The sequence below is a fragment of the Pantoea sp. genome, from assembly GCF_028283705.1.
Taxonomy (GTDB): Bacteria; Pseudomonadota; Gammaproteobacteria; order Enterobacterales; family Enterobacteriaceae; genus Pantoea.
The window spans coordinates 1-57671 of the sequence record NZ_JAPWKD010000031.1 but is presented as its reverse complement, the minus strand read 5'-3'; the positions used below and the strand labels follow the sequence as shown (position 1 = coordinate 57671).

The 57671-nt window shown below is 48.4% G+C and carries 41 protein-coding genes and 5 pseudogenes; 29 read left to right on the top strand and 17 right to left on the bottom strand.

Features of this window, described 5'->3' with window-relative positions:
- Nucleotides 1-533: 533 nt before the first annotated feature.
- From PW844_RS22135 to PW844_RS22090, 10 genes and pseudogenes are all read right to left on the bottom strand, one after another.
- A pseudogene (locus tag PW844_RS22135) lies at nt 534-837 on the bottom strand (integrase core domain-containing protein); the annotation flags it as partial.
- A 16-nt stretch (nt 838-853) separates the two neighbouring features.
- Nucleotides 854-1898: pseudogene (locus tag PW844_RS22130) on the bottom strand (IS110 family transposase).
- A gap of 279 nt (nt 1899-2177) precedes the next feature.
- Nucleotides 2178-3049, bottom strand: a pseudogene (locus tag PW844_RS22125) (IS3 family transposase); the annotation flags it as partial.
- Nucleotides 3050-3649: 600 nt separating this feature from the next.
- Nucleotides 3650-3823 (bottom strand): hypothetical protein, encoded by a 174-nt coding sequence (locus tag PW844_RS22120; RefSeq protein WP_299456409.1) that lies wholly within the window; start codon nt 3821-3823, stop codon nt 3650-3652.
- A gap of 120 nt (nt 3824-3943) precedes the next feature.
- Nucleotides 3944-4114 carry a hypothetical protein gene (locus PW844_RS22115; protein ID WP_299456408.1) on the bottom strand — a complete coding sequence of 57 codons (171 nt, stop codon included), beginning with the start codon at nt 4112-4114 and terminating at the stop codon, nt 3944-3946.
- 1532 nt (nt 4115-5646) lie between these two features.
- Nucleotides 5647-6597, bottom strand: coding sequence for a ParB/RepB/Spo0J family partition protein (locus PW844_RS22110; RefSeq protein ID WP_299456743.1), 951 nt, complete (start codon nt 6595-6597; stop codon nt 5647-5649).
- 35 nt (nt 6598-6632) lie between these two features.
- Entirely contained in the window at nt 6633-7835 is a 1203-nt protein-coding gene (locus PW844_RS22105) for an AAA family ATPase (protein WP_299456407.1), read from the bottom strand.
- A 1400-nt stretch (nt 7836-9235) separates the two neighbouring features.
- A complete protein-coding gene (locus PW844_RS22100) occupies nt 9236-10144 on the bottom strand; it encodes a RepB family plasmid replication initiator protein (protein ID WP_084878691.1) in 909 nt (302 codons plus the stop codon).
- 3834 nt (nt 10145-13978) lie between these two features.
- Nucleotides 13979-14270: pseudogene (locus PW844_RS22095) on the bottom strand (integrase core domain-containing protein); the annotation flags it as partial.
- A 12-nt stretch (nt 14271-14282) separates the two neighbouring features.
- A pseudogene (locus tag PW844_RS22090) lies at nt 14283-14512 on the bottom strand (hypothetical protein); the annotation flags it as partial.
- A gap of 1053 nt (nt 14513-15565) precedes the next feature.
- Between PW844_RS22090 and PW844_RS22085 the strand changes: the two are divergent.
- The 4 genes from PW844_RS22085 (at nt 15566) to PW844_RS22070 (ending at nt 18934) form a co-directional block, all read left to right on the top strand.
- A complete protein-coding gene (locus tag PW844_RS22085; protein WP_299456403.1) occupies nt 15566-16384 on the top strand; it encodes a CPBP family intramembrane glutamic endopeptidase in 819 nt (272 codons plus the stop codon).
- Between the two features lie 186 nt (nt 16385-16570).
- On the top strand, nt 16571-17410 hold the full coding sequence (locus PW844_RS22080; RefSeq protein WP_299456401.1) for a MetQ/NlpA family ABC transporter substrate-binding protein: 840 nt from the start codon (nt 16571-16573) through the stop codon (nt 17408-17410).
- A 498-nt stretch (nt 17411-17908) separates the two neighbouring features.
- Entirely contained in the window at nt 17909-18412 is a 504-nt protein-coding gene (locus PW844_RS22075) for a hypothetical protein (protein WP_299456399.1), read from the top strand.
- Nucleotides 18413-18934, top strand: a complete 522-nt coding sequence (locus tag PW844_RS22070; RefSeq protein ID WP_299456397.1) for a hypothetical protein — start codon at nt 18413-18415, stop codon at nt 18932-18934. It abuts the gene before it with no gap.
- A gap of 644 nt (nt 18935-19578) precedes the next feature.
- On the opposite strand, the gene galK is transcribed toward PW844_RS22070, so the two are convergent.
- Both galK and PW844_RS22060 read right to left on the bottom strand, forming a co-directional pair.
- The gene (galK, locus tag PW844_RS22065) at nt 19579-20727 is read right to left on the bottom strand and encodes a galactokinase (RefSeq protein ID WP_299456395.1); all 1149 of its coding nucleotides are present in this window, start codon (nt 20725-20727) and stop codon (nt 19579-19581) included.
- Between the two features lie 84 nt (nt 20728-20811).
- Nucleotides 20812-21921, bottom strand: a complete 1110-nt coding sequence (locus PW844_RS22060) for an ABC transporter ATP-binding protein (RefSeq protein ID WP_299456393.1) — start codon at nt 21919-21921, stop codon at nt 20812-20814.
- Nucleotides 21922-22272: 351 nt separating this feature from the next.
- Between PW844_RS22060 and PW844_RS22055 the strand changes: the two genes are divergently transcribed.
- From PW844_RS22055 to PW844_RS22030, 6 genes are all read left to right on the top strand, one after another.
- Nucleotides 22273-23508, top strand: coding sequence for an extracellular solute-binding protein (locus PW844_RS22055; protein ID WP_299456391.1), 1236 nt, complete (start codon nt 22273-22275; stop codon nt 23506-23508).
- 56 nt (nt 23509-23564) lie between these two features.
- Nucleotides 23565-24872 (top strand): carbohydrate ABC transporter permease, encoded by a 1308-nt coding sequence (locus PW844_RS22050; RefSeq protein WP_299456389.1) that lies wholly within the window; start codon nt 23565-23567, stop codon nt 24870-24872.
- 10 nt (nt 24873-24882) lie between these two features.
- Entirely contained in the window at nt 24883-25734 is an 852-nt protein-coding gene (locus PW844_RS22045) for a sugar ABC transporter permease (RefSeq protein ID WP_299456387.1), read from the top strand.
- Between the two features lie 4 nt (nt 25735-25738).
- Entirely contained in the window at nt 25739-26938 is a 1200-nt protein-coding gene (locus PW844_RS22040; RefSeq protein WP_299456385.1) for an arabinogalactan endo-beta-1,4-galactanase, read from the top strand.
- Nucleotides 26939-26969: 31 nt separating this feature from the next.
- Nucleotides 26970-29027, top strand: a complete 2058-nt coding sequence (locus PW844_RS22035; protein ID WP_299456383.1) for a beta-galactosidase — start codon at nt 26970-26972, stop codon at nt 29025-29027.
- A 67-nt stretch (nt 29028-29094) separates the two neighbouring features.
- Nucleotides 29095-29415, top strand: a complete 321-nt coding sequence (locus PW844_RS22030; protein WP_299456381.1) for a glucose PTS transporter subunit EIIB — start codon at nt 29095-29097, stop codon at nt 29413-29415.
- Nucleotides 29416-29595: 180 nt separating this feature from the next.
- Here PW844_RS22030 and PW844_RS22025 read toward each other — a convergent pair whose 3' ends face one another.
- On the bottom strand, nt 29596-30861 hold the full coding sequence (locus PW844_RS22025) for a maltoporin (RefSeq protein WP_299456379.1): 1266 nt from the start codon (nt 30859-30861) through the stop codon (nt 29596-29598).
- A 267-nt stretch (nt 30862-31128) separates the two neighbouring features.
- On the opposite strand from PW844_RS22025, the gene PW844_RS22020 reads away from it, so the two are divergent.
- A complete protein-coding gene (locus PW844_RS22020) occupies nt 31129-32202 on the top strand; it encodes a LacI family DNA-binding transcriptional regulator (protein WP_299456377.1) in 1074 nt (357 codons plus the stop codon).
- A gap of 88 nt (nt 32203-32290) precedes the next feature.
- On the opposite strand, the gene PW844_RS22015 is transcribed toward PW844_RS22020, so the two are convergent.
- Both PW844_RS22015 and PW844_RS22010 read right to left on the bottom strand, forming a co-directional pair.
- Nucleotides 32291-33226 (bottom strand): Rpn family recombination-promoting nuclease/putative transposase, encoded by a 936-nt coding sequence (locus PW844_RS22015; RefSeq protein WP_299456376.1) that lies wholly within the window; start codon nt 33224-33226, stop codon nt 32291-32293.
- A gap of 110 nt (nt 33227-33336) precedes the next feature.
- Nucleotides 33337-34107 carry a GntR family transcriptional regulator gene (locus tag PW844_RS22010; RefSeq protein WP_299456375.1) on the bottom strand — a complete coding sequence of 257 codons (771 nt, stop codon included), beginning with the start codon at nt 34105-34107 and terminating at the stop codon, nt 33337-33339.
- A gap of 79 nt (nt 34108-34186) precedes the next feature.
- Between PW844_RS22010 and PW844_RS22005 the strand changes: the two genes are divergently transcribed.
- Genes PW844_RS22005 through PW844_RS21975 form a run of 7 tightly spaced genes read left to right on the top strand, consistent with a single transcriptional unit; the run spans nt 34187 to nt 42854 of the window.
- On the top strand, nt 34187-35470 hold the full coding sequence (locus PW844_RS22005; RefSeq protein WP_299456374.1) for a M20 family metallopeptidase: 1284 nt from the start codon (nt 34187-34189) through the stop codon (nt 35468-35470).
- A gap of 18 nt (nt 35471-35488) precedes the next feature.
- The gene (locus tag PW844_RS22000; RefSeq protein WP_299456372.1) at nt 35489-37087 is read left to right on the top strand and encodes an ABC transporter substrate-binding protein; all 1599 of its coding nucleotides are present in this window, start codon (nt 35489-35491) and stop codon (nt 37085-37087) included.
- Between the two features lie 9 nt (nt 37088-37096).
- Complete coding sequence (locus PW844_RS21995) at nt 37097-38044, top strand: ABC transporter permease (protein ID WP_299456370.1); 948 nt, start codon at nt 37097-37099, stop codon at nt 38042-38044.
- Nucleotides 38037-38864, top strand: coding sequence for an ABC transporter permease (locus PW844_RS21990; RefSeq protein WP_084878719.1), 828 nt, complete (start codon nt 38037-38039; stop codon nt 38862-38864). Before PW844_RS21995 ends, PW844_RS21990 begins: the two co-directional genes overlap by 8 nt.
- Complete coding sequence (locus PW844_RS21985) at nt 38864-40504, top strand: ABC transporter ATP-binding protein (protein ID WP_299456368.1); 1641 nt, start codon at nt 38864-38866, stop codon at nt 40502-40504. The genes PW844_RS21990 and PW844_RS21985 overlap by 1 nt, the downstream gene beginning before the upstream one ends.
- An 11-nt stretch (nt 40505-40515) precedes the next feature.
- Complete coding sequence (locus PW844_RS21980; RefSeq protein ID WP_299456367.1) at nt 40516-41739, top strand: M20/M25/M40 family metallo-hydrolase; 1224 nt, start codon at nt 40516-40518, stop codon at nt 41737-41739.
- A 2-nt stretch (nt 41740-41741) separates the two neighbouring features.
- Nucleotides 41742-42854 (top strand): Xaa-Pro peptidase family protein, encoded by a 1113-nt coding sequence (locus PW844_RS21975; protein WP_299456366.1) that lies wholly within the window; start codon nt 41742-41744, stop codon nt 42852-42854.
- A 2-nt stretch (nt 42855-42856) separates the two neighbouring features.
- Here PW844_RS21975 and PW844_RS21970 read toward each other — a convergent pair whose 3' ends face one another.
- Nucleotides 42857-44266 carry a hypothetical protein gene (locus PW844_RS21970; protein ID WP_299456365.1) on the bottom strand — a complete coding sequence of 470 codons (1410 nt, stop codon included), beginning with the start codon at nt 44264-44266 and terminating at the stop codon, nt 42857-42859.
- A 12-nt stretch (nt 44267-44278) separates the two neighbouring features.
- A complete protein-coding gene (locus PW844_RS21965; protein WP_299456363.1) occupies nt 44279-45934 on the bottom strand; it encodes a hypothetical protein in 1656 nt (551 codons plus the stop codon).
- A gap of 223 nt (nt 45935-46157) precedes the next feature.
- On the opposite strand from PW844_RS21965, the gene PW844_RS21960 reads away from it, so the two are divergent.
- The 11 genes from PW844_RS21960 to PW844_RS21910 all read left to right on the top strand — a co-directional run.
- A complete protein-coding gene (locus PW844_RS21960; protein ID WP_299456361.1) occupies nt 46158-46571 on the top strand; it encodes a DoxX family protein in 414 nt (137 codons plus the stop codon).
- Between the two features lie 677 nt (nt 46572-47248).
- The gene (locus tag PW844_RS21955) at nt 47249-47881 is read left to right on the top strand and encodes a YbhB/YbcL family Raf kinase inhibitor-like protein (RefSeq protein WP_299456359.1); all 633 of its coding nucleotides are present in this window, start codon (nt 47249-47251) and stop codon (nt 47879-47881) included.
- A 23-nt stretch (nt 47882-47904) separates the two neighbouring features.
- A complete protein-coding gene (locus PW844_RS21950) occupies nt 47905-48762 on the top strand; it encodes an AraC family transcriptional regulator (RefSeq protein WP_299456357.1) in 858 nt (285 codons plus the stop codon).
- A 366-nt stretch (nt 48763-49128) separates the two neighbouring features.
- Nucleotides 49129-50136, top strand: coding sequence for an alpha/beta hydrolase (locus PW844_RS21945; RefSeq protein ID WP_299456355.1), 1008 nt, complete (start codon nt 49129-49131; stop codon nt 50134-50136).
- 812 nt (nt 50137-50948) lie between these two features.
- Nucleotides 50949-51647, top strand: coding sequence for an EAL domain-containing protein (locus tag PW844_RS21940; RefSeq protein ID WP_299456353.1), 699 nt, complete (start codon nt 50949-50951; stop codon nt 51645-51647).
- A 277-nt stretch (nt 51648-51924) separates the two neighbouring features.
- Nucleotides 51925-52137, top strand: coding sequence for an exopolysaccharide production protein YjbE (gene yjbE / locus PW844_RS21935; protein WP_299456351.1), 213 nt, complete (start codon nt 51925-51927; stop codon nt 52135-52137).
- 40 nt (nt 52138-52177) lie between these two features.
- Nucleotides 52178-52672, top strand: coding sequence for a LuxR C-terminal-related transcriptional regulator (locus PW844_RS29490; protein WP_208718180.1), 495 nt, complete (start codon nt 52178-52180; stop codon nt 52670-52672).
- 98 nt (nt 52673-52770) lie between these two features.
- The gene (locus PW844_RS21925) at nt 52771-53907 is read left to right on the top strand and encodes a polysaccharide export protein (protein WP_299456729.1); all 1137 of its coding nucleotides are present in this window, start codon (nt 52771-52773) and stop codon (nt 53905-53907) included.
- A 5-nt stretch (nt 53908-53912) separates the two neighbouring features.
- Entirely contained in the window at nt 53913-54386 is a 474-nt protein-coding gene (locus PW844_RS21920; protein WP_299456727.1) for a protein tyrosine phosphatase, read from the top strand.
- On the top strand, nt 54364-56538 hold the full coding sequence (locus PW844_RS21915; protein ID WP_299456349.1) for a polysaccharide biosynthesis tyrosine autokinase: 2175 nt from the start codon (nt 54364-54366) through the stop codon (nt 56536-56538). The genes PW844_RS21920 and PW844_RS21915 overlap by 23 nt, the downstream gene beginning before the upstream one ends.
- Before the next feature lie 120 nt (nt 56539-56658).
- Nucleotides 56659-57671, top strand: a 1013-nt coding sequence (locus tag PW844_RS21910) for an EpsG family protein (protein WP_299456347.1), incomplete at its 3' end; no start/stop codon positions are given.

Below are 57671 nucleotides of genomic sequence, written 5' to 3'. Positions count from 1 at the left end.
TGATAACCATTCCCACTTTTGATCTAAGATCAGGTTATGGCGAACAATCAGGCTTTAACTTCAATGGCGGATTAACAACCGGTAATTTCTCACGTCATGCCAATGATGCCGTTTAATTCTGAAAACATCTGATTTTTCTGATATTTTCATATAGAATCACTAACGGCGCAGATGTTGAGTTTTGGCATGTTAATCTGTTGACTCAAAGTATGTTGTAATTATGAAACATCTTGTATCCGACATCGGATCAGATCACAGCATTAAATTATCGGGAGTGATAACTCAGTTCACATCTCAGGTCAGCCATCACCCGTATTTTATCCGGACAACAGGTCCCTAAAGACAGGAAGCTTTATTATGCCGATAGATTGAATTAAAGGACCCGCAACAAGCCATGCATCCACCTCAAACATTGCAACCGACGAACAGATTGCCCAACCGACAAATCTTACCGAAAAAATCAAATAGCACCTGGATACCGGACGACCAAAGTCCTTTTTTATCCTCGCCTTCGATTTTGATGACTGAAGTGGTCAACTAAAACTGGCCACTGCTTTAGAGTTTTTCCAGTATCGACTTACAGTTTCATTGTGCGGTAAGCCACCATTATATTCATGCGGCCTTAGCGTAAATAACCCACGATATAATCGGCTATTACAAATAGGCCTCACTCTAGTTCATGCACCCAATTACAAGAACCTACGCCTTTTTCAGCCTCTGGAAGAACCGCTCCATTGGGCTGTTATCCGAGCAGTTTCCACGTCGACTCATGCTCTGCTTGATCCGGCAACGCTACAGTAATCGCCTGAACGGCCTGCTTGTGTTGTGGGCACCCTGGACGCGCTTCTAATAGTCAAGGCGTTATCTGAATGCTGCAGACCTGACTGTTTTGATTACGTAGTAATGTATAAACTTTGCGTGAAATATAACGCTTCAAGCAGCCTATTGCTTCCATTTTGTATGCCCTTCAACCACTCATCTGTCTGCATACTCCCTGGTTTTTGCTTCAGTTCGTAAACGACCGATGGCGATGATGTGAAGTGCACTATTCACTGCACGATCTCCACCTCGGTTAAGTCGGTAACGGTTCGTTTTTCCAGAAGAGACTGGAGCTGGGCTGACACCACACATTGCTGCAAAACCTGTTTCAGATGGTAGTCGTTAGGGATTGTCTCCGGTAGTGATCAGCGACTACGAAGCGCTTTCGTACCCAATTGTATTACGTTTAATCAGGTCAGGCGTCAGCTCGTCAACAATAGCCGCAATAATGACATCCAGATCAGCGATTTCGTCATGTAACTCGAGATAGCCTCGAGCCAGGGATTTTAATGCAATGCGATGCGATAAACGTTCGTAACATCGCGGTATTCACTGGCATCTGGCATCTGGCATCCAGGAGCCCAGTGTTCTGATAAACTGCATGCGAGTTATATTTCTGAGCAGTTCACGTAGTTCATCCGGTGCAGAGATAATATTGGAATGAATAATCCGAAGAGCGACTCTGCGGGCAGATATCGCTGTTTTTCGGCAAGTTTTAGCACCCGTAGAGACTCAATCATTCCATCACGTGTTTTTGGCGTGACTGTCCGTATTTCCGAGAATGCAGCATGAGCGGCGGACTCTGCACCAATAGTGTCGCTTTTACCACGCCTGCGTCGCTCCATGCAATCGGGTGCTGTTACCTCAAACACTTCTACTCCGGCTTTGTGTAAGTAACGCAGCAGTTCTGAGCCGTAGGTTCCTGTGCACTCAACACCAATTCTCTGTATTGAGCCAAAAGTGGCCATCCACGCCAGCATCTGGCTGTATCCCTGTCGTGTTGTGGCGAAATACTCCGTTTCGGGGACTTTGTTGTTTTGATTCATTACAGCGAACAGTGGCGTCAGTATTTTCATCATTCATGGCTGATCACCTGTCAGGAAGACATGATTGAAACCGCTGACTGATAACCCGGACAGGACAGTAACGAGATACGATGTCAGGTCCTTCTTGAATCATGCGAACCGGTGAGGAGATACCTCGTATAAAGAAACCTCCGGCAACCGACGAATCAAGGGCAGGACACAAAAGGTAGACCGCTGTCCGAGTGAGGATGCGGGAAGATCTTCACTGCCTCAGTAATCACATCAATCGGCTCAGACAGCTCAATGAAGAAAACTGACATTGGTATTATTACTATCGCTGTGGAACATCACCCCAGTTGGTTTTCCCCGGCGCTCCCAGGCCATTTCCAGCGATCTAATGGTAAGTTTGCAGTCAGGTGAGAATGACATTGCTCAGCCAACGGGTTTTCTGGCGAACAGGTCTAGAACAACGGCAAGATACGCACAGCGTTTTCCCGTCCAGATATAAATTACGTCGCTACACCATAATTAGTAGGACTCTGTGACCGCGAACTGACGATAAAGGTGGTTCGGTATAGCAACATTCTCCTGTTCGCCTCGTTTATACCGGTGTATTGGCTGTCGGCAGCTTACCAGTCACAGCTCTTTCATGAGTTTGCCAGCAAGCCATCGCCCCATACGGAAGCCCCTAAGCGTTGCTATAGTGGCAATGCTCCTTGCACCGACAGAGCCATGGCTGATGCTGTGTAACTCCTACACCTAGCTACACAGCGCTGTCAGCCTGATATCCTGTTCATCAGGACGACTTTTCCAGTATTTGTAGCTGCTGCGGTAAACCCCAAACACATGGCAGAGTGTCGCCACAGGATAACGCGCTCTGAGATTCCCAATTAACGAGAACTGTTCAGAGAGTCTGACATCTAGAGCCGGTAGCCTTTTTCAAGATGTCGTCTTTTTTAAGATATCTTCTCCATTTCAATAGGTTGAAGTTTTTTCTTTAACTCACGTATTTCAATCTGTCCCAGTGTTATCGGCGAAGCTTTGGGCGTTTTGCCCTGACGTTCATCACGTAACTATTTTACCCAGCGCGTCATGGTAGAAAGTCCGATATCCATCGCTTTAGCCGTTTCAGCAACAGTCTAATTCTGATCGACAACAAGCTGGGCGGATTCGCGTTTAAACTTTACACTGAAGTTTTTTTTCATTGGGGCACCTGTTTTGTTCTGAGGTGAGCATATCACCTCTGTTCAGATGGCTAAATTCGGTAAACCGTTACAGCCTGAGTGAATTGGCCATTCTCTTTAATGAGTTTATTTCGGAAAAAGTTGCAGTTGCAGAAAAGCCGCTGGCGCAGAAAGCGGAGGCGGAGGAAGAGAAAAAATCAGCCCTGAAAATCTGAGTCCGGACTGGACAAGACGCCCGTTTTTTTATTTCACTCTTCCGAAGGTGTTATCAGTATTACCGTACCTCCAATACCGCCCTCCCCTTTACTGCTCCGAACACCATCACTTCCCGGATAAAAACATCTACGTCCCGACACCGGTTTACTTCAACGTCATGACAGGCGAATAAAACGTTTTGCAATCCGTGCAATGGCTGAGCATGAAGAATCACAGCATAAATCCCGGACGTGAACATAACGAAATATACCTGGAAGACCGGAAATCCCCGGAGGGACTCCTGAGGGGAATTATAAGATACTGACAGTAACAATATTTCTTCAGAGACTCACTGTTTTCTGAGCCTCTTTTTCCGATGGCAACAGCATGCCTGTGAGAGATTACGGGGTAAAATGATGGCCGTTTTTATACGCTCTCAAATGAATAATAAAAAAACCGCATCAGCGCAGGCTTAACCCATAAACATCCGTGAACAGATTTCTGGTCCTCGATTAGGAAATGTTTGTTTTCAGCTTTATCTTCAGCGGCATGCATTCCTGAAAGGTTACTATCAATACTCGCTTCCAGTCCGGTTTCCACATCCTCACCCCCGCATGCGAAGATGCATTTCAGAAATGCATAGCCATCATGATGCTGATACCCTCACGGCACCCTGACACCTTACGAATTAAATCCCGGTTGTAACCACCAAGGTCGAATTTATTCCCCTCCCCTGATGTTTTTAACCATCAGGCCGATGCCGATCAGTTCATTGACCATTGAAGAGAAATTTACATCGCCATTCGTTGCACCATCCTGTATCTCAATTTGCACCAGGTCCTGAACTTCCCTTTCGGTTTTCTCTTTAAAGTAAATATTTCTTCTGGCCATACCATTATCCTTACTGCCTGAGCAGGGTATTACCTGCACAGTGACTGATGAATATTTCTGTTTTTTACTTCCGGGACAGACTGCGGAATACGTAAAATCGCCATGTTGCTTTTTTATTATTCTGTCGGCAGTCACTGTGTGTCAATCCGGCACTGTGTATTAATTTTCCGGGGTGTGCTAATCCGGCACTGCACGCGGTTTATATGTGTGTTAATCCGGCACTGTAATCCGTTTTTATGTGTGTTAATCCGGCACTGTAACCCGTTTTTATGTGTGTTAATCCGGCACCGCCCCCCGTTTTCATGTGTGTTGATCCGGCACTACTGACGCAAAAATCACGCATAACACACTGATTTAAATACATAGCTACAATTAACACACCATACAGTGCCGTTTGCAGTGCCGGATTAGCACACAATCCGGCACTACACTAGCACACAATCCGGCACTGCATTAACACACTATCCGGCACTGTAAAGTGTGTTAATTAACACACCTCTTGTCTCATACAAGTCAAATGTGGTAAATAATCACAACTAACATCATGTTTTAAAAACAAAAAACTGCAAGATAAAATCTTGCGTAGGGTGTGATTAAATCTTTAACCAAAAAGTGGCTTGTGAAATAACCCTATTTCCATCATTCTAAATAAACCGAGACCATCGTCAGATACCACCCCCATAGCGCTGCGTGCGCGTCTGTAACGAATTATCTTTCGCAGGTTGACCTGAGTGGGTATTTTGACGAAAACGCCACATATTCCTTCCGCGCATTCTGATGAGATTAACTTTATGAAATGGCTAACTGTAACTGGTTTTATCACAATATTCTGAACTCAGGCTGAACCGGAAATGTGCTTCAGAAAAGCTAGACATGAATAAGGTATGGATCCATAAGAACACCAGAAATATAAAAAAGTGTTCTCAGTGCATGGGGGAATAGTTTAGTTCAATCTAATCATCAGATAAATAATCAGACAAAACGTATGAACTTACATAAACATCAGTTCACTTGAATATAATCAGCATGTCAATATCAGAAATAACACTTAACAGTATTACATACTCCATCAGATAAAGAACCTCCCGCATTTTTAATATGTAGCTTGCATCAAATCGTTTTTTAAAAGCACTTTACTCATCTTATCATAAGATTAATGAGATAATTATAAAAAAGACACAAACCAAGGATGGTGGAGAACTTTTTATTTCTCAGAAGAGAATAATTTTGAAGAAAATATAGAAGGAATCTCTGTACCGAGTTTAGTCACTGATAAAATTAGTCTGTTTGATAAGCATGAACCTTCAGTGACACTTAATCCTAAAAATAAACGCAGTCATCACGGCAATCGAAAAACTTTCGACAGCTTGCTATTTTAGCGATGAATAATTAACACTGCGAGTCAGCATATCTACGAAGACTTTATACACATTGTTTGGATACTTTAAGTTAAATCTTAAAGTTGGCCTAACTGCACCATGAAGAATACACTAAAAGAGGAAATGGCTCCCACGGAAGCCATTTGATTAAACTTAGCCTCTGAGTTTCGCCCCTTTGACACTTTCAAGGACCTGCTTAATCGCCTCTTCGATTTTATCCACCGTGTCCTTGGGTAACCGGACAAATTCATAGCTGACAGAACGTTTTTCTGTATTCACTTTACGACGCGCCAGCAAGTTACGGTCTTCGAAGTCAGCCAGTTTTTCCGTGGTAAGAGGCTTCGGCTTTTTGGGTACCAAGTTGCGTTTGGCTGAACGAAAATAACTGAGTATCTCTGTTTTTTGCTCATCCGTGGTCATCCTGTCATTGCGGTTTACACTCATCATGGTGCGAACCTGTTCAGCCAGATCACTGATCTCAACGCTTTCTGCCTTGGCGTTATCTGTCACATCAAGCAACAGTTGATAGTCAGGCAAAGTCAGTTCGGAGACCACCGGAAATAATGCAATCAGCTCAGCAGGAACAGAAGCAGCCTGAAACGCACGGGTAACTTTAGCGTTTGAGATCCCTTCCACTTTTGCAATATCGCTTTTGCTCATGCCATTTTCATTCATGATGGCAAAACGTAATCCGAGTTCCCGCAGATTGTGTTCTCTGGCTGTCTGAATGTCAGCCGCTAACTGACGTGCATCACTAATATCCAGTTCATCGGCAGTAACCAGCACTTCAAGACTGGCTTCTGCAAACAGACAAGCTGCACGGCGACGTGAACCGTCCATAATCTCGATGCGTCCATCTTTAACCCGCCCAATTGCGGGAAAGAACTGCTGCAAACCAATGGTACGGATGATGTCTTTAACAGATTCTTCTGTCAACGTAGTCTGATCGCGGCCATTGACCTGTGGGTCAACATAGGTTCTCTGCTCAATATCGCCATGCGGAATGAGCTGACGGGCAAAAGTGGCTGTTTTGCCCGATTTTAATGTGAAAGTTCGTGAAGTATTGCTGCTGTCAATAAAGCTAGCAATTGCAGTCTGGCCCATGGTGCGGCCGATACGTTGTACCGTCTTATGAGTACTCACAGTGTGCTCCTGATGTATTCAATGCGGTCGAAAACTGCACGAGAAAATTGCTCTGCTTCATACTTGGCTTTTCGGAGGGCATCAGCACTACCCGGATAAGAAATAGGATTGGCACTGATAACCGTATCAAATGATTCGCCGCATCGCTCAAAACCATCAAGCCGCGGTAGAGAGGCATCAAGCATAGATTTAGTAAACACTTCTCGCGCGTAGCTCTGAGAAGTTAAATGATCATGTTTCGTCGTCATTTTCGACATAAAACCAATATTGGCTTTTAATCGTGGTTCGACACCTTCTTTTTCAATACGCTCCAGCATTTCAGGCAAGCGGGTCAGATACTTCATTGTGGAATGAAAATCGACCTGCGCTGGTGGAGTCGGAGTCAACAGGATATCGCTGGCAGCAATGGCGTTAAGCATGAACGAATCAAGATGTGGGCCAGTATCGACAAAGATAAAATCATAGTCATCGGCAAGTCGATCGATTACATTTCTGCGCAAAACTTCAGACGGTGCAACCCCCGGCAGATATTCCTGCACTAGAGCCTCCCAGTCACTTGCTACAAAACCATCATCAATTGAGGCGGGCATAACATCAACGCCGGGCATCACTGTTGGCTGAATAAACTCGCTATGTAACTGCTCGCGACCAAGATCGTTCAACATAGCTTGGGCAGCAGTTTCTGCTTTGGAGCCAATGCTATTTTTATGGCTTAAGAACATGGTGCTTGAAGCCTGAGGATCAAGATCGATGACAAGGATCCTTAGATCATTGTGCAGCATAGCAGGATGAGCACGCATTCCATGCGCGAGCGTCACGGTGCTGACCGTTTTGGATACACCTCCTTTCAGGTTAACGACGAACACAACGAAGGGACCTTTATGCTTATCACGGTATTTAGGTACTTTGCGGTGATGATAAATATCGATAACGTTCTGCAGGCTAAGCGCATATTGTGAGGTACTGCCGGTTTGCTTTTTCCCAAACTCATAGCCAGCTCCCTCCATATCACTTATGGCTGCGACAACAGCGTGCTTACTGAGCAGTGGAAAATTGGCAACAGCGTTGCGTGAATACGTTTGATAATAACCAGTCTGATTAAATTCAACCCGTTGTTGTTCAATATGGTTGCTAAGTCCCTGCAACATACTGTTCGCTCGCTTCGCTGTCTCCAGCACATCGCCGTAATCACGCTTCATAAGCACCTCAGTAATAATGTCTTTTTGAATACTACACAAAAAACCGTAATCTGCCAATTTTTCAGTAAAAAACCTAAAAACTGGATTTTTTCTTCATCGATGGATTTATTTCACAAAACTGAGATTATGCCAATAAGGCTGCAGACCTATCGCAATCGCGAAGTTTCTCACCATACTGTCATGTCATTGATTATTAAGGATAAATATCGGATTTCGGATTTATTTCAGCCGCCTGGATATCCAGCACAATTACTAAATCCGCATATTTAAAGGAACACTACGTACAAATTATCAACATTTTAAAATCAGACCTTTTTGAGTTTTATTTCTGATCTGCATGCGAAGAGGAACGGAATGATTACTTAATGATCATCACATCAACGCATCTCTGTCATTCTGCATGTCCAGAGGAACAAAAATCGGGTCAGGCTAACCCCTCATCAACCGATTTTGCATGTTCAGAGGAACACTCCGGCAACTGAATCCACAACCCACCCGAGGAATTGCCTCAATCTGCATATTTACAGGAACACTTATCACTTTCGCCCAGCATGTTTAGAGGAACACATGCCGTATAATGCATTTTTAGAGGAACGTGACCATCTGATAAACAGCATATTTAGAGGAACACGCTAGAGATTTTCGTATCATATTCAGAGGAACAAGCTTCTCTGAAGTTGCATGTTCAGAGGAACATCATTATCAGATGAATGCATATTTAGAAGAACGCATCTGATTTTATTGATAAAAATTTATCGCACAGTAATCAGTTTTAAAGCCCCACCTCGGTTATATCTTGTACAAGACAAGAGTCCTGCATGTTTAGAGGAACACCACTACTGGAACTCACTGCTACATGTTTAGAAGAACATCTGTTGAGAAACCGCTGCATCTTTAGAGGAACACCTGGGATAAGGATTAGCATGTCTAGAGGAACAGCTTGCAACATCAGCATCATTAGAAGAACGCCAGATCTTTTTGCACCCCATAAACTGTCAGTTCATAAATTGATTTGCATGTTTACGGGAACGGCGATTATCTCATACCAGCAGCACAGGTATCAAAAGCGACGGATGCATGTTTAGAGGAACACTATGCAACTCATCGCCAGCATGTTTAGAGGAACATAGCATCTGAAACCAAATGCATGACAATAATCTCATATTTCGTTGATTACAAAGATGCTTTCTGCATGTTCAGAGGAACGCCCTGCCCTCTCTAGGATGACTGGCAGCAATATTTACTAATGCATGTTTAGAGGAACACTGAGGGAAACATTGAATAATATAGCAAGCTTTCGCTTGCATATTTAGAGGAACATAACGGATTTATATTGAAAAAACAGTCAATTGCGCTTAGTAACACCAATACACTGATGTTTAACAATGCTGTCTTGAAGCCTAAACTTCATTGTTCTCAGAAAGATCCGGATCCCGGGATGTGATCGTAAAGTAGATCCTTTTCTTACCCTGAACTACTTTGTAACCTTCGGTATATGTTAGGTATTTAACGTCCTCCAACAGCTTCATAGCTTTCCTCACTATCATCAGCTGTTTACGCGGCTCAGAACGCATGTTAAGCCGTTCCTGAATTCGTTCGAAGGTAACAATCTGAACTTTGTTTGGAACGTTTGGCAGGCCTTCCAGGAACGTATATATGGCCTTAGCAACCTCATTGCGCTTAATGGCAGGAAATACCTTGAGTTTGAGCACGCGTTTGAGGTCGATGTTATAGAGATCTCTAAGTCCAGGATTGTACTCAATGATGACCTGATTTTTAGCGGTATCCACCTTGGAAAAGTTGATAAGGTGTGTGGTAGCACTCACGATATCTTCGCCATCCTCCTTGTACACATGGATTGAAGTTTGGGTGATTTTACGCAGTGATTTAGCAATCCGCTCCTTCAGATTTTTATTGACCTGCCGTGAGTTGAATTCACAAAGACGCGCAAACTCGGTGAAAGGTAACGTAACCTTACCCTCTTTCATCTCAGTGTGGGTTAAGGCAGAAATGATGGCCACCCAGGTGCGAAAATCGGTGTCCATGTCCAATTTAGGGCCATTAATGGTAACTTTGTTGTACCCTTCCTTGTTAACAATTTCGAGGTTACGGAACTCTTCTGAGGCATCCATCGAGCGATTGCCAACGCTCTTTTTTTCGATCAAGCCCACAGGGCTGAAGACACTTAAGCGCAGCAGTGATAGCGGCTGGATCGATTTGTTGCTTGTGGATGATATGTACTCAAGTTCACCTGTGGTTTTATTTTCATATTCGACAGTTAGACCTAAATCATTTATATCCTTAGACATTTCCTTTAACCTCCCCTGCCACAATTATCCACAGGTAAACGTTGCACTGCATATTCAGAGGAACGCTTTCTGCATATTCAGAGGAACACTACAGCATATCCAGAGGAACGCATAGCATTTTTAGAGGAACAAATTACATATTTAGCGGAACGGATCACATGTTTAGAGGAACAAATTGCATGTTTAGAGGAACAAAAGATGCTTTAACCACATGATAAATATAAACTTTCTGATGCTTAGATCTTTAAGATCTTTATAAAGATCATATATAAGATCCTTATTAGATCAATATAAGATCCAATTCATTAGATCTATCCTGTGGATAATGGGTAAAAATGCAATCAAAACTCATCCATGCCTCGATTTTTAACCTTGTCCTATTTAGGTTTTTCAGTACATCTTTATTTGTTTAAAAAACCTCCAAAAATTGATAATTGAATACGAATTCAAATTTTTAAATACTAGGTGTGAAAAGCAATCTAGTTAATTATAACTATATGATAATTAACATTTTTTAATGTTACACTGTAACATTTAAATCTAATCAACTTTTTATCAGTCAATCTAAAAAGATATTCAGGAACAATATTAGACTTAGAAAAGAGAATCATCATGTCAGCACAATAGTATTCTCAGGTGGATTTAAAGCCATTAGCATTAAAAATAAAATGGTCTTCTCATGATAAATCCCTTCCCTCTGCATTATTTGGAATACTATTTTTCTCTAAATTGCATATTAGTAAGCTCATTTTTATCATCAGTTACTGTTTTTCCTAGTTATATAATTCAATTATTGGATAATAATTCTAAGCTTCGGTTAAGATAACGTGTATTTTAGATCTCACCAGAGCGTAAGCCTAGTAATTAGATTTTAAATCGAGAAATAAATAGTTGATTTGATGTCTGAAGTATTAAACGTAACCTTAATTATCATTATTTAGATTTATGGCTGTGTAAACCTACTAAATAGTAATAGCCAAATATGATTGATTTGCAAACAAACATCGGACAATTGAATTGCAATTCAGGCCAAAATGAATACTTTTGGTAAAGCAAATCAATATGATGCTCCAGCTTTCTTTCTGGATGTTATTTTATTATCGTTAAACTATAAGATTTTCATCCCAAATAGTCACACACGCGATACTTTGTTACCAACGTATATGAATTTGTTCTTTTTAAAACGAAGCTGTTTAGAAGTTAAAATTACTTTTTATTTTTTGTATTCAAATAGATGCTTTTTTAATTCAATTTTATCAGTTCACCGATGGTGTTTTCAGGCTGAAAATTGTCAAAATATAGATATAAATCAATAAGTTATATTGATTCAATAATGGAGTTAGCTCAAATCTCTTGAAGTTCAGCCGATAAGGTTTATATAAAAATTACATTTCAAATTGAATAAATTTGAGTTACAAGCGATCCAACACAATTCTCAGATGGTGACTGCAGTTGTTCAATAGTAATAATATCGATAAATAACTAACCTATTTATATGACATTTACGTCAATCTACTCTACCAAAAAACGAAATCATTATACTTATTGCAATATAATGGTTGCGAATTTCAAGAAGTTGAATTTACTCAGAAGCGCAAAAAATCATTTCTACATTCAAATCTAAATATTTGAATGTCAATATCGCTAGTTCAAAAGGTATGTTCGTAATTTAAAGGCATAGCTATTAAAGAATTGGTGTTTTTTTTCAATTAAGATTTATAGACCAAATATTAACATATTAATCAAGAATATAGATTTAGATAAACATTTTAAGAGAGGGAAATATAGGATATTGATAAACATTTATATACGATAGGGAATAGAAACATTATATTCAAACAAGTTTTGGATAATATCTCTCAAACATGTGCATGTCTGCATAAAAGACAAACATAAAAAATAAATTTATTAAGTCGAAAAAATCCAAATTTTAGTGGCTTTTATAAACATGCTCAATTAAAAAACGAGATATCAGCCAACGAGCGTATAGGGACTGTTAAATCTCAATTGACAAATGTTTTTGTACTTCATATAGAAAATAAATTTTTTAGCTTTCTCATATCTTCAGTAAAAAACAACGACTAGTATAATTTTAAGCATTGTGCATATCAGCTCAGGAGGAAACCAATTTTTTATATTTTTAATTACATTTCACCAATTAAAAGGATGGTAAACAAACATTTACTTTAGATACTATAAAAAAGCAAAATACCTTTTTTCATAAGATGTGCAATAGTGGGCATTATTCCATTTACATGAGACACGCCCTTTGGAAGTTTTCAGGCTGAAAATTATAACTTTCTTCCTTATATTCAGTATCTTATGATGAGTCATAGATGGTGAAGACCCTCTTAACCGGGTAGCGCAACAGCTTAAATAACAAATGCAATCTCTGTCCAAGCGGTTAAAACTGGAACCAATCAGTATCTGTTTAAATGGAAGGGAGGATAACCAAAAACTTAGCAAAAGGCTGTAATGAATAATGGATAAATAGAAAATGAGAGTGTACATAGGGTACGTTAGTTTGGAAAACAAATACTATTTGTGAAACTTATGAGTTTCAAGTTTTTAAAAAAGAAAATATGATTTCATATTTCTGTATATATGAAATATAAACTTTCATTATTCGTAGCTGAATATATTGTGACACAGTGACTCTAATTTAATTAATTAGAATAGAGAATATTCATCATTGTACTTTGCGTGTATTTGAACAACTAAATTATTAAATAAGGACATAAAGAGATTGCAAAATTGATGTTCAAAATAAAAAAAATGAAATCTCAGCGGTGACCAAAAGAAGAACTAAAATCCTAATTCATTTTTATTAACTTAATACCAACGCATAGGTATTAGAGAGAAATAAGAGAGGTTTAAAACGAGGTGATCATAATTTCACAAGGTTTCTGATTTAGAATGGAAAACACTATAAACTGGAGTTTTCAGGATGAAAAAAGAAAGCTTTAAGATTATTTTTCAATGAGTTAGCGCGCTAGCAGTAAGGTGAAAATTTCAATGCGTTATACCACATAAAGTGTAGTTTGAATCGAACAATAACCATCAAGGCATGCAGGATGGGAAAGAGTAGGGATTATCAGAGAGATTTTATAACCAGATCTGCCAATATTGAGTTGAACATCAATACTAGTAAATATAGTAGTGATTTGCTCAAAACTAAAAAATATCGAAGAAATATTAATTTCGAAGCAATACAAAAACAAAAAATCTTCTTGTGTTTTTCCATTCTTAACGAATTAGCAATTCAAAACACGTAAAATCTCACCACAAAATAAAAAACGAATAAATGAATACCAATACGAATTATTAACTGCTTAAAATGCAGGTACATGAATAAGAAGGAATCATAACCAAGAGGTGTGGAGTACTGGTTCGTACTTGCAGCGTAAAGAATAATGCGTAAAATTAAGAATAAGACGTTATGCTGCAAATAAATAGGAGGATGAATATCGTCAGAGTAAGTCTACACTAGAACAAACGGATAATATGAGAATAAAGACAACTAAAGTTGATATATGATCATGAGCTAAGAGTAGGAGTGAAGATTTCTCAAACCTCATGTAAGCAACTTCTCTAAAATAGATCTTATAATTTATCAATTAATTTAAAATAACTAATATGAAAAAATATGGTGTGTCAGTTTTTATTGATTGAGGATTTAATTTGTACAATCAGTAAATAGAAGTCATTGCTTTCCAATTTTTAATAAGTTTATATTTATATAGCATAATACGTATAATGAAACACACAAATATTCACTTGTAGTCTTGGGTTAAGAGACTATCGAATGATAATAATCGTTTTACCGCCCTGATCAATATAGCTGAACCAGTGATCATTCAGGCACTCATATCTAAATCGTCCATTATAAATCTCAATAAATCCCTTCTGCGTCGGCTTGCCCGGATGGATAAATCGCAGTTCCACGCCATGCTCAAAGGCCCGTGATCATGCGACCGGAGGCAAGTGCCTCAATGACGAAGTCCATCGACCAGCTCAGGTTTGGTGCATCCGTGCGAAGAAGCGGAAACCGCCCGTTCGCCATCCCTTTACGGCGTCGTGTGTGTCTTACGCTCAAGTGGTTAAGGTGGTAAATGCGGTATACCCTTTGTGGTTGACTGCCGGATAATACGAAACAGGTCATCCCACGATGAGAATAGAAAGTCAGAGGGAATGCGATTAACGTCCTCAGTATTAACTGTATCATCCAGCCAAGACCCGCATTGATTAGTAAAAAAGAACACCCGCGGCAATGGCTTTGCCGTATAAACTTAACATCCACACGGTGTCAGTATTTCGCTAACGACTTCTGTCAATCGCCGTTGCCCTTTCGGCATTGTAAAGACTCATGTCATTCTTCCTTATTATTGTGGGAGAGGTTTTTATTAAATTAAATGTATGGTAATGAGATTCATTTTTCTGCTGATAAATTTTTAGTTGTATATTTGATGGTGTAATGCAAAAGTGATTACCCAACAATTATATTGAGTATTTCTCAAGGTTAAATAGAAGTGCTGACTTATCTAATCAGTAATTTCTTAGGTTAAGAAAGAAACCTCAGATGATAAATTCATCATATTTCATATTAAAGCAGAAGGAATATAAATATTGCCGGTCAGAAGGGACGGCATTCCGTCCCAGGTTAGGTCATGTATTCCAGGTGTACCCGATTTGGATGATACAGATCGAGGTGATGAATTATGAGGCAACATCAAGGCTTCGGAGCCATTCATGGGTACAGCACTGTTTGCAATAACGGACATTTTTATGACGCTGCCTCGCGATAGACATCGCTTGGGTCTTACTGTAAGCCGATCCTAGGAAATGACAGACACCTTTGACGACATACGGGCATTCTCTGGTATGGAGAATGTTGCTATCAAGATAGTAGAAGGCTGATTTTTCCATGATCTTACCTCAGCATCGAATTTAACGGTCCGTTTACATCTTTATGGATGGCATAGTGCTGAATACAAATGATGCAAGGTCTGACCTTACCGAAGTTGTTGCTTGTGACCTCATGCGCAATAACCTCCTGGTCATAGCAACCAATGAGAATCATCTCTTCACTATTGTTACGTAAGTGATAGGTGTTTTTATGTAAGGTGTGATAGCCAGCACTATCTTTTGAAATGCTGAGGTACCAGGTTCTGGTGTTCATTTTTTATACCTTTTCATGAAGTAATGAAGGGTCCTGATAAGATGTCACACCAGTTTTCAATGCGGAAGTACACAATAAGGGTAAATTTGAAAAATAAGATACATCTTATGGATGTTTGCCTTGTACTTATGATTTAGGTCTGATGTGCGTCACAAAAATTGAATATATTCAATTTCTAATTGCTTATGTGATGTAACGCTCATCGTGCTGTTACAGGACACATAAGTTGATAAGAACAGACGATGTGGATATCGCTGGCGTTAGCGTTGGTGTTATTGCAGTTCAGTAAAAAAGCAGCTGTGGGGCTGCTGTTGGTAACGGTCATTGCCGCAGCGGTTTCTGGTGTTCTCGACTGGTTGGCATTGCTTTTTCTAGTGGCACTCCTGTTAATGGGGTATGTCCGGTTGCGGTTTGGTGATAACAACATTGTGCTGCTGGCAACGGAGTTGCTGGTTTTGGCATTCGCCTGTGGCCTGATGATCCATTGGGTATTCGGATTTCATAACGTAAAAGTTATCGACCATGCCAGCGCCGGACCTGAAAGTACACCGTTCTCGATGTATTACAATTTTGACAAGGCATTGCTGCTGTTTGTGTTGCTTATAGCAATGCGATCTCTCTTTGTCTCGGCGACGTCTGATAAGCCCGCTAAGTGGCAGTGGTTGTTGCTGGTTGCCGCTGTTCCCGCGCTATTGCTGGTGGCAGTTTTGCTCGGGGGGTTAAAGCCGGAAAGCCATGCACCACACTGGTTATTCAAGTTTATCTTTGCGAACATCTTTTTCGTCTCACTGGCTGAAGAAGCGATGTTCTGCGGCTACCTGCAGCAGCGTCTGTCCGGTTTTATGCATTCGGTTCTGGCATTGTTTATCGCGGCACTGAGTTTTGGCGCAATGCATCTGGCCGGGGGGATTATGCTGGTTGTCTTTGCGGCTCTAGCAGGTGTTATTTATGGGCTGGCCTGGATGTGGAGCGGGCGGCTGTGGGTGGCGGTACTTTTTCATGCCGGACTCAATATTCTTCACCTGCTTTTCTTTACTTATCCTGCGGCAGCGCATGGGTAATAATCTGTGAAGGATGATTTCGCTGATGCACTTATAATTAAGTGCATCAGCGTTTCATCTATTGTTTATTTTATAAATTACATTGCCAGATAAATCATAATAAAAATCCGGTCAACTCCGTATACTGCCGCTATCTGTCATCACGACAGTGAATAATTAATGACCTATATCATTTGGGGATAACTTATGCTCATACGCCTGGCTTATGCCAAAAATAAAACTATGCCACTTTTATTCGCGACCACAGGCGCTGTCCTGCTGGCAATGGTTTTACTGTCACCGCTGAGAACGGTACATGCTGCAGATAAAACCGCAGTTAAAGTCGGTATTATGAGTGGTGAGGACGAAGATGTCTGGCGCGAAGTGGTAAAACAAGCTGCCAGCAAAGGGTTGACGGTTAAAACCGTGGTGTTTAACGATTACAACCAGCCGAATGAAGCGCTGCAAAAAGGTGAGGTGGATGCCAATGCGTTTCAGCACCAGCCGTTCCTTGATAATCAGATTAAAGTTAATCACTACGATATCGTGCGTGTCGGTGATACTGCCGTATGGCCGATCGGTCTTTACTCGAAAAAGGTCAAATCAGTGGCTGATTTAAAATCGGGTGCGGTGATCGGTGTCCCTAATGATCCGGCTAACGAAGCGCGTGGTCTGAACTTATTGCAACGGGAAGGCGTGCTAAAACTGAAACCGGGCGCAGGTATTTTGGCGACTACTGCTGATATCATTGACAACCCAAGGCATATTCAAATCAAAGAGCTGGATGCGGGCATTATTGGTCGTTCCGTACCGGATTTAGATGCCGCGATCGTGAATACCGATTGGGCGCTGAAAAGTGGCCTGACAAAGCAGGAGCGCATCGCTCAGGAAGGGATAAAAAATAATCCCTATAACAACTTTATTGCTGTGAAAAAAGAGAACGTCAACGTGCCATGGGTGAAAACGCTGGTGGCGTCGTATCAGAATGATGCCGTGAAGAAGGTGTTTGACCAGGTGTATAAAGGGACCGGGATCACCGCCTGGTAAAACAACCGACATGAGCGGTATTTGCTCATGTCGGACAGTTAGCGGTTTTTATGGCTGGTTGAAGAAATTCTCCAGCCATTTCTTATTTTGTGTACCAAATTGGATATTGGGCTATCCGGTGTAACAAAACCGATAGTTATTGCCCTTTCTAAAGTCTCCATTTTTGAGATTTCTCTCCTGCGAATAGTCAATATTCTTAATTGCCTTGGTGGAGTCTGAGGCAGCTTTACGTAACATGGCACAAAAAAATAGTTTCTTCCCTTCTAAGAAAGCCGCACACGGAAAAAAATTATCCTTCCGCCTGATTAATTACTTTGATTTACACCAGGTGGAATATATGGCTATCAATAATCTTCGCAACGCCAATACGTTGACAACGAATTCAAATGACACCCAGCCAGTCATGTTAAAAGCCTAGGCTAAACCCACCAGCGCGAATTCAGCAGCTGAGGCTATGAAGCGTTCGCCCCGGAAATTATAACGCTGAACTGGTGCCTGATGAAGTCCGCTGACGTCAGACATGACTGGACCCGGGATGCCTACATCAACAGCGCCCTGGCCCATATCATAGAAAGTGAACCGGAACTGGGAAAACCACTGGAGCGTAAGTCCGGCCTGGAACTGCTTGACCCAAAAAGCGGCAGGGCTATCCCGCTGCAGTCGCTGCACCTGTTAGATACACACAAGTTCGCGCAGCTCTGGGCAATTGATTCCGTCTACTGTGACGTGATAGCGACCGACATTGAAGCACTGTGGGGAGAAAATGCTGCCAATGCCGTTGACGCAGCGCGATATGTCTGGTTTACAGACAGGCTGGACAACCCCGGGGTTGAACGCTGTGGAAAAGCATCCTATGCCGATGCGCAGAGATATCGCGATTTTAAAGAGATGCTGAAACAGAAGCGCGCAGAAAGCAGCGAAAAGATCCGGCCTGACTTAAGCCCTGAGTCCGCTGAAGAAATGATCCAGAAAATCGTCAGCAACTGGAAAGACCAGAAATAGATGTTGCAGGAATTCCGCACGCTCGGGACTAGCAGGGAGCATGTGACGGCGATTGAGTCGGCAAAGGCAATACAAAGCCTGTCCGCGCAGAAGGCCAGACTGCAGAAACAGGTGAAAGCGGCCGCGGGTGATGCAGCAAAGGCATTAAATGGCATAGTCCGGGCGCTGACGCCGAATGATTCGGGGCGGACGGTTCCGATGGAGACGGGGGAACAGAAGCTGACTACCCGTAAAGTGGTGAGTGCAGCCTCCGTGCTTGCCGGTGCACTGCAAACTGCACAGGCGGCCCTGCTGAATAAAACACAGCTGAGAGCATCAGGTATTGCTGAGCAGGCAGCGGAAGTCTACGTCGCCCTGAATGCATCGGAGACAGCCCTGAAGCAGGCCACTGACACGATGAACGGGGCCATTGAAGCATCATACGGGGATAGCGATTACGACTGGATGCTGCCTTCAAAGCGGCCCTGCAAGAACACCATGAGCCTTTTAAAGGCGCCTGCCAGGAGATCGGAACAGCACTGAATCAGGCAAAGAACGCACTGACGGCGATCGGCAGTGCACCGGAGCTGTCGACGAAGCCGGGCAGACTCTCGGCGGCACAGGATGCCAATCGTTACGCAGCCGACGCGTTAACAGAACTGTGCTTTAACTTCAAAATGGCGAACGTCCTGGTCAGGGAGGAAAGTCTCCGCCCGCATGTCAGTGCGGCTGCGGCGTCGGTGTATGAAATGTCTGCGGTGCTGACGGATATGTAGGCGGCGTTACCGAATGCTGCGGTGTTCTTCAGCCATGGCGGCAACCGAGAACTGGCTGAGTTCACGGTGGATAAGCTGCGGAAGCTGGCAGAGTGCGCGAAAAATGCCACCTCGAAGCGCGGGTCATATGATCAGACAGCATAACCAGGGGGTTCTTGATCGCCAATATAAGCTTGACAAAAAACTCCCTGCTAATAGGGTCATAACAATACCTGACCAAAGATTTTCGAGGAGTAAATGAAGCGGATGGGGTGGCAATGAGGGAGAGAATGTCAATGAATGCTGGCATAGAATGTATCCTGCTACCCCGGATAATGCCGATTTCGAGGCTGCCGTCAGTGCCCGCGCGAAACGGCGGATGCCACGCAGCGCACCAGCCTGTACGGCAAGGGTGGTGCGTTGATGTATGTATTAGCTCAACCCCGCCCCTGCAAAAGCCTTGCTTACATAGAAGGTTTCTTTAATGCCGGTTTTCGCTTCGTATTGTGATTCCACTGCGGCTTTCACGGCTGGCACCAGTGCTTCGGGAACCAGTGCGACGATGCAGCCACCAAATCCGCCGCCGGTCATCCGCACGCCACCTTTCTCACCGATGGTCGCTTTGACAATCTCTACCAGCGTGTCGATTTGTGGCACGGTGATTTCAAAGTCATCGCGCATCGAGGCATGAGATTCCGCCATAAGTACGCTGATGCGTTGCAAGTCACCTTTTTCCAGCGCACAGGCGGCTTCAACCGTACGGGCGTTTTCGGTTAATACGTGACGAACGCGTTTAGCCACCACCGGATCCAGCTCATGGGCGACCGCATTAAACCGTTCGATACTCACGTCGCGCAGTGCTTTTACCTGGAAGAAGCGTGCACCGGCCTCACACTGCTCGCGGCGGGTGTTGTACTCGCTACTCACCAGTGTGCGTTTAAAGTTGCTGTTAATGATGATGATGGCGACATCGTCCGGCATGGAGACCGCCTTGTTGTCCAGTGAACGGCAGTCGATCAGCAGCGCGCTGCCTTTTTTACCCAGCGCGGAGATCAGCTGGTCCATAATGCCGCAGTGGCAGCCAACAAACTTGTTTTCTGCTTCCTGTCCGTTCAGGGCGATTTGTGTGCCGTCAAGCGGGAGATGGTACAACTGCCTGAAAACAGTACCGATGGCCACTTCCAGCGAGGCGGATGAGCTTAGGCCCGCGCCCTGTGGAACGTTGCCGCTGACCACCAAATCCGCGCCGTCAAAGTTCTTGTTACGCTTTTGCAGATGTTTCACTACACCACGCACGTAGTTTGACCACTGCTGGGTATCGTGGCTCACGATTGGGGCGTCCAGCGAGAATTCATCCTGCTGGTTGTCGTAATCGGCGGCGATAACGCGCACGGTCCGGTCCGGGCGCGGTGCACAACTGATAACTGTCTGGTAATCGATGGCGCAGGGCAGTACAAAACCATCGTTATAATCGGTATGTTCGCCGATCAGGTTTACGCGCCCCGGAGCCTGGATAGTATGTGTGGCAGGGTAGCCAAATTTTTCGGTAAACAGGAATTGTGTTTTTTCTTTCAGACTCATGATGAAACTCCGGGTTCGCGAAAACGGATGACTGACCGCGTGCAGACGCTCAGCCGCTCTTTCCTGCGGACATCAGGTTCTTGTTTACGCATCATTTGGCAGGGTGATTTCTGAACTGACACGCTGCTCCTGATCGTCAAAAATCATGCAGTTCTGGCTATCAAAAGCGAGCGTGATTTTTTGCCACGGGCGAAAACGTACATCGCCAGGCAGCAGGATTTTGATGTTGTCGTGACCATAGCACTGGCCGAACAGCGAGGTATTGTTGCCGAGTCGCTCCACGACTTCACACTGGAACGCCAGTTGCGTACCGCGCGTGGCATCCGTAGAGAGATGTTCCGGGCGGATCCCCAGTGTGACTGCTACACCAGGCTCAAGGCGCGACGTGTTGATGGCCAGCGTTAACTGTTGCCCCTGTGCCAGCATCACCGTCAGCTCGCCCGGCTGCCACGCTTTCACTGTCGCAGGCAGGAAATTCATTTTCGGCGAACCGATAAACCCGGCGACAAACCTGTTTTTCGGGTTGTAATAGAGTTCCATCGGCGAACCCATCTGCTCGACATTGCCGTCGTTCATCACCACGATTTTATCGGCTAGCGTCATCGCTTCCACCTGGTCGTGGGTGACATACACCATGGTGGTTTTCAGTTCCTGGTGCAGACGGGCGATATGCAGGCGCATCTCGACGCGCAGCTCGGCATCGAGGTTGGAGAGGGGCTCATCAAACATAAAAACGCGCGGGTTACGCACAATCGCGCGACCAATTGCCACGCGCTGGCGCTGACCGCCGGAGAGCTGTTTCGGTTTTCTGTCCAGCAGATGGCTAAGCTGTAACGTCCTGGCGACCATATCTACCTGACGACGGATCTCCTCCTTAGGGACTTTGTTCACCTTCAGTCCGTAGCCTATATTTTCCGCCACGGTCATATGTGGATAGAGCGCGTAAGACTGGAACACCATCGAAACGCCGCGATGGGCAGGCGAGATATCATTCATCACCTCGTCGCCAATCAGTACTTCCCCTTCGCTCACTTCTTCCAGACCAGCAATCATACGCAACATGGTCGATTTTCCGCAGCCGGACGGGCCGACAAACACCGCAAACTCGCCATCTTCAATCGACAGATTCACATTGTGCAGCGTCACCGTATCGCCAAACCGCTTGGTGACATTCCTCAGTCGTATATTGGACATCAACGTTCCCCGAAATTAGTAACCGTTATGTACTGCGATCAGCGTGCTGCCGAGTGTTTTGTTTTACGTATAACAATCAGGTGGCAAGGCTGCTCAACCGCGAAAATTCATGCTCAGACTATAACTTCCAGTCTTTTCATGCCCTATATCGATTTTCCATTTCTGTTGCATATGTCACACAACTGACAGTTAATTCTCGTTTTATTCACCGCTCAAGCGTAGCGTATAACAAATTCAATAAGACGCATTAATGCGTTTCAGGTCCGGTAATATCTGATGTTCTTTGCACTGCCTCATCAGACGTTACACCATAAAAACCACTAAAATGTTATACCTTGACATGGGGTGATAATGAAAAAGAGAACACTTACCGCACTGATCCTCTCTGCACTGGCTGCTGGCCAGCTTATTAGCCTGTCGGCGCATGCGGCAACAAAGCAGCTTAACGTCTGGGAAGACATCAAAAAGTCCGTCGGTATTCAGGATGCCGTCAAAGATTTTGAGAAAAAGTACGACGTTAAAGTGAACATGCAGGAGATGCCCTACGCACAGCAACTGGAAAAATTACGCCTTGATGGTCCGGCAGGGATCGGTCCGGATGTGCTGGTTATCCCCAATGACCAGTTGGGTGGTGCGGTGGTGCAGGGGCTGCTGACCCCCCTGAAGCTGGACAAAGAACAGGTTGACGCGTTTACACCAGCCTCCATCAACGCTTTTCGTCTGGATAACACGCTGTATGGCGTGCCGAAAGCGGTAGAAACGCTGGTGCTGATTTACAACAAAGATCTGATCGACAAGCCGCTGCAAAGCCTGCCGGAGTGGCTTGACTACTCGAAAACACAGCGTGAGCAGAACAAATACGGTCTGTTGGCCAAATTTGACCAAATCTACTACAGCTGGGGCGCTATCGGTCCCATGGGCGGCTACCTGTTCGGCAAAAACGACAAAGGTGGCTATAACCCGCAGGATATCGGCCTGAATAAACCGGGCGCGGTCGAAGCGGTCACTTTCCTGAAAAAATTCTACAGCGAAGGGGTCTTTCCGTCGGGGATCCTCGGTGATAACGGGCTGAATGCCATCGATTCACTGTTTACCGAGAAAAAAGCCGCAGCGGTGATTAACGGCCCGTGGGCTTTCCAGCCGTATGAAGCCGCCGGTATTAACTACGGCGTGGTGCCGTTGCCAAACCTGCCAGATGGCAAGCCGATGAGTTCCTTCCTCGGTGTGAAAGGCTATGTCGTCTCCACCTGGAGTAAAGACAAGCAACTGGCGCAGCAATTTATCGAATTTATCAACCAGCCGCAGTACGTGAAAACGCGCTATATCGCCACCCGCGAAATCCCGGCACAGAAAGCGATGATTGACGATCCGGTAATCAAAAACGACGAGAAAGCCAGTGCGGTAGCGGTGCAGGCCGCGCGTGCAACCGCGATGCCAGGCATACCGGAGATGGGTGAAGTCTGGGGACCGGCAAATGCGGCGCTGGAGTTAAGCCTGACCGGTAAGCAGGAACCGCAGGCCGCGCTCGATGCCGCCACCCAACAGATCCATATGCAAGTTGAAGCCATGCAGGCCAGCAACCAGTAACCGCTTGTTGTAGCAAAACGGGAGGGCAACCTCCCGTTGTCGAAAAGGAGTCGTACGTGATTATCAGTCCCAGCGAGAATTTTGCCAAAACGCAAAGTGCAGGTCGTCATGCGTGGTGCGGGCTGCTGCTGGCCATTGTGCCGGGCTTTGGTCAGTTCTATCACCGTCAGTGGCTAAAAGGCCTTCTCTTCCTTGTATTGCTGAGCAGTTTCACCGGCATTTTCTATGATTTTCTGCGCGAAGGGCTTTGGGGGTTATATACCCTGGGCGAAGAGGTGCCGCGTGATAACTCAATCTTTTTGCTGGCGGAAGGCATCATCAGCGTACTGATCATCGCCTTTGGCGTGATGGTCTGGTACCTGTCGCTGCGCGATGCGTGGATCAACGGCAAAAAGCGCGACGAGGGTAAGCCGCTCAACAGCGTGCGCAAGCAATATCAGATGCTGCTCAGCGACGGGTTTCCCTATCTGATGATCACGCCCGGCTTCATTCTGCTGGTGTTTGTGGTGATTTTCCCGATCCTGTTCGGTTTCGCCATCGCGTTCACCAATTACAACCTCTACCACACGCCGCCCGCAAAGCTGGTGGACTGGGTGGGATTAAAGAATTTCGTCAATATCTTTACCCTTTCGATCTGGCGTTCAACATTCCTTGAGGTGTTGCAGTGGACGGTGGTCTGGACGCTGCTGGCAACCACCTTGCAATGCACGGTTGGCGTACTGCTGGCGATTCTGGTGAACCAGAAAGATCTGCCCTTTAAACCGCTGGTGCGCACCATTTTTATTTTGCCGTGGGCGGTGCCGGGCTTTGTCACCATTCTGGTCTTTGCCGGGATGTTTAACGACTCGTTCGGCGTGATTAACAACGCCATTCTTGCTTTCTTCGGCATTGCGCCGAAAGCGTGGCTCACCGATCCCTTCTGGACGAAAACTGCGCTGATCATGATGCAAACCTGGCTCGGTTTTCCGTTTGTCTTTGCCATGACCACCGGCGTGTTGCAGGCCATTCCTGATGATCTGTATGAGGCGGCGAAGATGGACGGTGCTAATACCTGGACCCGGCTGCGTACGATTACGCTGCCGCTGGTGCTCTACTCAATTGCGCCGATCATTATCACCCAGTACACCTTCAACTTTAATAATTTCAACATCATCTACCTGTTTAACAACGGCGGCCCGGCGGTGGCGGGTGCAAACGCGGGTGGTACCGATATCCTGGTGTCGTGGATCTACAAGTTGACGATGTCCTCGTCGCAATACGCGATTGCCGCGACCATCACCATTTTGCTGTCGATCTTTGTCGTTGGCCTGGCGCTGTGGCAGTTCCGTGCCACGAAATCCTTTAAAAACGATGACATGGCATAAGGGAAGAAAAATGGCTAAATCACAAAGTATCCGCCGCGAAAAGTGGATCCGCCTGACCCTCTCCTGGCTGGTTATCGTGCTGGTATCGCTGATCATTATCTACCCGTTGGTGTGGACGGTCGGTGCCTCACTGAATGCCGGTAACAGTCTGCTCAGCACGTCAATCATCCCAGAGAACCTCTCATTCCAACACTATGCCGATCTGTTTAACGGCCAGGTGAACTACCTGACCTGGTACTGGAATTCGATGAAGATCAGCCTGTTGACGATGGTACTGACCTTAATCAGCGTCAGCTTTACCGCGTATGCCTTTTCGCGCTTCCGTTTCAGGGGACGCCAAAATGGCCTGATGCTGTTTTTGCTGTTGCAGATGATCCCGCAGTTCTCTGCGCTGATCGCCATCTTCGTGCTGTCGCAATTACTGGGGTTGATCAACAGCCATATGGCGCTGGTGCTGATCTACGTTGCCGGGATGATCCCGATGAATACCTATCTGATGAAAGGCTATCTCGACGCCATTCCTCGCGATCTGGATGAATCTGCACGCATGGATGGTGCCAGCAACTTCCGCATCTTTATTGAGATCATCATGCCGTTGTCGAAGCCGATTTTGGCGGTGGTCGCGCTGTTCTCCTTTACCGGGCCGCTGGGGGATTTCATCCTCTCAAGCACCATTTTACGTACCCCGGACAAATATACGTTGCCGATTGGTCTGTACAACCTGGTCGCGCAAAAAATGGGTGCCAGTTACACCACTTATGCGGCGGGTGCAGTGTTGATCGCCGTACCGGTGGCCATTCTCTACCTTGCCTTACAAAAATATTTCGTCTCCGGCCTGACCTCCGGCAGTACCAAAGGATAACCACATGAAAAGATTTACACCCGCTCTGCTTGCTGTTTGTCTCTGTAGTTTGTCCGCCAGCACTTTTGCCGCCGACGCGTTAAAAACGCGCGCGTTCAGTGGCATGCCTGCTGACTTTATTAAAGGGGCAGATATCTCAACATTGCTGGATGCCGAAAAGCACGGGGCGAAGTTTTATAACGACACGAACCAGCCGCAAGATGCACTTGCCATCCTGAAAGCCAACGGCGTCAATTATGTGCGCCTGCGTTTGTGGGTTGATCCGAAAGACGCGCAAGGCCAGGCATACGGTGGTGGTGATAACGATCTGGCTACCACGCTCGCGCTGGCGAAACGCGCCAAAGCGCAGGGCATGAAGTTACTGCTCGATTTCCACTACAGTGATTTCTGGACCGACCCCGGCAAGCAATTCAAACCGAAAGCCTGGGAAAAAATGGATTACGCGCAGCTAAAAACCGCGATCCACGACTATACCCGCGACACCATCGCCCGCTTTAAACAGGAAGGCGTGCTGCCGGATATGGTGCAAATCGGTAATGAAATTAACTCCGGCATTTTGTGGCCAGAAGGTAAAAGCTGGGGGCAGGGCGGCGGTGAATTTGACCGGCTGGCCGGGCTGCTCAATGCAGCCATTGGCGGACTGAAGGAGAATCTGAAAAACGGCGAACAGGTGAAGATTATGCTGCACCTGGCCGAAGGCACTAAAAACGACACCTTCCGCTGGTGGTTTGATGAAATCACCAAACGCAACGTGCCGTTCGATGTGATTGGTTTGTCGATGTACACCTACTGGAACGGGCCAATCAGCGCGTTGCAGGCCAATATGGACGACATCAGCAAACGCTACAACAAAGATGTGATTGTGGTGGAAGCAGCTTATGGCTATACGCTGGCCAACTGCGATAACGCAGAAAACAGCTTCCAACAAAAAGAAGAGAAAGCGGGCGGTTATCCTGGCACCGTACAGGGGCAATATGACTATATCCACGATTTAATGCAGTCGGTCATTAATGTTCAGGACCATCGTGGTAAAGGTATTTTTTATTGGGAACCCACCTGGATTGCTATTCCTGGGAATACCTGGGCGACGCAGGCGGGAATGAAATATATTAACGATAAGTGGAAAGAAGGGAATGCGCGGGAAAACCAGGCGCTGTTTGATTGTCAGGGAAAAGTATTGCCCTCGGTAAAAGTCTTTAATTAACTCTGGTGTTGTAAATTTCAGGATGTTTAATATGAATAAATTTGCGCCTTTAAGCCCGAAGGTTGTCTCGCTATTGCATGGCGCGGACTATAACCCTGAACAATGGGAAAGTTATCCCGACATTATTGATAACGATATTGCCATGATGAAACAGGCAAAATGCAATGTCATGTCGGTCGGGATATTCAGCTGGTCAAAGCTGGAACCTCGTGAAGGTGAATTTAATTTCGCCTGGCTGGATTCAGTGATTGAGAGGTTATATGCGGCGGGAATTCATATTTTTCTCGCCACGCCGAGCGGTGCACGGCCTGCCTGGATGTCGCAGAAATATCCGGAAGTACTGCGCGTTGGGCGCGATCGCGTCTCTGCGCTGCACGGTGGTCGGCATAACCACTGCATGACATCGCCGGTATACCGGGAAAAAACACTGAAAATCAATACGCTGCTGGCTGAGCGCTATGCGCAGCATCCGGCGGTGATCGGCTGGCATATTTCCAACGAGTACGGCGGTGAATGCCACTGCGATTTGTGTCAGCAAAAATTCCGTGACTGGCTGAAAGTCCGTTACCAGACGCTGGACAGCCTCAACCACGCCTGGTGGAGCGATTTCTGGAGCCACACTTACACCGACTGGTCGCAAATTCAGTCGCCGTCGCCGCAGGGGGAAACGTCGGTCCACGGTCTGAATCTCGACTGGCGTCGCTTTAATACCGCGCAGGTTACCGATTTCTGCCGCCATGAAATCGCCCCATTGAAAGCAGCGAATGCACAGCTGCCGGTGACCACCAACTTTATGGAGTATTTCTACGATTACGACTACTGGCAGCTCGCGGCAGCGCTCGATTTTATCTCCTGGGACAGTTACCCGATGTGGCACCGGGACAAAGATGAAACGCAGCTCGCCTGCTACACCGCGATGTACCATGACATGATGCGCTCGCTGAAGGGGGGGAAGCCGTTTGTGTTGATGGAGTCAACGCCGAGCGTCACTAACTGGCAGCCAACCAGCAAGGTGAAAAAGCCGGGGATGCATATTTTGTCCTCGTTGCAAGCGGTAGCGCACGGTGCGGATTCGGTACAGTACTTCCAGTGGCGCAAAAGTCGTGGTTCGGTCGAGAAGTTCCACGGCGCTGTTATCGATCATGTTGGTCATCTCGATACGCGTGTCGGACGTGAAGTTTGTGCACTTGGCGATATGCTCGAAAAACTCACGCCGGTGATGGGTTGTCGTACCGATGCGCGTGTGGCGATCATCTTCGACCAGCAAAATCGCTGGGCGCTGGATGATGCCGAAGGTCCGCGCAATAAGGGGCTGGAGTACGAAAAAACCGTCAATGAACACTACCGCCCGTTCTGGGAAAAGGGCATCGCGGTGGATATTGTTGACGCCGATGCCGATCTGAGCCGCTATCAACTGGTGATCGCACCGATGCTGTATATGGTGCGCGACGGCTTTGCCGGGCGTGCCGAAGCGTTTGTCGCAGCGGGCGGTCATCTGGTCACGTCCTACTGGACCGGGGTGGTGAACGAGAGCGATCTTTGTTACCTCGGTGGGTTCCCTGGCCCGCTGCGTAAGTTGATTGGTGTCTGGGCCGAAGAGATCGACTGTCTGGACGATAATGAGCGCAATCTGGTGCAGGGGCTGGCGGGTAACGATGCTGGATTACAGGGACCGTATCAGGTACGTCATCTGTGTGAACTGATTCATGCTGAGAGCGCAAAACCGTTAGCTATCTATCGGGATGATTTTTACGCCGGTCGCCCGGCGGTGACGGTTAATCAGTTCGGCAAAGGTAAAGCGTGGCACGTTGCTTCACGCAACGACCTGGCATTCCAGCGTGATTTCTTTGCCAGCATTATTGACGAACTGGCGCTGCCGCGCGCCGTTGAGCAGGATTTAGCACCGGGGGTTGTGGCGACTGCCCGCACCGACGGTGAAACCACGTTTGTCTTTATCCAGAACTTTAGCGCCCAGCAACAGACGATTACCCTGCCGCAAGGCTACCAGGATTGTCTGTCGGCCGCGTCCGTCAGTGGTGCGCTGGTGTTGACACCCTGGGATTGCCGTGTTGTGCGCCGTCAGGCGTAACATCGGACTTATGCGCCTGCCCATTCGGGCAGGCTTTTTTTTATCTGTCAAAAATCAGGAGTCGATAATGGTGAGTCTTAAATCCTTCCTGCACTACTTCACTGAACCGAAAAATACCGCGGCAGTACCCATTAGCGATGCTGAACTGCAATTGATTCAACGGCTGGCGCAGGCGTTTGGTGGCGCAGAGAATATTGAGAATGTGGATGCCTGCCTGACCCGTTTACGTGTGACGGTGAAAGACCTGTCTATTGTGGATTCACAGGTACTGCAAAATGAAGGGGCGCTGGGTGTGATTATTCTCGGCCAGCAGGTGCATGCAATATTTGGTAAACAGTCAGATGGGCTGCGTAAATTACTCGATGAACATTTCTCTCCACGTGAATAAATAAAAAAAGGGATACCCATTAGGGTATCCCAAAATAGACAACAGGAAAGCAATGGCAACATAAATTCTGTCAGATAATCATCCAACAGTTCCGGGAGATAAATGTCGAGGTACAATAAATTAAATTTTCGCCATCATTCTTGTTATCTCGCAGCGGTAGCGTGATATATTAGCAGTAGCTTACCACCAGGCTTCTACCTGTACGCCAAAGTTCCACGTATTATTTTTTGTCTCGTCTTCAAAGGGTTTACCATCTTCCGAATCATTTAAATACGACGCGAAAACACGTAATTCAGGGCGTGACATAAATTCCGGACCATCTGCCAATCCCACCGCGAAGGTGTATTTTTCACCGGCCTGTTTGTAGTGCGTGCCGTTTTTATAGTCGTCTTTCTGGTAGAAACCACCGACTTCGCCGATCAGGCGCACATAATTGGTGAGCTGATACTGCCCACGGCCCACCAGTGAAATCAGACGGGTTTTGTCGGTATATTCTGTAATGTCATTGGCAGAACCGTAGGTCAGCACATGGTTAATCGAGAACTTTTCGGTAATTGGAATCAACCCGGTGTTGATCACGCGGTACCCGCTGGCGTCGTTCACATAGTTCCACATGTCGTACCAGCCACCGCCCTGCGACACCATGTTCTGTGCCAGCCCTTTGTTAGCGTATTGCAACACCAGTTTGTTGTAGCCGCCAAACATGTCCTGGCTGATTTCGCTGGTCAGCATCACGCCGTTGTCTGCGTCGTATAATCCGCCGTACTCTTTCTGTTTATTGGTCGGATTTGGCATGGCGTAGTCAATGCCGAACTCGGTCCATGAACCTGACCACGGCTTCCAGCCCGCATAGCGAACGTCGATATAGTTGATGTTGACGTCATTGTCATTATCGACGCGGTAATCAACGTCATTGGCGTCACCACGGATCCAGGCCACCGAGACCGCGCCTGGCCCAAAAGTGTAGTTTTCAATCCCGGCGCCGGAACCTGAGATGTTCCAGTATTTCGTATCGATGATGTGCAGATCGTGGCGCTGGTAGTAACGTTTACCGCCCCAGATCACCGCATTGGGATCGTTGGGGATCAGCCCTTTGATTTGCAGGTTCAACTGGCGCAAACCGAACTGTGCGTCGTCACCAAGGGTGGTTTCATTGTCGTTAGAACCGTCGGAAACCATGCTGACCATGCTGTCGAGATAAAAACTCACCTCGTCTTTTTTATACACTTCTGAGCCCAGTTCCAGTTCACCGTAGGTATCGGATTCGTTACCCAGGCGCCCCAGCTTGTTTTTTTGCCACTCAACCTGACCACCATCGCCGGAGACACCTACACCACCGCGCAGGTAGCCGTGAAAGTCGATAGGTACAGAGGTTTCAGCCAGCAGTGAAGGTGAAGTCAGCGCAACGGCTAACGCAAGGGTTAGTGTGCGTAGCGTAGTGTTCATATTATTCCTCTTATTGTTTTGTATTACGTTCACATAAGCCATGTCATAAAATGCCTAAATGTAAAAACAGGCAAACTAACGATTGCGAATGTGTGATTAACTGCAAAGAAATCAGCAATATTTGTTACCACTGGCGAATTTCCTCACAATGTCAGGTATTGTGATCGTCATACTTATTCTGGGAGAATGAAGCGGAATAATGGGTGGTGAGCTTTTTTTCGGTAGCCCCTGTTACACTTGGCGCATAACAACATAAGGAACCGGACCATGAAGTCTAAAAGTGCAACGCTGGAAGACGTAGCCCGTCATGCGGGCGTCTCCTACCAGACCGTGTCCAGGGTACTCAACAAATCTGCCAATGTATCCGAAACCACGCGTTTAAAAGTGGAGAAATCCATAGAGTTATTGCGTTATGTGCCGAACCGGCTGGCGCAGCAGTTGGTGGGTAAGCAAAGCCAGACCATCGGTCTGGTGACGACATCTCTGGCGCTACATGCGCCTTCACAGGTGGCGGCGGCAGTGAAACGCTACGCCAGCCTTGAGGGTTACCAGGTGCTGATTTCCATGATTGATGAGAACGTCAATCAAGATATTCAATCCGCCATCAACGAACTGAAGTCGCAACTGGTGGAAAAAGTGATCATCAACGTGCCGCTGGAAACCGAAGAGGCGCAGCGTATCGCTTCTGACAACGATGGCATCGTCTGCTTGTTCCTTGATGTTGATCCCTACAGTTCCGTGTTTAACGTTTCGTTTAACCCGGCAGACGGGACCCGTGCCAGCGTCAAACATCTCTATGAACTGGGCCACCGGGAGATTGCGCTGCTGGCCGGGCCGGAATCGTCGGTGTCGGCAAATCTGCGGCTGAAAAGCTGGATCGACACGCTCAACAGTTATGGACTGAAACCGGTGACGGTCTTTCATGGCACCTGGGATGCGCAGAGCGGTTACGCTGGTGCGTTACAGATGTTACGTGAAACGCCGAATTTCTCCGCCGTTCTGGTGGGTAATGACCAGATGGCACTCGGCGTGTTGAGCGCATTCCATCAACACCAGATCGCTATTCCGGGCGAGAAATCGGTAGTGGGCTACGACGGCACCTATGAAAGTTCGTTCTTCCATCCGGCGCTGACCACCGTTTCGCTGGATCTTGATTTGCAGGGGAAAGAAGCAGTGCGCCGCCTGCTCGACAGCGGTCACGGCGATGCGGCGCGCAGTTCGTCAGTGTTACCGGCAAATCTTATCGTCCGTCACTCCACCGGAGGGGTGCAGGAACAGGGGATCAACCTGCAGGATATCGCCCAGCAATTGCAGGTCATTGCACATAAGTTGTGGAAATAAATGGCAGAGTTGTCTGCGGGACGGGGCCACTGAGGCGAGATGACACGCTTTAGTGGCTGAACTGGCGACTCATCACAAATGGCAGCGATTACTGCGGATGACACATCATGCGTAAGTTAGCTTGATGTTCGATTTCTTTGAGATCTTCTTCAGTTAATGTCGTCATTTTCATGACAGAGGCCCTGTCAAATCCCATTTCCAGCAGATTTCTGGCGACATCAAGACGAGCCAGGCGGTCACCCTCTGCAAGCCCTTCCTGACGACCAATCTTTTGCAGTTGTTGTGCGATTGTCATTAGTTCATCCTCATGTTGTGGCACTCGCCCGGCTAAGCTGTGAATAAATTTCCTGGCATCGGGTGTCTCACCAGCCTGCAAAATGTAGTTTACCAGTGCCCGTAATTGTTGTCTGGTCATAAATTCATCCATGATCAGGGTGCTCAGTTGGTCAATAAGGTCCGTTAAATCACGCTGGCGAATGTGTTTTTGCAGCAGGGTCAGCGCCGCCATGCTGTGATGCTGCATAATTTCCTCGTCGGGAATGACCGTAACATCCACCAACGGAAAATCAGCATTGTAAAGCTCCGCAGCCAGGTCAGACTCACTGAACAATCTCAGCCAGTTTAATGGATAAGGGTAGGGGCTGCGTTTTCCCTGGTAAAACAGGACGGGGATAACCAGCGGTAATTTTTTATGTCCGGCATCCAGATGTCGTTGCATGGCGGCGATGGCGTAACGCATAAGACGAAAAGCCATAAACTTATCGGGACTGCTTTGATGCTCAATCAATACGTGGATGTAGCCATCGCCACGACCAGTCAGGAGGGAATAAAGCACATCGCTATAGTAGGGCCTCAGTTCATCCTCGACAAAGCTACCGGACTCAAGTTTAAGCGTGGTCAAATCACATATTTTCAACAGGGGTGGCGGCAAATGCAGCGACATAAAATCCCGTGCAGTTTGCGGATGTGAAAGGAAAGTCCTGAATACAGCATCATGAGGGGTTGAGGTGTTTTTTTTCTTCATTCGGTATCCTTCCGATAAAAGCGTTTGAGCAGAACGCCATGCTTTTATCGGAAATCACGCGACGATAAAACCAGCAACTTCCTTAAATCCCATGAGAGTCACAGGCATTCTCACCGGATTTCATTCACATACATAAAATGCTCGGTGTTAAAGCGATGATGTGCAAGGATCACCGGCACGGCGCTTTGGTCGTAAGACACCTCATCAATCACCATCACCGCATGGGGCATCGCGACCTCAAGCAGGTGGGCATCTTCCTCCGTTGCCAGGCTGGCGGTGATCTGTTCGCGCACCGCTGCCACGCGGATGTCATAGCGTTCAAATAAGTAGCGATACAGCAGGGCAGGGAACGCCTCCGGTCCGGGGAAATCAGGCAGGCGTGCGGCCGGCAAAATCAACGTCTCATGCATTGCAGCGCATCCATTAATCCGACGCAGGCGCTTCAGCCGGTAAACCTCATCTCCTGCGGCGATCTGTAACTTTCTGGCCTCGGTCTCATTTGCCACATCGCGCTGGTAATCCAGCAACGACGTCTGGGATTGCAACAATCCACCCTGTTTATCGTGCAGACGAAAATACTGGAAAAAGTGGCTCAGGTTATGGAGCGGCGCCCAGCCGGTCACTACCGTGCCGGTTTTACGTCGCCGCATCAGCATCCCTTCGCTGGTCAGTGCTGCCAGTGCCTTACGGATGGTACCGACCGAGACACCAAAGTCAGCTGCCAGGCTGTTTTCACTGGGTAAAACTGTACCCGGTATTAACTCGCCCTGCAGGATCGACTCACTGATATGGCGTTTCACCACTTCATACAGGGGAGCGCCTTCGCCATCACTCAGACGACCGAAACTGCGCACATCCTGTTCGTCATTCTTTTTTTGCATAGTTCGGATTTCCGGTTGACCGCCACGCGATATTTGCATTATCTATAAACTATATAGAAATACAAGATAAGCGGCAAAAATGACCAAACCGACACCACTACAGACGGCGTTAGCGGCCATCGCCAGTGACGATGCTTCCATGCTTGATGACCTGCAACAGATGCTGGCGGTGGATACCTGTTTCCCGCCAGGCAACGGCTATCCTGCGTTTGCCGACCTGATGACCCGGCTGCTGACGCCGCTGGACTTCCGCTTTGAGCGTGTGACGGTACCGGAATCGCTCTGGCTGGCCCCGGATGGTAGCGCGCAGGGTGAGCGGGTGAATCTGATCGCCTCCCTTGAGGCCGGGGCTGCGGAGAACTGCAATCTCTACTTCCACGTCGATACCGTTCCTGCCGGTGATGGCTGGCGCTTTCCGCCACTGGCCCTGACCGAAGCGGAGGGTAAATTGTTTGGCCGTGGTGCCGCTGATATGAAAGGTACCATTGTCGCGGCGCTGGCCGCGGTGCGGGCGGCACGCAGGGCCAATCTGCCGCTGCGCTTCAACCCGGTATTCCTGCTGTGCACCGACGAGGAAGGAGGGTTGTACCCTGGCATCCGCTATCTGGCGGAGCAGCAATGTTTTGCTGGTCACATGCTGAGTTTTAACGGCGGCGCGGTGCCGCGCATCTGGGCGGGATGTTTTGGCAGCGTTGATCTGAAAATCATCGTCACCGGCCGTTCTGCTCATTCAGGCGATCCGGTGGGTGGCATCAATGCGATTGAAACGGCGCTGCCGCTGATGAACGCGCTCAGCCAGCTGAAACAGCAGGTGGAAATTCGTGAATCTGCCATGCCATCCCCGCCGCATTTTGCCGGTAAACCGCTCACCTCACGCCTGACGCTGGCCGCTGCTCACGGTGGCAGCAAAGGCTCCACCATTCCGGAACGTTTTGAACTGCTGGTTAACCGTCGTTATGCCCCTGAAGAGGCGTTTGCTGACGTATGGCAGGAGCTGGTGGATTGCGTGGAACAGGCAATGGCGCAGTCTCCCGCACGCGACGTCAGCATCCAGCTGATTGGCCATCTGGCCCCGGTGTCTGACCCCGGTGGCCCGCACTGGCCGCGCTGGCAGGCGGCGCTGTGTCAGGGCTTTGGTTTTGAGGCAAATGATTTCGCCGCCTGGGGATCGTCAACCAGCTCCGATATGGGTTGGGTGCAGCAGGCCGGGATTCAGGAAATTTTGCTGGGTGGCCTGGCCCGCCCGGATAACCGCATTCACGCCGCCGATGAATACACAACGATGGCGGATTTAGTCGCACTTTCGCAGTCCATTCTGGCCTATCTGGCCGATGATTTTTTGCCACCCCAGGGTCCCCAATAAACCAGTGAGGAAGACAAGATGTGTGCAATGAAAGGGTTAAACCGCCGGCAGTTTCTCGCCAGTTCCACCGTCATGACCGGCGCGGCGCTGCTGCCCTGGTCCTTTTCCACGCAGGCGGCAGCGGTTGCCAGCAGCACGGCGAGCGGTACGCCGCGTAAGGGCGGGGTACTGCGTATCAGCGTCGATCAGGCCGTGACCATGCTGAATCCGCAGCAGGCGCGGGTTAATCCGGAATATCTGGTGGCCGAGCTGTTATACAGCGGCCTGACGCGTCTGACTCAGGACATGAAGGCCGAGGCCGATCTCGCCCAGTCCTGGCAGCCGAGTGCCGACCTGAAGCAATGGACCTTCACCCTGCGCCCAAACCTGCGTTTCAGCGATGGCACGCCCCTGACGTCCGCCGATGTGGTCGCCAGTTTACAGGCGATCCTCGACCCGAAAAATGCCTCGCCAGGGCAGCACAATATTGGTCCGATCAAAACCGTCAGCGCCAGCGATGCCAGCACGGTGGTGATTGAAACGGACGCACCCTATGCAGACTTGCCGGTGATGCTGGCTTACCCCGACGCCAAAATCATTTCGGCCAGCATTGCCAGTGGCGATCTGACCCGACTGAATAAAGAAGCCGTGGGTGCCGGTCCCTTTAAGCTGGTGTCGTACGATCCGGAACGGAAAATTGTGGTTGCCCGTAACCCGCATTATTACGACCCGCAGCGTCCCTATATTGATGGCGTTGAAGTGATGGTGTATCCGGACGGTATCGCCGAAAGTTCGGCGCTGATTGCCGGTGATACCGATCTGATGATGTCGGCCCAGGCGAGCGAATTTACCCGTCTGTCAAAATCGGCGGGCATCCAGCCGTTACGTGTGGCGTCCGGTCAGTTCCTTAATATCAACATGGGCTGCGATCAGAAACCTTTTAACGATCCGCGCGTACGTCAGGCGCTGGCATTGTGTGTGGATCGTCAGGCAACGGTGGATTTTGTCGCCAACAGCCTGGGGACCGCGGGCGAAGATAACCCGGTCAACAGCGCTTATCCTTACTATGCCCAGCTGGCGAAAAAGGCGGTGGATTACACTAAAGCCAAAGCGCTGCTGGCCGAGGCCGGTTACCCGAACGGGCTGGATTTGAAACTAATTGCCTCGGACAAGCCCTCCACCCGTACCCAGCTGGGGATCGCACTGCGCGAAATGGCGAAACCGGGCGGTTTCCGCATTGACGTGCAGACCATGGCGCACAGCACCTATCTCGACCAGGTGTGGAAGAAGGGCAATTTTTATGTCGGTTTCTACAATATGCAACCGACGCCGGATGCGGTGTTTTCTTTGCTCTACACCTCAACCGCTGCGTGGAACGAAACGCGCTGGAACAATGCCGACTTCGATGCGGCCGTCAGTGCCGCGCGCGAAACGGCGGATGCGGCGCAACGCACCAGTCTGTACGGCAAAGCGCAGCAGCTGATGTATGACGAAGTGCCGTCGCTGATCCCCACCTTCTTTGATCTGCTGGCTGCCAGCCGTGACTACGTCGGCGGTTACCATCTGCATCCGCGCGGCGCGGTGTTCCGGCTGGACCACGTCTGGCTGACGGACAAAGCACCGAAGCGTGCGGTGTAAGGAGCGCCCGTGACCGCAAGTTATCTGCTGAAACGCTTTCTCCTGATGATCTACACCCTGCTGGTGGTGTCGCTGCTGGTTTTTGGTATCACGCAGCTGCTCCCGGCTGATGCTGCCGTCACGTTGCTGGGGCAAAACGCGACGCCGGAGGCACTGGCGGCGGTCCGTGCCCGGCTCGGGCTGGATGCGCCAGCCTGGCTGCAATACTGGCACTGGCTGACTCACGCAGTGCACGGCGACTTTGGCGTCTCGATGCGCAACGGGCTGGCCGTCGGACCGACGTTGCTTACCGCGCTGTCGCGTTCCCTGCTGCTGGCGGTATGTGCGCTGGTGCTGATGTTAATCATCGCCATTCCGCTGGGTATCTGGGCGGCAGTGCGTCGCGGTAAAACCGCCGATGTGCTGGTCAGCGTGCTCTCCTATGTGGGCATCTCGTTCCCCGAGTTTGTCACCGCCACCCTGGTGTTGCTGCTGTTTGCCGATGTCTGGCAGGTGCTGCCCGCCACCGGTTATGTACCGCTCTCGGAGAATTTTATCAGTGGACTGCAGCATCTGATCCTGCCTTCGGTCACGGTGGCGTTAATCCTCGTGGCGCATGTGTCGAGGATGGTGCGTTCCGAAATGGTTGATGTGCTGCATACCGATTACATCCGCGCCGCCTGGCTGAAAGGGTTATCGCGTCGTCGCATTCTGTGGCGGCATGCATTGCGCAATGGCCTGCTGCCCACTATCACCATTGTGGCACTGGATGTGGGGTATCTGCTGGGGGGCATCGTGGTGGTGGAGGAGATCTTCGCCATTCCGGGGATTGGTCGTGAGCTGATTGTTGCGGTGCAGGCGCGTGACCTGCCAACCATTCAGGCCGGGGTGATGATCCTCGCCGCGACCTATTCGGTGGTGAACTTCCTCGCGGATGTTGCCTACGTCATGCTTGATAAACGGATTACCTATGCCTGATATCCTGAAACGCCTGATCCGTTCGCCACAGGGCGCGGCGGGATTACTGATTCTGCTGGTGGCATTGCTGATGGTGATTGGCGGGGCGCACGTCGCACCCTTTGATCCGGAAGCTATCTCCATCCTTAGCCGCTATAAACCACCGGGTGCAGAACATTGGTTCGGCACCGACCAGATGGGGCGCGATATTTTCAGCCGTGTGCTGGTGGGGGCACGCGCCACCATTCTGCTTTCCTTGCTGGCGACCGCGCTGGCGATGGTGATCGGTGCCGTGCTGGGCACCGCCAGTGCCTACCTGGGCGGCAAAATTGATGAATTCACCATGCGTACCATGGACGCGGTGATGGCCATCCCCAGCCTGCTGTTTGCGCTGCTGATTGTCAGCACCCTCGGGCAAAGCAGCCTGAATGCGGTGCTGGCGATCACTATCGCCTTTGTGCCCGGCATGGTGCGTATCGCGCGCAGTGTGGCGCTGGCCGCACGTCAGCAGGACTACATCAATGCCGCTATCGCGCGTGGCGAAGCGGGGCACTACATCATTCTGCGCGAGATGCTGCCGAATATTCTTGCGCCGATCATCGTCGAAGCCACCATCCGCGTGGCGTTTGCCATCATGCTATTCGCCACTCTGAGTTTTCTCGGTTTAGGCGCGCAGCCACCGGAGCCAGAGTGGGGGCTGATGGTGTCCGAAGCCCGTGATTACTTCTTTAATGCACCGTGGATGATGCTGATCCCGGGCCTGGCGATCGCGCTGGTCGCCATCGGTTTTAACCTGCTGGGTGATGGCCTGCGGGATGTACTCAATCCGAGGAACCATTAATGAACCCGCAGAACAACGCGCCGGTGCTGGCGGTGGATAATTACAGCCTCGATTATGCCCTGCAGGGGGGAGATACCCTGCCGGTACTGCGGGAGATCAGCTTCCAGGTGATGCCGGGTGAAGTGCTGGGGCTGGTGGGCGAGTCCGGTTCCGGTAAAACCACGCTGGGATGGGCGATTATGCGCTGGCTCGCCAGCAACGCGCTCGAACGTAACGGCGATATCCGTTTACAGGGGCAAAGCCTGCTCAGCCTGCCTGCGCCACAACTGGCGGCGTTGCGCGGCGCAAAACTGGGCATGATTTTTCAGGATCCCAGCGCTTCGCTAAACCCGACGCTGACGCTGGGGGAACAGGTCACGGAAGTGCTGCGGCGTCATCGCGGTCTGTCGGCGCGTGAAGCGCAGGAGCTGGGGGAGTCGCTGCTCAGGGATGTGGAGCTGAAGCACCCGGTGCAGATGATGAAGCGTTACCCGCATCAGGTGTCTGGTGGTGAGAAACAGCGCATTCTGATCGCCACGGCTTTTGCCTGCCAGCCCGATTGCCTGATTTTTGATGAGCCAACCACGGCGCTGGATGTGATCAGCTCGGCGCAGATCCTCGACCTGTATGAACGACTGCGCGAAGAGACCGGGGTGGCTTCTTTATATATTTCCCACGATCTGGCATTGGTGGCGAAAGTCGCCGACCGGGTTTGCGTGCTGGAGCGGGGCCGTATCATCGAAGAGGCTGACAGCCGCACCCTGTTCAGTGCGCCGCAACACGCGTACACCCGCAGGCTGATTGAGGCGGTTCCCAATCCGCAGCAGCGTCTGCTGCATGATGCGCCCGGCAGCCAGCCGCTGCTGTGCCTGAATGATCTCACCATCGATTATGGTCGTCATGGGCTGCTTGATCGTCTGCTGAAGCGCCAGGCCAATGTCACACGCGCCGCCAATGCTGTATCGCTGACCGTGCATCAGGGGGAGATCCTCGGCGTAGTCGGGGAATCGGGTTCGGGTAAGTCTTCACTGGCGCGCGCTATCAGTGGCCTGGTGCCATTTCAGGGGGCAATCGACTTCTGCGGCTATGACATCTATGGTCGCGCACAGATGGATAAAGATTATCGCCGCCGGGTACAGATGATTTTTCAGCACCCGGATGCGTCGCTCAATCCACGCATGACGATTGGCGAGATCATTGCCCGCCCGCTGCGTTTATATGGACTACCGGAGGGGGAAACCGAGGCGCAGGCGGTGGCGCGCTTGCTGGAGGAAGTTCGCCTGCCAGCCGATTTTGCCTCGCGTTACCCGCACGCCTTATCCGGCGGCCAGAAGCAACGCGTTGCTATTGCGCGGGCCTTTGCCTGCCCGCCAGATCTGGTGATCTGCGATGAAATCACTGCGGCCCTCGATGTCTCGGTGCAGGCCACCATTATCGAACTGCTGCTGGAACTGCGCCGTCGCTATGGCACCGCTTACCTGTTTATTACCCACGATCTCAACCTGATCCGCCAGATAGCCCACCGCGTTGCGGTGATGTATCGCGGTGATGTGGTGGATGTGGTGCCGGGCGACGCCATGTTGCAGCAGGCACAGCATCCGTATACCCGTGCACTGCTTGAGGCGGTTCACGTTCCTGAATCCTCTAAATCTGTGGCCTGAAGAGACTCTGAATGAAACCTGAAGATTTGATCCATCATATTGATCGTGAATATTGCCTGAGTTTCCTGGCGAAAATGGTGCAGTACAAAAGTTATAGCGCTACAGACGGTGAACGTGAGTTAGCCCGTTATATGGCAGCGCAGATGAGCGAACTGGGGCTGGAGTCTGAACTGCAAAAAGTGCCAGGCGATCGTTTCAACGCTATTGGTCGTCTGCCCGGTAGCGGCGGGGGGCACAGCCTGCTGTTTAACGGTCACCTCGACACCAACCCGGTGACCGAAGGCTGGACCGTGGACCCCTGGGCAGGAAAAATTGACGAGCAGTTTATTTACGGCATCGGTGTTTCCAACATGAAAGCCGGGGATGCCGCCTATTTCTGCGCCCTGAAAACCCTGATTGATGCGGGTGTAAAGCTGAAAGGTGACGTGATCCTTACCTACGTGGTGGGCGAGTTGCAGGGCGGTATTGGTACCCTGGCAGCGATAGAGCAGGGAGTACGCGCCGATTACTTTATTAACGCCGAGCCGACCGATTTACAGGCGCTAACCATGCATGCCGGATCGCTGATGTTCACCATCGAACTGACCGGTGACACCCGTCATCTTTCCAAACGTGAAGAAGCGGTGGATGCCATTGCGGCGGCGGTGGATTTGATCCCTCAAATCAATAACATGACGTTCAGCGGTGCCAGAAGCGAAGAACATCTGAAGGTCAACCGGGGTCATATTGGCACGGTGCATGGTGCACTGGGCCGCGAGCTGGAAGAGTGGCGACCGCCACAGGTGGCGGACTTTGTGCGGCTGAAAGGTTCTGCACGTTTTGCGCCGGGACAAACGGTGCAGGGGGTACTGGCCGACCTTCAGGCATTGATGGATCAACTCTGCGCCCGCTATCCGGGACTGAAAGCTGAGCTGTATGACGATGGTGCGCGGGATAAACCGACCATGCTGCCGTTTGAAGTCTCGCCGGAATCCGCGATTGTCAAAGCCGTGAATCATGGCTGGCAGCGCGTGCGGGGTACACGGCAACCCACCGGCGTCATCACCCCACCGGCATTTTTTGGTACCGATGCCGCGCATTTTTATCAGCATGCCGGGATGGAAGGCATTGTCTGTGGCCCTGGCGGCAAGTACAACACCATGCCGGACGAACGCGTAGAGATCAGCGACTTCCTCGATATGGTGCGGATCTACCTGCTGGCGATCATCGAAATCTGCCAACCGGTTGAGGCCTGACCATGCGACAGGACGCATTGACCCGCCTGCGCGCCGCCATGCAGCAAGCTGACGCTGAAGTGATGCTGATTGACCACGGCGAAATGCTGGCGTGGCTGACCGGTTACACGGTATCGGAAACGCTGTATCGCGCCTGTCTGGTCCCGCTCTCCGGCGAACCCTGGATGGTGCTGCGGCAGCTGGATGAGGTGCCCTGTCGCACACAATCGCCAGGGTTAGCGGTGGTCAGCTATCCTGACTGGGCCGACCCCTGGCAAACCGTGGCAGACAGCCTGACACAGCGCGGTTTTGCCACGGCCAAAGTCGGCGCTGATTTTTACTCCTATGGCATGACGGTGCACAGCTGGCAGCAGCTGTCCCGCCATTTGCCGGGTGTGGTGTGGCGGGATCTGACCGGTATCAGCGATCGGCTACGCAGTGTCAAAAGTGCCTCAGAGTTGAATACTCTGCGCCACGCCGCCGCCATTGCCGACTTTACTCTGCAGCAGATAGGCAGCGCAGTGACCGCTGGCTGGCGCGTGCGTGACGTTGCCGCGCTGGCGGCCCGTCATTTTCTTGAGCAGGGCGCGGATAGCGGGGAAACCGGACCGATTGTTATTGCGAGCGGTGACAGCGGTTTTCTGCATGCCAGCAGCCACGAGCAACGTCTGCAACGTGGCGATATTTTGCATGTGGAGCTGATCCCGAAAGTGAATCATTACAGCGCACGCGTGATGCGGCCGTTTGTGGTGGGGAAGGTCAGCGACGCACAGCAGGTGCTGGCGCAGCAATTACTGGCGATTCAGGACCGGCAAATCGCGGCGATGAAACCGGGGATGCTGGCAAATGAGGTGGATGCACTGGCGCGGGAGGCGTTGCTCAGCAGCGGATTACGCTCTGCCTTCACCAATGTCACCGGTTATACGCTGGGGCTGTACACCCGCACACCACGCCCGAGTGATTTCTCTGGTGCGTTTCATCCCGGGGCATGCTGGCAGCTGGAAGCCGATATGGTGTTCCATATGTACTTGTCTGCCCAGGGCATGGCGTTCAGTGAAACGGTGCGGGTGACGGCCGCGGGTGGAGAACGGCTGACCCGGGTGGCGCGTCAGCCCGGAGAGCTGGCAGCCAGCTGATTTTATGGGGAGCCCGTGTTCGGATTGCCATAAGCGGCACTCAGGGCGTGGAAACTGATGTCCTCACCGATTTCCCACAGCAGCCGCAGCAGTCTGGCCGCCGTCATTCCCTTCGGACATCCCTGCTGGCGCAGCAATTGCAACTGCTGTTCCTGAGGTACATCCAGAATGGATAAGGGCGGCCAGACTCGCCGGATCCAGTTGAGTTCGTCTGTTAACAGGATTGATTTGTAGGCAGACAGGCACAATCCCCTTAACTCGGGATCTGCCGCAGGAAGACCCGCTATCTTCAGGGCGGACAACGCCTGGGCGGGTCTGATAGTGGAGTTTTTCAGGCTGAAAAGCAGCATGCCGAGTTGTTTCAGTTGTGTCATGTTGCCGACTGTGCAAACCATGCGCCAGTGAGTCTGCACCATCTCAACCAGATGAACGGAAAACTTCAGTGCATTGCGCACCAGAGATATGCTCATACTCGCTCCGGCATTAAACAGCAGACGCCAAAGTTCAGCTACGGCTATTTCTGGTGCGCACTCCTGGCACAGCAGACTTATCAACTTTTCCTGTTTTATCCCTTCGGTGACGTTGGCCCAGTTACGGTCAAACCATTGCTGTTGTTCCTGCGTCGGTTTTGCTTTAAAGGCCGACTGGGACAGCTTCACCAGTGGCAGGCTCACTCTCTCTCCCGCCAGCTCCAGCGCAACATAAAACTTCATTGCCGTCATCTCACGGTAATCGGGTTGACACTGTAGTGCTACCAGCAGGTCCATCTGGTTACTGTATTGCCAGCGGAGGTCTTCGAGGCTTTTCTTTAACCACTCCACCTCTTCTTCTTTGATATCAGTATTTAACGCGACGGAGGCCTGGCTCAATATGGTGACATCCGGGATATCATCTGTGCCAAGCAGAGCACGACGAAACTGCGCCGGGCGAAGTGCCAGATGACTCAATTCCCGTTGCAGGCGCATGGCTAATGAATACTTGTCGATTTTATCGTTCTGACAATGCAGCTTTTCCCAGGTTGATTTGATCAGCGCCTGATGTTCTCTGGAAACATGAGACCTGAGGACCGTCAGCGCGCTTTCCACGGTGGGCAATCCCACGCTTATCTTACTTTGCAGAAACTGCCAGACCCCCTTTGCGCTCAGCTGATGAACCTGTTTAGCGCTGAGCTTGAGTAACAGCTGCTCCACCTGATTAATATGGCTGCCGGTGGCAGAAATCTCTTTCCAGTGTGTTTTATATTGCATTTTCAGTGCGTTTAGCGCTGTGGTTCCTCGTTTCTGGCCGAAGTCATGATGACTTTGTTTTACGCTGGCGATGCTGGCTGTGAATTGACCCGGCCTGATGGTGGCCGGGTCTGCTGCTGGTGGGGTATCGGTAAACGACGGTGATATTGTGGTTAAACTAAACATGAGAATTCCGTGTCAGAACCTCCTTTTCTTCAATGTCGCAAAGGGAGGCAGGGGGGCTTGGTTGTTCAGCACCGGTGCGATTTCCGGGGCCGGTAGCGCAGGAGGATTGGAGAGGAAGTAAGCGCCGGAAACGTCTTCATCAGTATCCATGGCGTCCGGCACCGCTTCGTTTCGGGCGGGCAATTGCCGGAAAAAGGCGCTATGTGTATCACCCCTTGACTGGAGTTTGATATTTTTCAACGCCGCCATGACCATACCGGGAGTGACATCCTCATCAATTTCCCACAGTAAGCGTAGCAGTTTTGACAGCGTTACATTCTCCGGGCATTGCTCATGTTTCAGTATGGCTTGAAGCTGCCTTAACTGCTCTCTTCGTTTGGCTTTCAGGTTGATTCCAGGCCGGAGACTCTTTATCCATGCCAGCTCGGCAGATGATATATCAGCATTGAGCGCCGCCTGGACGTACTCCAGCATGACATTGGTAATGGTATAGTGCGGATCGTTGAGAGCGTCCTGAATCAGCTGCGGAGAGAGCGTTGATCCTTCGGGGTCGCGTAAAAGTTTACCCAGCCGTTTTAACCGGCTCATTCTGGTTTGCGGGTCAATCTTATGCCACAGTTGCTTAACTGTCTGTTTTTGCTCTGATGTTGGCTGCACTCCGGTAGCAGCAATAAGCGATTTATAAGCGACTGAGTAACTGATACTCATCTTTGCATCATGGAAAAGACGCCACAACTGCGAGGTGGTTATCTCGGGGCGTCCTTGCCGTTTCAGCAGCATATCCACTTTCTTTCGCATGGACATTTTGCGAACAGCGAAAGCTGGCCAGTTTTTTTTGAACCATTCCTGCTGCTTAACGGTGTTCCGGGTCCTGAATAACGTTGTGGCTTGTGCCACTGTCTGGACCTCCACCGACAGGCCGGCAGTGACTAACGCACAATGCAATCTCCCCGAACCGCGTTCCTGATAATCTGGCTGTCGCTGGATATCAACCAGCCAGGCTATCACATTTTTCCCGGGTGGATTGTGCTTAAGCATTCTCCTGGCCCATGCCACTTCCTCAGGGCTGGCATTGGATTCGGAGGTCCAGATGGCCTGCTTCAGGGTGGTGATATCGACATTAATCGGGTTATCTGGCATTTCCAGCAAGGCGCGTCGAATCTGGTTCCGCGAAAGGTTCAGGCGCAACAACGGCCTCAGTCGTACAATCCTGTCAGGTTCATTTTTGTTCTGGTCCCAGAGCGTTTTAACCTTCAGGCGATCTTCGTGTGAAATAAAGGCATTGGCGGTCTTCAGCGCGTTCTCTACGGTGGTGGCGCTCACCGCTATTTTCTTATCCTTAAAAATATTATGTAAATCATTGGGTTTTATTCTCTTTATATCTTCGGGCTTAAACTGCCACAGCAGCATCTCAAGACGGCTGCCGAGACTGGCTTTGTCAGACACCTTTTGCCACCAGGTATTAAAATCGTTTCTGAGAGCGTTTAAGCAGGGATTTTCTGTGGGATCAGGTTTACTTTTTTTGTTACGCCGGGAAGAACTCAGATTCTGCGGATTTTGTTGCACGCTATGGATGTCTGAGGCCAGATGCCAGGTCCGGGCAGGGGCGGATGATGCTGTCTGGAGCAGGAGACGTAGCGGTGTTGAAGAAACGGAAGCTGTTTGCATAGGAATTCCCTTTCATGTTGTGGCGTTAAACAAAGATTACAGAGTGGTTATTGTCAACTAAACCGATAAACTTAAATGCAAAAATGTGAATTGTGCAATGGATTGGTTTACGAGTAATCTTGCTTTATCAAATGCAGCCCACGTTATAAAGCTTATTACCGGCGTCTGTTTTGTACCTAAACTAAAAACTGATTTTATTTTAATTTTTTCAAGGAAAACTGATATGCGTTACATTTCACTGGATAACTATCGTGACACCATCATTCTGATTGCGCGTGTTGCTCTGATGGTGCTGTTCATTATTTTTGGCTGGCAGAAACTGACCGCTTTCGGTTATACCGCTGGTTATATGCAAAGTCTGGGACTGCCGCTTCCTTCTGTCGCCGCAGCGGTAGCAGTGATTGCTGAGTTTGGTTTTGGTGTGCTGATTGCGCTGGGCTTTTTTACTCGTCCGCTGGCGCTGCTGATGGCCGTGTACACGCTGGTCACCTCCTTTATCGGTCACCCGTACTGGCACATGACGGGTATGGATCAGTATGCCAACATGATCAACTTCTATAAAAATATCAGCATTATTGGTGGTCTGCTGTTGCTGGCGCTGATCGGTCCGGGCCGCTTCTCACTCGATCGTCGATAAGCTATATCTATCCCGCATAAAAAGAACCATCACCCCAGGGTGATGGTTCTTTTGCTTTCTGTCAGGCGCAATCATTGTTATCAGCGCGGAGGGTGGCAAAGGCAGGCAGCGGCTGGCTTGTACCTGCAGGGGGGAGGCCTCCATATCTAACACCATCTCCAGCAACGCATTATTACCGTCCCCGGCAGAATGAGAAGAGGCTCTAGCGTCCCGGATCGCCCGACGCAGGGTTGAGACACCTTCGTCCTGCTTCACATGTCACATAAAGCGCATAAAAGTGGAGGGACCTTTTGTTCTGGGGCAATCGGGCTGGCGCAGCAGGCTTATCAGCCGCAGATTTTTAGCCGGATAAGAGGTATGCCGGACTCTTTCCCAGACCCGCTGTAACTGGCTGGAGAAGCAGACCCAGCCACATCATGGGCGATTTATTGTCCCTGACGGGGGCATTCGCCAGTATATGCTCCTGCCGCAACAAAAAGCGCTGTATGGCGCGCAGCTGCGATAAATGTATCGTTCCGGTTGCCGTGGTTATGGCCCTCGTCTGCGCAATCCGGTCAAAATGATGGTTATGGTAGTAAATCTGACTGGATAAGGACGTTCTCAATGGACGAAGCCGCCTATAATCAGGCTGGCGTTTTTTATTTATCGTTCAATCCGCACACAGATGAGAGAAGAGAATGAAATTATTCAGCCACAGCTTCAACGACGGAGAAGTCATTCGCGGTAAGAACAGCTTTGCGGTGTATGACGCAGCCAGCCATGTTCGGTTATCTGACAACCTGAATCCGCATTTCGGTTGGTCAGATTTGCCTGCGGGTACGCAGTCACTGGTTCTGATCTGCCATGACTACGATGTGCCAACCAGCGGGGAAAACGTGAACCAGGAAGGTAAAGTGGTCCCGGCTTCGCTGCCGCGTACGGATTTCTATCACTGGTCACTGTTTGATATTCCGGCGACACAGCAGGAAATTGCCGAAGGTTCACAATCGAACGGCATCACAGCCAAAGGGAAACCTGGCCCGGATGCGCCAGCAGGTCTGAAGCATGGCATCAATGATTACACCGCGTGGTTTGCCGGTGACGAGGCCATGGGCGGGACTTATTATGGCTACGATGGCCCTTGCCCGCCGTGGAATGACGAGATTGTTCACCATTATGTATTTACCTTATACGCCCTGTCCGAGCCGTCATTAGCAGTGGAAGGGGAACTGAGCGGTGCTAATATCCGTCGCGCAGTGGAGAACAGCAATGTTCTGGCGAAAGCGAGCCTGACCGGGCTGTATACCCTTAACCCCGACGTTAAAATTTAATCTGATCTGAGCGGCAGAAAACCATGACCAGAGAAAGTGCATTGTTGGCGGCAGAGGAGCATTTCTTCTGGTCTGGACTGTCCGGCCACAGCCTCAGCCGGGATAACCTGATTTCGGTTGCCTGGCCGAGGCTGAAGATTGAACAGAAGGCGAGTTCGTTTGTCTTTTTTGAACCCACCCTGCTGGTGGTTTTATCAGGCAGGATTGACATAACCTGTGCCGGAAGGCGTCATACGCTCCACTCGCCAGCAATGCTCGGATTTATCGACCAGGGTGTGGATATCGATTATATAAAGTATCCCGCTGACCGACATACGCCATTTCGCTCGCTGTTTATTAATATCAGCCCGGATGTGCTGGAAAACTTTTACCAGCATTTTCAGGAACCGCTTTCCGCAGTTAAAAAAAATCCCCAGCTCAGCACAGTTGAAATTAACGCGAGCCTCGATGATTCATTGCATCATCTGCTGGTGGCCCTTGAGGATCCCCGGGTCAGTGATGATCGCATACGGCTGAAAATCTTTGACCTGCTGCTGGTGTTAGCAGAACAGCAGCTGCGCTTTGCGCTACCACAACGGCAGGGAATTTTTCCCCGCCTGAGCAACCTGTTACGTGACGCGCCGGAACGAAACTGGACCGCCCGCCTGGCTGGTGACGCACTGGCGATGAGTGAGTCCACACTACGCCGTCGGCTCCGGCAGGAAGGCGTCAGGTTCGAGCAGCTGCTGCTGGATATCCGTATGCACCATGCACTGATGCTGATCCAGACCACGCACTGGAATCTCACCCAGGTGGCCGATGCCTGCGGCTACCGATCTGTCTCCCGCTTTGCCGAGCGTTTCAAGCACCGCTTTGGATCATCTCCAGCGCAGTTGCGTTGATGGGCTTGGTTTGGAGGGGGGACATCTCAGAACAGTGATCGTTTTCACCCATAACCGGGAGCAAGGCAACAGCTGCGTGATCCTCCGTTGTCTGTAGCGGCGCGATTTATCGCGCAATTCTGCATAGGGTGCTGTTAATCCACGTCGCGACAATCGGTAATATCTTTAACAAAAAGTGCGATTTTGTTGCTATTAAATGATTAATTATCAATTAGATAGTTTTTTCTGCTTGAGAATACCAAAACAAATAGATTGCTATTAGATAGTGCACTATATACATTAAACCCCGAAGCAAACAGATGACAAATCATCGCAATCATTTAAATAGCGCGCGATATAATCGCGAAAAACTTAAGGGAGTTCACCATGAAATTTAAACAGACATTTTTAGCCATCGCACTGGCCGCTGTATCCGCAGGAAGTGTAGCGGGAGAGCCGCAGCCGGAACGTCATGTACAAGCATTTCTGAACGCGCTGAACAGCAGTGGTGGAAAACCCATGGAACAACTTTCTCCGCAGGATGCCCGTCAGGTACTGATTGGCGCGCAGAAAGGTGCAGTGTTACCGCCCGCTGATGTAACGGAAAAAACCATTGAGGTAAATGGCCAGCCGCTGAAGCTGAACATCGTTAAACCAAAAGGTGCGCACGGTACGCTGCCGGTATTTATGTTCTTCCACGGTGGTGGCTGGATACTGGGAGACTTCCCGACTCATGAACGCCTGGTGCGTGACCTGGTAGTGGAATCCGGTGCGGCAGCGGTATTCGTCAACTATACACCCTCACCGGAAGCGCATTTCCCGGTAGCCATCAACCAGGCTTACGCGGCGACCCGCTGGGTGGCGGAGCATGGTGATGAAATCGGCGTTGACGGTAAACGTCTGGCGCTGGTGGGCAACAGCGTAGGGGGCAACATGGTTGCTGCCGTCGCCTTGCAGGCAAAACAGCAGCATACCCCGGCGATTCGTTATGACGTGATGTTGTGGCCAGTTACCGATGCACATTTTGATACTGCCTCATATAACCAGTTTGAAAATGGCTACTTCCTGACACGCAATATGATGAAGTGGTTCTGGGATGCTTACACCACCAGTGACAAGGATCGCAACAGCATCCTGGCTTCACCACTGCGTGCCACCCGTGAGCAGTTGCAGGGACTGCCGCCGACACTGATTCAGACGGCGGAACTGGATGTGCTGCGTGACGAGGGCGAAGCCTTTGGCCGCAAACTGGATGAAGCGGGAGTGGATGTCACGGTGACACGTTACAACGGCCTGATTCATGACTACGGTCTGCTGAATCCGCTGAGTAACGTCCCGGCAGTAAAAACCGCACTGCGCCAGGCAGCCGAAGAATTAAAAACTCATCTCAAATGATGAAGAAGGCCAGGTTAATCACCTGGCTTTTTTTTACCTGCCATTTTGTTACCCGAATCACAATCACAACGCCTGCCAGTAAATCCCTGAATAATTATGAGAGATGGAAAACGGTTCCGGGGCAGCAGATGGTATTGAATTGACAATGTGCGGAGTAGTCACAATTTGATGATGCTATTTATCCAATTGATGCTGTGACGTTCCGTGGAGAATGGCAGAGACCTCTCCGGCAACCGCCCGACTGGATGAGTTTTTGTTGGTTAAGGTTTTCTTAATTATTAATTTTAAAAGCCATGTTGCAGAAATTTTCACCAGTATTTTTTTCCTTGTCCAACCCAGACTGGGCCTGGAACAGGGCCACTTACCGGTGTTTTTAACGAAGCGGCAAAAAGTTTAATGATTTCACAATGTTACTAATGTGTTTGTTTTCGACAGCTAATCAGTCATTTAGGCAGCAATTCAAGCCATGTTTGACCTGAAAAATAAACAATTCGTTAACATCTCACGCTTCCGGCGCCATCCAGGTTAAGGTATCGATATCGAACCATTAACATCCAGTTGTATTTCATAAAAAATTTCCCGTCACATAATTTATCCATCTGATACATAAGCAAATATCCAATCATTCATCTGATTTCTCCTAATAATCTGGAGTAATCCTCTATTTATTCATTTTAAGAAAGGATTGATCGATCAACGGCTGTTTTTTGATAGGTAAAAACATAGATAAAACCGATCTTAAACTGTTTATTGATTGGTAATAGTGATCATAGAATGAGAATCATCTGATGTGTGTTAAGGAAAACATTCTCATGAATCTCAGCGAAGTCTTAACAGGTAAAGTTATCAGTGGTATTGAAGCGGAACCGATAGTAGACAGAGAAGGGAATGTTCTGGCAGTTAAGGTACGCACAGAGAGCGCCTCACCAGGGTGGCTTTCATGGCAGGGTGGGAAGGCGAGCAAAGCACAGAAAAAGAAACTGCTGAAGGAGCAGCTGACGCTCATCGATCAAAAAACAGCATATTTTCAAAATAATAATATTTTATGCTCCATCGACATTGATTTTGAAAAGGCAGCGATCCTCATACAGGATGAGGAAATCGCCGAGTTAGCCAGATCAAAACACTTTTTACGTTTAGAGATTTCAGAAGGCTTTCCTAATCTTTCAGATGGAAGAAGCAACCGGGTACTGCAGGAGTTAGCGGAGAATTACCGATTGTGGCTGGGCGATTTAGGATCAGGCGAGGCAAGCCTGAGAGCGTTACAGGAGAATCTCTATGACGCAGTTAAAATCGATAGTGACTTTCTAAAGCTATACAGTCATTCAAGAATATGGCCGGTCATTATCAAAAACATCATGCGTTACTGTCAGTTTATTATTGTCGAAGGCCTGGAAAGCTCAGAGCAATGCCAGACAATCGCAAAGGACATAAAAGCTATACAAGGTGGATGTTTTAAAAGCGTACTTCTTGAGAATATCGAAAGTCTAAATAAGAAATTCATATTATAACCCTACTTATTTTTTTATTTTCTTTTCACAGCAAAGCGGCGGGAGTTCTCTGCCCATATTATTTTTGTGCCAGATTCGCGCAGGCGAAGCTGCGCCCGTTGCGTTGATTATTTAATTTTCAGGACATTGGCGCCAGTAAGCTAAGGGCGGTAGCGTGTCTGAAAGCAAGCGAATGAGCTTGAATAGAAGTTGGATGAAAAGCCAATAATCTTCCCTCAACAATAAAGAAGGTATAAATATGAAAATCACAGCAATAAGTACATTGTTAATAGCCGGCATGCTGAGCCTTAGTGCGAATGCAGCCGATACGACAACGACACAAAACACCGGTGCTGCTGCTGGTGACACGGCGACCAGCTTTGCACAAGGCAACAGCGTGGTTATCGGTGTGTCCGCTGTTGGGCTGCTGGCGGGCATAGCTCTGGCATCAAGCAACAATGGAGGCAGCAACACCAGCACCACCACGACCACCACCACTACCGGAAGATAGTCATTTACATTGGGGGGCATCGCGTAGGTGTTAAAGAGATATGAGGATAATTTCCGATGATTACTACCTTAGGCTGGGGTTAAGAGAAGCTTTAAGAGTCCATGAAAAGGGACTGCAGGATATAACTATAGCGATAAGCTCAGACCTGAAAACCATCAGGTTGTATAAAGATATAAGCATCTATTCTAATGAGAAATTTTTTGTCGGAAATTGTCTGACAACATTTGTTTTGAGCTATCAGCTCAGTCATGGACTAACACCGCTGCATCACAATCTCTATAAGTTAATCGCCGAAAGAAAGACTATGTACTTAACCCCCCGGGAAATTGACGTACTCAGCGAATTATTGAAAGGAGAGAACATACTCGGCATATCCCGGATGTCCGGGCTTAGCCCGAAGACAATCAGTGCGCAAAAGAACTCAGCCCTGAGAAAACTTAAGGTTAATAATTTACATATGCTGCATAGAGACATTTCATCATTCAGAAATCTCTTTTATGGAAAAGAACGTAACCAATCAGGGATGGATTACTAAGGGCGAGTTAATGACATTCCCATTTTATATGCCTCTTTAGTCTCTTTATGAAGAGGCTTTATTTTCGTGTTTTTAATAGGATGATAGTTCAGCTCATGATGATGACAATGCCTTTCAGATTATCCGCTATCGCGGTATCTGTTTTTTTACTTTCCGCGTGCACCATTGTTCCCGGACAATATTTATCCACCAGTAACAAGGATGTGGTAGAGCAGACAGACTCCAATACGGATATCGACAAGTTCGTTACGGTGTACCCGTTAACACCGAAGCTGATTGAATCTCTGCAACCGAAGACAGTGATGTCCAGCGCAAACCGACAGCTGGAAGAACAAATTAAGAACTACCAATACCGCATCGGCATTGGTGATGTCCTGATGGTGACAGTGTGGGATCATCCTGAGTTGACCACCCCTGCGGGTCAGTACCGCAGCGCCAGTGATACCGGCAACTGGGTGAACACCGATGGCACCATCTTCTATCCCTATATTGGCAAGGTGAAGGTTGCCGGACGCACTATCGATGAAGTGCGTACTGACATTGCCGACCGACTGAAGACCTATATTGAAAGCCCGCAGGTTGATGTCAGCATCGCTGCGTTCCGCTCACAAAAAGCGTATGTCACCGGAGAGGTGGTAAGGTCTGGCCAGCAGCCGATCAGCAATATTCCGTTGACCATTATGGATGCTATCAACGCAGCGGGTGGCTTAGCCCCGGATGCGGACTGGCGTAATGTGGTGCTGACGCACGATGGCAAAGATAGCCTTATCTCTCTGCAGGCATTAATGCAGCAGGGCGATTTACGGCAGAACCGATTACTCACGCCTGGCGATATTTTGTTTGTTCCGCGTAATGATGACCTGAAAGTGTTTGTCATGGGCGAAGTTAACAAGCAATCCACCCTCAAGATGGATCGCAGCGGTATGACCCTCGCCGAAGCGCTGGGTAATGCAGATGGGGTCTCGCAGGAAATGGCAGATGCATCCGGCATTTTTGTTATACGTCCGCTGAGCAGAAGCACTGGAAACGGCAAGCTTGCCAATATTTATCAGCTGAATGCGAAAGATGCAGCGGCAATGGTGATGAGTACTGCCTTCCAGCTGCAACCTTATGACATCGTCTATGTCACAACGGCACCGGTAGTGCGTTGGAACCGCGTTATCTCCCAGCTCGTTCCGACTATTGGTGGTGTACATGACATGATTGAAGCCACACGTTACATCAAAGATTGGTAATGATTATGTTTGATTCAATTCTTGTGATTTGTACGGGAAATATTTGCCGGTCTCCTATGGCTGAGAGGTTGTTGCTGAAATATCTTCCTGAAAAAAAGATTGCTTCAGCTGGATTGAATGCGTTAGTCGGCCATCCAGCCGATGCCACAGCGGAACGTATCGCAGCAGCACATCAAATTTCGTTATTAGGTCATAGTGGTCGTCTGTTTGATGTTGCAGACGCACATAAATATGATCTTTTATTGGTGATGGAACAAAAACAGCTGGAAAAAATTAGTATTTTGGCACCCGAATTAAGAGGGAAAGTGATGTTGCTTGGCCGCTGGATGGGAAACAGAGAAATTCCAGACCCGTACAATAAAAGCGAAGCCGCATTTGAATCTGTTTTTAATCTTATCGATATGGCCTGTCATCATTGGGTCCAAAAGCTAGGCAGAAAACTCACAGGGAAAAATCATGACGACAATGATCAAAAATAAGCAGACAGCTTCAAGCCCAGATGAAGGGGAATTGGGCCGTTATATCGGTGAGCTTATTGACCATAGAAAAATGATAATGGTAATCACCGGATGCTTTTTAATCATCGGTGCGATTTATTCTTTTCTGGCTAGCCCGATTTATCAAGCAAATGCGCTAATTCAGGTCGAACAGAAGCAGGGTAATGCAATCCTTGACAGTTTGAACCAAATGCTCCCGGATTCCCAACCGATATCTGCACCTGAAATATCATTGATACAGTCCAGAATGGTAGTGGGGCAAACTGTTGATGATTTGAATTTACAGATTGATGTGGAGAAAAAATATTTTCCAGTTGTCGGAAAAGGATTGGAGAGATTATTTGGTGAGGGTGCTGGAACAGTGTCAGTATCAAAATTAAGCATCCCAACAACAACTGACGTTAACCCAGGGAAAATTCAGTTAAAGGTCGTGAATGATAAATCATACGAAGTTGTTTTTTTAGACACTACTGCGATGGGAGAGGTTGGCCAGTTATTCCAAAAAGAGGGTGTAACACTACTGGTAGACGAGATGCATGCAAAACCAGGAGAGACCTTTGTAATAACTGAGTTCAGTAGACTCGCAGCAATGGACCGCCTGTTAGAAAGCCTGGTAGTTGCAGACCAGGGTAAGGATACGGGCATGCTGGAGTTGAAGCTTAGTGGTGAAGATAAAGCGCAGATTACGAAGATTTTGGACAACATCAGTTATCATTATCTTGCGCAAAATATTGATCGTCAGGCAGCACAAGATGCAAAAAGTTTGCAGTTTCTTAATCAGCAACTGCCTAAAGTCAGGAGTGATTTAGACCAGGCTGAAAATAAATTAAATGCATACCGTCAACAAAAAGATTCAGTTGACCTATCTCTGGAAGCAAAGGCGGTGTTGGACCAGGTTGTTAACGTAGATAACCAGTTGAATGAATTGACATTTAGGGAAGCAGAAGTATCTCAGTTATATACTAAAGAGCATCCTACTTATAAGGCTCTCTTAGAGAAAAGAGGAACTCTTCAGCAGGAAAGGGCGAAGCTGAATAAGCAGGTTTCATCGATGCCATCCACACAACAGGAAGTATTGAGGTTAAGCAGGGATGTTGAGTCTGGTCGTGCAGTATATATGCAGTTGTTAAATCGACAGCAGGAACTTAGTATTGCTAAATCAAGTGCTATTGGCAATGTTCGTATTGTAGATAATGCAGTTGCATCACCAAAACCGGTCAGACCTCAAAAAGGTATTCTTATTATTTCTTCAGGTATTATTGGATTTATCTTATCCGTTGCTTTAGTACTTCTTCGTATATTTTTTCACAGAGGTATTGATTCTGCAGATCAGCTTGAACAAGCAGGCTTTAATGTCTATGCAAGTGTTCCAAAATCAGACTGGATGGTTAAACGAATCAGGCTAAAACCGCATAGATTGCTTGATAAAAAGAATTCACCAACACATTTCCTTGCTGCTGAAAATCCAGCTGATCTGGCAATAGAGGCTGTGAGGAATTTGCGCACCAGTCTGCACTTTAATATGTTGGATTTGAATAACAATATATTAATGATTTCGGGTGCGACGCCGGATGCGGGTAAGACGTTCATCAGTTCGAATTTGGCAGCAATAATGTCCCTGACGGGAAAAAAATTGCTATTGATTGATGCGGATATGAGACGTGGTACAGCACATAAAGTTTTTAAGGTCAGCAACGATGTAGGCCTGTCAAATATCCTTACAACAAAGATATCTCCGGCAACGGCAATTACCAAAGTAAGCATGGATGAATATAACTTTGACTTTTTGCCACGCGGAAAGTCTCCTGCTAATCCGGCTGAATTACTGATGGGATCGGAGCTCTCAACATTATTGAAGTGGGCCAAAGAAAACTATGATCTCGTTATCATAGATACTCCACCAGTTTTAGCTGTGACTGATGCGGTAATTATTGGGCGGCATGTCGGGACACTTCTTTTAGTGGCTCGATATCAGACTAATACCGTACGCGAGATTGAGGTCAGTATTAATCGCTTTGCTCAGTGCGACATTCATGTTAAAGCTTGCGTGTTAAATATGATGGAAAATAGCTTTAGAAGCTATTACACATATGGATATGGGCATAACAGTTATGCCTATAGTGATAAAAAATAATACAATGCTCGCTTAAGGTCGTATAAAAATATAGCATTATTTACTGTGGTCCTTTCACGTCTAATAATGCTATATAGTTCCGTTCTGATAATACTAAACATGAAATAAAAGAGATGATGTATGTTACCCTATTTAATCGTAACCTTTTTTTGCGTGCTCTTTGTTTATGTTCAGGACAAAACGCTAAAAAGCAGAGCGGTGATATTACCACTTGCAACCCTAACTTTTCTTGCTGCAATTCGGGATTATACAGTTGGTACCGATGCAAAGGTTTATACAAGAGATTTTCGATTCCCATTTAATCATTATCCATTAACATTGAATCCAGATGTAGAGAAAGGATATCAGTTACTAGCGATGCTTGTTCGTGGTATCTATAATGAATATTACTTTTATTTCATGATCATGGCGTTGGTGTGCATTTTTCCTGTTTTGATGGTATTAAAAAAACGCTCACAAAACTATTCCATGTCATTGTATATCTACATTACATTTGGTATGTATTTTGCTCTTTACAATCAGGTCAGGCAAGCGATAGCCATGGGAATTTGTCTGTTTGCGCTTAAATACTTGGTTGAAAAAAAAACCCTCAAATATGCATTGTTTATTTTAGTTGCCTGTCAATTCCATGTCAGTGCAGCCGTGATGTTGGTTTTCTATTTCCTTAGCAATGCTAACTTTCGTGTCGAATTTAAAGTTGTGTTGACTTTTTTAATTGGAGTAATTGCCACGCCATTAATTGTAGCCCAAATGGCTGCGGGTAATGCTCGTTATGAACATTACACCGAAGAAGCTACAAATGGCAGAAACGGATTGATGACGGTTTTACTGTATGTGGTGATTGCAATAGCAATCTATATTTTAGGAAAGAAAATCAGGTATGTGGATCGTGAATATAGTGTAATGGAATGCAGCTACCTATGTGGTATAGCTGCTTTATTGCCAGTAGCAATGTTGGGGACTGACCCTGCGGGGCCACAGCGTGTTGCGCAATATTTTGTTTATTATCTTATGCTGTTAATTCCTATCATATTAAAGAAAGTTAATAACAAATTAGTTTCCGCGATTTTTTGTGTATGTGCCTTGTCATACTTCGTGATGATGATAATGAGTAATATTGCAGGCATATACCC

Coding starts and splice junctions, on each gene's coding strand:
- PW844_RS22115 (WP_299456408.1), bottom strand. CDS start 4,114: ATGGCCAGAAGAAATATTTACTTTAAAGAGAAAACCGAAAGGGAAGTT.
- PW844_RS22110 (WP_299456743.1), bottom strand. CDS start 6,597: ATGGGCCAGACTGCAATTGCTAGCTTTATTGACAGCAGCAATACTTCA.
- PW844_RS22105 (WP_299456407.1), bottom strand. CDS start 7,835: ATGAAGCGTGATTACGGCGATGTGCTGGAGACAGCGAAGCGAGCGAAC.
- PW844_RS22100 (WP_084878691.1), bottom strand. CDS start 10,144: ATGTCTAAGGATATAAATGATTTAGGTCTAACTGTCGAATATGAAAAT.
- PW844_RS22085 (WP_299456403.1), top strand. CDS start 15,566: ATGTGGATATCGCTGGCGTTAGCGTTGGTGTTATTGCAGTTCAGTAAA.
- PW844_RS22080 (WP_299456401.1), top strand. CDS start 16,571: ATGCTCATACGCCTGGCTTATGCCAAAAATAAAACTATGCCACTTTTA.
- PW844_RS22075 (WP_299456399.1), top strand. CDS start 17,909: ATGAAGTCCGCTGACGTCAGACATGACTGGACCCGGGATGCCTACATC.
- PW844_RS22070 (WP_299456397.1), top strand. CDS start 18,413: ATGTTGCAGGAATTCCGCACGCTCGGGACTAGCAGGGAGCATGTGACG.
- galK (WP_299456395.1), bottom strand. CDS start 20,727: ATGAGTCTGAAAGAAAAAACACAATTCCTGTTTACCGAAAAATTTGGC.
- PW844_RS22060 (WP_299456393.1), bottom strand. CDS start 21,921: ATGTCCAATATACGACTGAGGAATGTCACCAAGCGGTTTGGCGATACG.
- PW844_RS22055 (WP_299456391.1), top strand. CDS start 22,273: ATGAAAAAGAGAACACTTACCGCACTGATCCTCTCTGCACTGGCTGCT.
- PW844_RS22045 (WP_299456387.1), top strand. CDS start 24,883: ATGGCTAAATCACAAAGTATCCGCCGCGAAAAGTGGATCCGCCTGACC.
- PW844_RS22040 (WP_299456385.1), top strand. CDS start 25,739: ATGAAAAGATTTACACCCGCTCTGCTTGCTGTTTGTCTCTGTAGTTTG.
- PW844_RS22035 (WP_299456383.1), top strand. CDS start 26,970: ATGAATAAATTTGCGCCTTTAAGCCCGAAGGTTGTCTCGCTATTGCAT.
- PW844_RS22030 (WP_299456381.1), top strand. CDS start 29,095: ATGGTGAGTCTTAAATCCTTCCTGCACTACTTCACTGAACCGAAAAAT.
- PW844_RS22025 (WP_299456379.1), bottom strand. CDS start 30,861: ATGAACACTACGCTACGCACACTAACCCTTGCGTTAGCCGTTGCGCTG.
- PW844_RS22020 (WP_299456377.1), top strand. CDS start 31,129: ATGAAGTCTAAAAGTGCAACGCTGGAAGACGTAGCCCGTCATGCGGGC.
- PW844_RS22015 (WP_299456376.1), bottom strand. CDS start 33,226: ATGAAGAAAAAAAACACCTCAACCCCTCATGATGCTGTATTCAGGACT.
- PW844_RS22010 (WP_299456375.1), bottom strand. CDS start 34,107: ATGCAAAAAAAGAATGACGAACAGGATGTGCGCAGTTTCGGTCGTCTG.
- PW844_RS22005 (WP_299456374.1), top strand. CDS start 34,187: ATGACCAAACCGACACCACTACAGACGGCGTTAGCGGCCATCGCCAGT.
- PW844_RS22000 (WP_299456372.1), top strand. CDS start 35,489: ATGTGTGCAATGAAAGGGTTAAACCGCCGGCAGTTTCTCGCCAGTTCC.
- PW844_RS21990 (WP_084878719.1), top strand. CDS start 38,037: ATGCCTGATATCCTGAAACGCCTGATCCGTTCGCCACAGGGCGCGGCG.
- PW844_RS21985 (WP_299456368.1), top strand. CDS start 38,864: ATGAACCCGCAGAACAACGCGCCGGTGCTGGCGGTGGATAATTACAGC.
- PW844_RS21980 (WP_299456367.1), top strand. CDS start 40,516: ATGAAACCTGAAGATTTGATCCATCATATTGATCGTGAATATTGCCTG.
- PW844_RS21975 (WP_299456366.1), top strand. CDS start 41,742: ATGCGACAGGACGCATTGACCCGCCTGCGCGCCGCCATGCAGCAAGCT.
- PW844_RS21970 (WP_299456365.1), bottom strand. CDS start 44,266: ATGTTTAGTTTAACCACAATATCACCGTCGTTTACCGATACCCCACCA.
- PW844_RS21965 (WP_299456363.1), bottom strand. CDS start 45,934: ATGCAAACAGCTTCCGTTTCTTCAACACCGCTACGTCTCCTGCTCCAG.
- PW844_RS21960 (WP_299456361.1), top strand. CDS start 46,158: ATGCGTTACATTTCACTGGATAACTATCGTGACACCATCATTCTGATT.
- PW844_RS21955 (WP_299456359.1), top strand. CDS start 47,249: ATGAAATTATTCAGCCACAGCTTCAACGACGGAGAAGTCATTCGCGGT.
- PW844_RS21950 (WP_299456357.1), top strand. CDS start 47,905: ATGACCAGAGAAAGTGCATTGTTGGCGGCAGAGGAGCATTTCTTCTGG.
- PW844_RS21945 (WP_299456355.1), top strand. CDS start 49,129: ATGAAATTTAAACAGACATTTTTAGCCATCGCACTGGCCGCTGTATCC.
- PW844_RS21940 (WP_299456353.1), top strand. CDS start 50,949: ATGAATCTCAGCGAAGTCTTAACAGGTAAAGTTATCAGTGGTATTGAA.
- yjbE (WP_299456351.1), top strand. CDS start 51,925: ATGCTGAGCCTTAGTGCGAATGCAGCCGATACGACAACGACACAAAAC.
- PW844_RS29490 (WP_208718180.1), top strand. CDS start 52,178: ATGAGGATAATTTCCGATGATTACTACCTTAGGCTGGGGTTAAGAGAA.
- PW844_RS21925 (WP_299456729.1), top strand. CDS start 52,771: ATGATGACAATGCCTTTCAGATTATCCGCTATCGCGGTATCTGTTTTT.
- PW844_RS21920 (WP_299456727.1), top strand. CDS start 53,913: ATGTTTGATTCAATTCTTGTGATTTGTACGGGAAATATTTGCCGGTCT.
- PW844_RS21915 (WP_299456349.1), top strand. CDS start 54,364: ATGACGACAATGATCAAAAATAAGCAGACAGCTTCAAGCCCAGATGAA.